Annotated in this window: 42 protein-coding genes (1 of these 42 cut by a window edge); 20 read left to right on the top strand and 22 right to left on the bottom strand. The window is 71.9% G+C overall.

Translation table 11 applies throughout. The features are described from left to right. The 3 genes from ACZ6JT_RS15420 to mce form a co-directional block, all read right to left on the bottom strand. A protein-coding gene (locus ACZ6JT_RS15420; RefSeq protein ID WP_030708181.1) for a coiled-coil domain-containing protein crosses the window boundary here: on the bottom strand, positions 1-373 show its start. The gene continues 566 nt to the left of window position 1, outside the view; only the first 373 of its 939 coding nucleotides appear in the window; its start codon is at positions 371-373; the stop codon falls past the left edge of the window. Between the two features lie 197 nt (positions 374-570). Continuing rightward, a complete protein-coding gene (scy, locus tag ACZ6JT_RS15415; protein WP_469210090.1) occupies positions 571-5,127 on the bottom strand; it encodes a polarized growth protein Scy in 4,557 nt (1,518 codons plus the stop codon). A 193-nt stretch (positions 5,128-5,320) separates the two neighbouring features. Then, a complete protein-coding gene (mce, locus tag ACZ6JT_RS15410) occupies positions 5,321-5,749 on the bottom strand; it encodes a methylmalonyl-CoA epimerase (protein WP_215020519.1) in 429 nt (142 codons plus the stop codon). 135 nt (positions 5,750-5,884) lie between these two features. Here mce and ACZ6JT_RS15405 point away from each other — a divergent pair, with 135 nt between their 5' ends. Both ACZ6JT_RS15405 and meaB read left to right on the top strand, forming a co-directional pair. Then, positions 5,885-7,084, top strand: coding sequence for an acetyl-CoA C-acetyltransferase (locus ACZ6JT_RS15405; protein ID WP_469210088.1), 1,200 nt, complete (start codon positions 5,885-5,887; stop codon positions 7,082-7,084). A gap of 95 nt (positions 7,085-7,179) precedes the next feature. Then, entirely contained in the window at positions 7,180-8,142 is a 963-nt protein-coding gene (meaB, locus tag ACZ6JT_RS15400; protein ID WP_030708186.1) for a methylmalonyl Co-A mutase-associated GTPase MeaB, read from the top strand. A 128-nt stretch (positions 8,143-8,270) separates the two neighbouring features. Here meaB and ACZ6JT_RS15395 read toward each other — a convergent pair whose 3' ends face one another. From ACZ6JT_RS15395 to ACZ6JT_RS15375, 5 genes are all read right to left on the bottom strand, one after another. Beyond that, the gene (locus tag ACZ6JT_RS15395) at positions 8,271-8,861 is read right to left on the bottom strand and encodes a PepSY domain-containing protein (RefSeq protein WP_469210085.1); all 591 of its coding nucleotides are present in this window, start codon (positions 8,859-8,861) and stop codon (positions 8,271-8,273) included. 118 nt (positions 8,862-8,979) lie between these two features. Beyond that, on the bottom strand, positions 8,980-9,456 hold the full coding sequence (locus ACZ6JT_RS15390) for a MarR family winged helix-turn-helix transcriptional regulator (protein WP_383563874.1): 477 nt from the start codon (positions 9,454-9,456) through the stop codon (positions 8,980-8,982). A gap of 63 nt (positions 9,457-9,519) precedes the next feature. Continuing rightward, entirely contained in the window at positions 9,520-10,323 is an 804-nt protein-coding gene (locus tag ACZ6JT_RS15385) for an AIM24 family protein (protein ID WP_365481062.1), read from the bottom strand. Between the two features lie 11 nt (positions 10,324-10,334). Next, on the bottom strand, positions 10,335-10,985 hold the full coding sequence (locus tag ACZ6JT_RS15380; protein ID WP_030708193.1) for an AIM24 family protein: 651 nt from the start codon (positions 10,983-10,985) through the stop codon (positions 10,335-10,337). Beyond that, positions 10,985-11,623 carry an AIM24 family protein gene (locus ACZ6JT_RS15375; protein ID WP_030009698.1) on the bottom strand — a complete coding sequence of 213 codons (639 nt, stop codon included), beginning with the start codon at positions 11,621-11,623 and terminating at the stop codon, positions 10,985-10,987. The genes ACZ6JT_RS15380 and ACZ6JT_RS15375 overlap by 1 nt, the downstream gene beginning before the upstream one ends. Before the next feature lie 187 nt (positions 11,624-11,810). Between ACZ6JT_RS15375 and ACZ6JT_RS15370 the strand changes: the two genes are divergently transcribed. Both ACZ6JT_RS15370 and ACZ6JT_RS15365 read left to right on the top strand, forming a co-directional pair. Next, the gene (locus ACZ6JT_RS15370; protein WP_469210083.1) at positions 11,811-12,155 is read left to right on the top strand and encodes a DUF3817 domain-containing protein; all 345 of its coding nucleotides are present in this window, start codon (positions 11,811-11,813) and stop codon (positions 12,153-12,155) included. Continuing rightward, positions 12,152-12,448 carry an MTH1187 family thiamine-binding protein gene (locus ACZ6JT_RS15365; RefSeq protein WP_469210081.1) on the top strand — a complete coding sequence of 99 codons (297 nt, stop codon included), beginning with the start codon at positions 12,152-12,154 and terminating at the stop codon, positions 12,446-12,448. The genes ACZ6JT_RS15370 and ACZ6JT_RS15365 overlap by 4 nt, the downstream gene beginning before the upstream one ends. 162 nt (positions 12,449-12,610) lie before the next feature. On the opposite strand, the gene ACZ6JT_RS15360 is transcribed toward ACZ6JT_RS15365, so the two are convergent. Then, entirely contained in the window at positions 12,611-13,630 is a 1,020-nt protein-coding gene (locus tag ACZ6JT_RS15360; protein WP_469210079.1) for a glycoside hydrolase family 6 protein, read from the bottom strand. A 71-nt stretch (positions 13,631-13,701) separates the two neighbouring features. After that, entirely contained in the window at positions 13,702-14,700 is a 999-nt protein-coding gene (locus ACZ6JT_RS15355) for an ArsR/SmtB family transcription factor (protein WP_469210077.1), read from the bottom strand. 92 nt (positions 14,701-14,792) lie between these two features. On the opposite strand from ACZ6JT_RS15355, the gene ACZ6JT_RS15350 reads away from it, so the two are divergent. The 4 genes from ACZ6JT_RS15350 to ACZ6JT_RS15335 all read left to right on the top strand — a co-directional run bounded on the left by ACZ6JT_RS15350 (position 14,793) and on the right by ACZ6JT_RS15335 (position 18,785). Then, positions 14,793-16,049, top strand: a complete 1,257-nt coding sequence (locus ACZ6JT_RS15350; RefSeq protein ID WP_469210075.1) for an MFS transporter — start codon at positions 14,793-14,795, stop codon at positions 16,047-16,049. A 21-nt stretch (positions 16,050-16,070) separates the two neighbouring features. Beyond that, positions 16,071-16,580, top strand: a complete 510-nt coding sequence (locus ACZ6JT_RS15345; protein ID WP_388824463.1) for a MarR family winged helix-turn-helix transcriptional regulator — start codon at positions 16,071-16,073, stop codon at positions 16,578-16,580. A gap of 87 nt (positions 16,581-16,667) precedes the next feature. Beyond that, positions 16,668-16,997, top strand: a complete 330-nt coding sequence (locus ACZ6JT_RS15340; RefSeq protein ID WP_376612770.1) for a DUF3817 domain-containing protein — start codon at positions 16,668-16,670, stop codon at positions 16,995-16,997. A gap of 87 nt (positions 16,998-17,084) precedes the next feature. Then, positions 17,085-18,785 (top strand): acyl-CoA mutase large subunit family protein, encoded by a 1,701-nt coding sequence (locus ACZ6JT_RS15335; RefSeq protein ID WP_469210073.1) that lies wholly within the window; start codon positions 17,085-17,087, stop codon positions 18,783-18,785. 78 nt (positions 18,786-18,863) lie between these two features. Here ACZ6JT_RS15335 and ACZ6JT_RS15330 read toward each other — a convergent pair whose 3' ends face one another. Beyond that, entirely contained in the window at positions 18,864-19,484 is a 621-nt protein-coding gene (locus tag ACZ6JT_RS15330; RefSeq protein ID WP_469210070.1) for a TetR/AcrR family transcriptional regulator, read from the bottom strand. Between the two features lie 272 nt (positions 19,485-19,756). Between ACZ6JT_RS15330 and ACZ6JT_RS15325 the strand changes: the two genes are divergently transcribed. The 4 genes from ACZ6JT_RS15325 (at position 19,757) to ACZ6JT_RS15310 (ending at position 23,941) form a co-directional block, all read left to right on the top strand. Next, on the top strand, positions 19,757-20,761 hold the full coding sequence (locus ACZ6JT_RS15325) for a tetratricopeptide repeat protein (protein ID WP_469210068.1): 1,005 nt from the start codon (positions 19,757-19,759) through the stop codon (positions 20,759-20,761). 593 nt (positions 20,762-21,354) lie between these two features. Then, the gene (locus tag ACZ6JT_RS15320) at positions 21,355-21,993 is read left to right on the top strand and encodes a DUF6230 family protein (protein ID WP_361754984.1); all 639 of its coding nucleotides are present in this window, start codon (positions 21,355-21,357) and stop codon (positions 21,991-21,993) included. A gap of 105 nt (positions 21,994-22,098) precedes the next feature. Beyond that, a complete protein-coding gene (locus tag ACZ6JT_RS15315; RefSeq protein WP_469210066.1) occupies positions 22,099-22,674 on the top strand; it encodes a DUF6114 domain-containing protein in 576 nt (191 codons plus the stop codon). Then, complete coding sequence (locus ACZ6JT_RS15310) at positions 22,664-23,941, top strand: hypothetical protein (RefSeq protein WP_469210065.1); 1,278 nt, start codon at positions 22,664-22,666, stop codon at positions 23,939-23,941. The genes ACZ6JT_RS15315 and ACZ6JT_RS15310 overlap by 11 nt, the downstream gene beginning before the upstream one ends. A 169-nt stretch (positions 23,942-24,110) precedes the next feature. Here the strand turns inward: ACZ6JT_RS15310 and pyk are convergent, their stop codons facing one another. The 3 genes from pyk to pta all read right to left on the bottom strand — a co-directional run bounded on the left by pyk (position 24,111) and on the right by pta (position 28,957). Beyond that, positions 24,111-25,544, bottom strand: coding sequence for a pyruvate kinase (gene pyk / locus ACZ6JT_RS15305; protein ID WP_469210063.1), 1,434 nt, complete (start codon positions 25,542-25,544; stop codon positions 24,111-24,113). Between the two features lie 61 nt (positions 25,545-25,605). Beyond that, entirely contained in the window at positions 25,606-26,820 is a 1,215-nt protein-coding gene (locus ACZ6JT_RS15300) for an acetate kinase (RefSeq protein ID WP_469210061.1), read from the bottom strand. A 46-nt stretch (positions 26,821-26,866) separates the two neighbouring features. After that, positions 26,867-28,957 carry a phosphate acetyltransferase gene (gene pta / locus ACZ6JT_RS15295; RefSeq protein WP_469210059.1) on the bottom strand — a complete coding sequence of 697 codons (2,091 nt, stop codon included), beginning with the start codon at positions 28,955-28,957 and terminating at the stop codon, positions 26,867-26,869. Positions 28,958-29,181: 224 nt separating this feature from the next. Here pta and ACZ6JT_RS15290 point away from each other — a divergent pair, with 224 nt between their 5' ends. Further along, complete coding sequence (locus ACZ6JT_RS15290) at positions 29,182-30,207, top strand: ATP-dependent 6-phosphofructokinase (RefSeq protein WP_469210057.1); 1,026 nt, start codon at positions 29,182-29,184, stop codon at positions 30,205-30,207. A 238-nt stretch (positions 30,208-30,445) separates the two neighbouring features. After that, positions 30,446-32,464, top strand: coding sequence for a hypothetical protein (locus tag ACZ6JT_RS15285; protein WP_469210055.1), 2,019 nt, complete (start codon positions 30,446-30,448; stop codon positions 32,462-32,464). Positions 32,465-32,480: 16 nt separating this feature from the next. On the opposite strand, the gene ACZ6JT_RS15280 is transcribed toward ACZ6JT_RS15285, so the two are convergent. The 5 genes from ACZ6JT_RS15280 to ACZ6JT_RS15260 form a co-directional block, all read right to left on the bottom strand. Continuing rightward, complete coding sequence (locus ACZ6JT_RS15280; protein WP_469210712.1) at positions 32,481-33,104, bottom strand: helix-turn-helix domain-containing protein; 624 nt, start codon at positions 33,102-33,104, stop codon at positions 32,481-32,483. A gap of 364 nt (positions 33,105-33,468) precedes the next feature. Further along, positions 33,469-35,757 carry a 1,4-alpha-glucan branching enzyme gene (gene glgB, locus ACZ6JT_RS15275; protein WP_469210053.1) on the bottom strand — a complete coding sequence of 763 codons (2,289 nt, stop codon included), beginning with the start codon at positions 35,755-35,757 and terminating at the stop codon, positions 33,469-33,471. Next, complete coding sequence (locus ACZ6JT_RS15270) at positions 35,754-37,205, bottom strand: maltokinase N-terminal cap-like domain-containing protein (RefSeq protein WP_469210051.1); 1,452 nt, start codon at positions 37,203-37,205, stop codon at positions 35,754-35,756. The genes glgB and ACZ6JT_RS15270 overlap by 4 nt, the downstream gene beginning before the upstream one ends. Before the next feature lie 154 nt (positions 37,206-37,359). After that, entirely contained in the window at positions 37,360-39,090 is a 1,731-nt protein-coding gene (gene treS / locus ACZ6JT_RS15265; protein ID WP_365470081.1) for a maltose alpha-D-glucosyltransferase, read from the bottom strand. Then, complete coding sequence (locus ACZ6JT_RS15260) at positions 39,087-41,081, bottom strand: alpha-1,4-glucan--maltose-1-phosphate maltosyltransferase (RefSeq protein WP_469210049.1); 1,995 nt, start codon at positions 41,079-41,081, stop codon at positions 39,087-39,089. The genes treS and ACZ6JT_RS15260 overlap by 4 nt, the downstream gene beginning before the upstream one ends. A 638-nt stretch (positions 41,082-41,719) precedes the next feature. On the opposite strand from ACZ6JT_RS15260, the gene glgP reads away from it, so the two are divergent. Beyond that, on the top strand, positions 41,720-44,356 hold the full coding sequence (gene glgP / locus ACZ6JT_RS15255; RefSeq protein WP_469210047.1) for an alpha-glucan family phosphorylase: 2,637 nt from the start codon (positions 41,720-41,722) through the stop codon (positions 44,354-44,356). A gap of 19 nt (positions 44,357-44,375) precedes the next feature. On the opposite strand, the gene ACZ6JT_RS15250 is transcribed toward glgP, so the two are convergent. Further along, positions 44,376-45,377, bottom strand: coding sequence for an Lrp/AsnC family transcriptional regulator (locus ACZ6JT_RS15250; protein ID WP_469210046.1), 1,002 nt, complete (start codon positions 45,375-45,377; stop codon positions 44,376-44,378). Between the two features lie 145 nt (positions 45,378-45,522). Between ACZ6JT_RS15250 and ACZ6JT_RS15245 the strand changes: the two genes are divergently transcribed. Both ACZ6JT_RS15245 and ACZ6JT_RS15240 read left to right on the top strand, forming a co-directional pair. Further along, entirely contained in the window at positions 45,523-47,073 is a 1,551-nt protein-coding gene (locus ACZ6JT_RS15245) for an MFS transporter (protein WP_469210044.1), read from the top strand. A 171-nt stretch (positions 47,074-47,244) separates the two neighbouring features. Beyond that, on the top strand, positions 47,245-47,979 hold the full coding sequence (locus ACZ6JT_RS15240; protein WP_469210043.1) for a hypothetical protein: 735 nt from the start codon (positions 47,245-47,247) through the stop codon (positions 47,977-47,979). 164 nt (positions 47,980-48,143) lie between these two features. Here the strand turns inward: ACZ6JT_RS15240 and ACZ6JT_RS15235 are convergent, their stop codons facing one another. Beyond that, positions 48,144-50,417 (bottom strand): M4 family metallopeptidase, encoded by a 2,274-nt coding sequence (locus tag ACZ6JT_RS15235; protein ID WP_469210041.1) that lies wholly within the window; start codon positions 50,415-50,417, stop codon positions 48,144-48,146. 382 nt (positions 50,418-50,799) lie between these two features. Between ACZ6JT_RS15235 and ACZ6JT_RS15230 the strand changes: the two genes are divergently transcribed. Beyond that, positions 50,800-52,275, top strand: a complete 1,476-nt coding sequence (locus tag ACZ6JT_RS15230; RefSeq protein ID WP_469210039.1) for a sugar transferase — start codon at positions 50,800-50,802, stop codon at positions 52,273-52,275. 30 nt (positions 52,276-52,305) lie between these two features. Here the strand turns inward: ACZ6JT_RS15230 and ACZ6JT_RS15225 are convergent, their stop codons facing one another. Continuing rightward, positions 52,306-53,250 carry a GDP-L-fucose synthase family protein gene (locus ACZ6JT_RS15225; protein WP_469210037.1) on the bottom strand — a complete coding sequence of 315 codons (945 nt, stop codon included), beginning with the start codon at positions 53,248-53,250 and terminating at the stop codon, positions 52,306-52,308. A 251-nt stretch (positions 53,251-53,501) separates the two neighbouring features. Between ACZ6JT_RS15225 and gmd the strand changes: the two genes are divergently transcribed. After that, positions 53,502-54,515 (top strand): GDP-mannose 4,6-dehydratase, encoded by a 1,014-nt coding sequence (gmd, locus tag ACZ6JT_RS15220; protein ID WP_362801017.1) that lies wholly within the window; start codon positions 53,502-53,504, stop codon positions 54,513-54,515. 244 nt (positions 54,516-54,759) lie between these two features. Continuing rightward, positions 54,760-57,537, top strand: a complete 2,778-nt coding sequence (locus ACZ6JT_RS15215) for a CBM96 family carbohydrate-binding protein (protein ID WP_469210035.1) — start codon at positions 54,760-54,762, stop codon at positions 57,535-57,537. Positions 57,538-57,671: the final 134 nt, after the last annotated feature.

Raw genomic sequence — 57,671 nt, 5'->3', positions numbered from 1 at the left:
TCGACTTGCGGTCGGCGGCGAACGACTCGGCGTCGTTGCGCACCTGCTGGGCGGCCGACTCGGCGAGCTCACGGTGCTGCTCCGCCGCGCGACGGGCCTCCTCGCGCAGGTCCTTCGCCTCCTCCTCGGCCAGCCGAAGGATCTTCTCGACCCGGGCGCCGAGACCGGCGTACGACGGCTCGGCGTCGTTCACCTGGGCCTGGGCGTTCTGCGTCTCGAGGTGCAACTCCTCGATCCGCTTTTCCAGAGAGTTGATACGTCCAAGGGCGCTGTCGCGGTCGGAGACCAGCTTGGTAATGCGGTCGTCCACCTGACCACGGTCGTAACCACGCCGCACGAGCTCGAAGCCGAAGGGGGAGGAAGTGTCGCTCATGGGGTTCCTGTCGAATGAGACCGATGAGGTGCTACGTGAGGTGTTAAGGGGAATCCTAGGCGCCCGAGCGGCGTGTCATCGAGTCAATCCGCGTTTGATCTGGACAATGACACCCCTTTTGAGTGGCAAGGCGACAGAATGCTTGTCACTCGTTCGCCTGAACCTCCATCAGGTGGACACATTCCCGTTGGGTTTGGCTAGCCCTCTGACGTCTTGCCACCCGAACGAGTGGACCCTGCGGTCACTCCGGCCTTCACGCCCCCCGCGCCCTGGCCGCCGACCGTCGGCTTCCCGCCGCCCGAAGGCGCCTCGAATGATTCCAACGCCTCAAGAACGTCCTGGACACGGGAGATCTCCGCCTGAATGTCCTCGCGCCGGCGCACCAGGACCTCCAGCTCACGGCGACCCTCGTCGACGAGGCGTTCGGCCTCCGCCCTGGCCTCCGCGAGGGCCTTCTCCGCCTCCCGGGCCAGCTCCGCCTTCTTCTGCTCGGCCTCCTTGAGCAACGCCTCCGCCTTGCGCACCGCCGCGATGCGCACCTTGCTCGCCTCGCTGCTCGCGTCCGACACCAGGGCCTTGGCCTTCGCCTCGGCCTCGACGCTCTGCTCGGTCGCCGCCCGCACCAGCTTGTCCACGCGCTCGCCGGCCGACTTCATCTGCTCGGCCGACTCCCGGCGGGCCCGCTCGTGCAGCTCCTCGACCTCGCTCTCGACGCGGCCGCGCAGCTCCTCCGCCCGCTCCCTTATGGCGGCCGCGTCCGTGCGCGCGCCGACCAGCAGCTCGTCCGCGTCCGTCCGGGCCTTCTCCACCAGGGAGTTGCCCTCGACGGTCGCCTCCGAGGTGATCCGCGCCGCCTCCTTGCGGGCCGCGTCGACCATCGCGTCGGCCTGCTCCTCGGCCGCCGTGGTGGCGGCGAGGGCCTGCTTCTGCGCGTCGCCCGTGAGCTTGTCGGCCTCCGCGGAAGCCTCCGTGATGAGCCGGTCGACCTGCTCCGCCGCCTCGCTGCGCCGCTTGTTGGCCTCCTCGCGGGCCTCGTCCAGCAGCCGCTCCGACTCCGCACGGGCCTCCGCACGGATGCGCTCCGCCGCGCTCGCCGCCTCCGCCTTGACCCGCTCGGCCTCCGAGCGGGTACGCGTCGCGTGCTCCTGCGCCGCGGACAGCGCCTCCGAGGCGTCCGCACGCAGCCGCTCGGCCTCGCCGGCCGCCTCGCCGACCGTGCGCTCGTTGTCCTTGCGGGTCCGCTCGGTGAGCTTCTCCGCCTCGGACGCCGCCTCGGCGATGAGCCGGTCCGCCTGCTCGGCCGCCTCGGTGCGCAACCGGTTCGCCTCGGCGCGCGCCTCGTCCAGCATCCGCTCGGACTCCCGCTCGGCGCCCGCGAGCGTCTCGTTGGCCGCGACCGTGACGCGGTCCGCCTCCGCGGTGGCCTCGCCGATGATCCGGCCGCCGTCCGCGCGGGCGTCGTCCAGGACGCGGGCCGCCTCCGTGCGCAGCCGCTCGGCCTCCGCCGCCGCCTCGCCGACCGTGGCCTCGTTGGCCGCCCGGGTCTCCTCGATGAGCCGGTCGCCCTCGGCACGCGAGTCGAGGATGATCCTCGCGGCGTCGCGTTCGGCGCTCGCCAGGGTCTCCGCCGCCTGCGCCTTGAACCGTGCCGCGTCGGCGCCCAGCCGCTCGGCCTTCGCCGCCGCCTCGCCCACGGTGGCCTCGTTGGCCGCCCGGGTCTCCTCGACGAGCCGGTCCGCTTCCGCCGACGCCTCGGTGATGAGCCGGTCGACCTGCTCCGCGGCCTCGGTCCGCAGCCGGTTGCCCTCGGCGCGGGCCTCGTCCAGGGTCGCCGCGGCCAGGGCGCGGGCGGCCTCCGCCGCCTGCGCCGCCTCGGTCGTGATCCGCGAGGCCTCCGCCTCGGCCTCGGCGACCGTGGCCGCGTTCGCCGCGAGGGTCTCCTCGGTGAGCCGCTCGGCCTCCGCCGTCGCCTCGGCCGTGATCCGGGCGCCCTCGGCGCGCGCGGCCTCCAGGGACTCCGCCGCCTCACCGCGGATGCGGTTCGCGTCGTCACGGGCATCGGCCCGGGTGCGCGCCGCGTCCCGCTCGGACGCGGCCAGCGCGTCCGTGGCCTCCGTACGCACCCGCTGCGCGTACTCGGCGGTGTCGCCGCGCAGCTGCTCCGCCTCGGCGATCGCCTCGCCGACCGTGCGCTCGGCCAGCGCCTTCGCCGCGTCCGTCTCGGCCCGCGCCTCGCTGCGGATCCGGTTGGCGTCCTCGGTGGCCCGCTCCCGCTCCTCGTAGGCGTCGGAACGGACCCGGCCGGCCTCTTCCTCGGCCTCCGTCCTCGTACGCTCCGCCGCGTGCTCGGCGGCGCTGCGCAGCCCGGCGATTTCCTCCTCGGCCTGCTCGTGCAGCCCGGCCACGGCGTCCCGCACCTGCTGGGCGGTGGCCTCCGCCGCCGACACCAGCTCCGACGCGCGGCGCTCGGCCTCCTCGGTCAGGCGGGCCGCCTCGGCCTGCGCCTCCTCCGAGCGGCGGCGGGCCGCGGCCAGCAGCTCCTCGCTCTGCTCGCGGGCCTGCGCCCGCTCCTGCTCCGCGTCCGTACGCGCCGACGCCAGGGTCTCCTCGGACTCCCGGCGGCGCCGGGCGGCCTCCTCCTGCGCGGCGGAGAGGGCTTCCGCGGCCTCCTCGGCGACCCGCTCGGCCGCCGCCTTCGCCTCGGCGCGCAGCCGGTCCGCGGTCTCCTGCGCCTCCGAGCGCACCCGCTCCGCCTCGGCCTCGGCCTCGCCGCGCAGGCGTACGGCGACCTGCTCGGCCTCCGCGCGCACCCGCCCGGCGTCCTGCGCCGCCTCGGTGCGCAGCTGGTCGGCCTCCGCCTCCGCCTGCGACTGCAGGGTGCGGATGCGCTCGGCCGACTCGGCGCGCAGCCGGTCGGTCTCCTCCGCGGTCTCCCGGCGGATGTTCTCCGCCGCCCCGCGGGCGTCGCGCAGCGTCTGCTCGGCCGTCGCCAGCCGGCCCTCGGCGTCGGTGTGCAGCCGTACGAGCTCCTCGTCGGCCTCCGCCCGCCGGGCGGCCACCGCCTGCTCGGTCTCCTCGCGCCGCGCCAAGGCGGCGGCGTCCGCCTCGGCGCGCACGGCCTCGGCGCGCTCCTCGGCCTCGGCGCGCAGCCGCTCGGCCTCGGCGCGGGTCCGCTCCAGGGTCTCCTCGGCCTGCTTGCGCAGGGTGCCGGCCCGCTCGACGGCCTCGGCGCGGACCCGCTCGCTCTCGGCGGTCGCCCCGCCGCGCAGCTCGTCCGCGTCCGCCTTGGCCTTGCCGAGCAGCTCCTCGGCGGTCCGGGCCGCCTCCTCGATCTGCTGGACCGCCTCGCGGCGGGCCTCGCCGCGGATCCGCTCGCCCTCGGCGACGGCCTCCGCGCGCAGCTGCTCGGCCTCGCCGCGCAGCCGCCGGGCCTCTTCCTGGAGTTCGACCGTGCGGGCCCGGTACTCCTCGGTGTCGTCCTTCGCGGCGCCCTTGAGCTCGTCCGCCGTGGCCGCTGCCTGCAGGCGCAGCCGGTCCGCCTCGGCCTGGGCCTCGCGGCGGATCCGCTCGGCCTCCTCGGACGCGGCCCGGGTGGTGGCCCGGGCGTCCTCCGAGGCCTTGTTCAGTACGTCCTCGGCGGTGCGGGCGGCCTTCGCCAGCTGCGCCGCCATGTCCTCGGCCGCGGCCGTACGGGCCTGCTCGCCGGCCTCGGTGCGCTGGCGCTCGGCGTCCGCGCGGGCGTCGGCCAGGGCCTGCTCGGCCTCCGACTTGAGGGCCTCGGCCTCCTTGGTGGCCTCGCCGACCAGCCGGGCGACCTGCTCCTTGGCGGTGCGGGTGCGCTGCTCGTTGACGGACTCCGCCGACGCGAGCTGGCGGGCCGCGCTCTCCTTGGCCTCGGCGAGGACGCGTTCGGCCTCGGCACGGGCCTCGCGCAGCGCCGCCTCGGCCTCCTGCGCGCGGGACTCGGCCACCCGGCCGAGGTCCATGGTCTGCTGCCGGGTCTGCTCGGCCTCGGCGGAAGTGGTGGAACGCAGCCGCTCCGCGTGCTCGGTGGCCTCCTGGGCCTGCGCGGAGGCGGCGGTCAGCAGCCGCTCGGCCTCCTTGCGGGCGCGCAGCAGCGTGGCCTCGGCCTCCGCGCGGGCGGCCTCCGCGTCGGCGGCCATCCGGCGCCGGGTCTCCTCGGCGACCCGGGCGGCCTCGGCGCGGGCGGCGTTCAGGGCCTGCTCGGCCTCGGCGCGGGACTCCTCCATGAGCCGGCGCGCCTGGGACTCCGTACGGGCGCGCAGCTGCTCGGCCCACGCCACGTTCTCGTTGACGTGCGCCTCGACGGTCTGGCGGCGCTCGTTGAGCTCCTGGTCCAGCCGCTGGCGGCGGTTGACGGCCTCGGCGTGCAGCTCCGCCTGGAGCCGCGACTGGTGCTCGGCGTGCTCCTGGAGGATGCGCTGGGTCTGCGCCCGGGCGTCGCGCAGCTCGCGCTCGGCGTCGGAGCGCATCTGGTCGGCCTGGATCTGGGCATTGCGGAGCAGCTGCTCCGCCTGGTACCCCATGTCCGCGCCGTCGTAGGCGGGGCGGGACGCCAGAGATCGGCGTACCTCGTGGAGCTTGGCGCGCAGCACCTCGACCTGGTATCCCAGGTCCTCAGCGTGCTGGACGGCCTTCCCGCGCTCCTTCTTCAGCCGCTCCATCTCGGCTTCGAAGCGCGAGAGATGGTCGGCCCCGGCCTGATGGCTCTCCTGGCTTTCGTAGCCCCGCACAGCGCGGTCCCATCCGTCCCCTGGTCGCAAGCTCACTCCCAAATGAGCATCGCTCGCCCGCTGAACGACGCCCCCGGGGGAATGGTGTCAGATACCGGGGCAGGGGTCACAGGCCCCGACCCCGTCTCCGCACCGAACCCCGGCCGAGCCATGGCCACTCTACCGGCCGGGGAATCGGGCCATCAGTGGTCCATCAGTGCTCGGGGTTGGAGGTGACCAGTTCGGTGAGGACGCCGTGGCAGTCCTTGGGGTGCAGGAAGGTGATCGAGGAGCCCATGGAGCCGGTGCGGGGCTGGTCGTAGAGGACGCGGACGCCCTTGCCGCGGATGGCCTCCGAGTCGCCCTGGACGTCCTCGGTGCCGAAGGCGATGTGGTGGACGCCCTCGCCGTTCTTGGCCAGCCACTTGCCCACCGCGGAGTCCTCGCGGGTGGGCTCCAGCAGCTGGAGGTAGGAGGCGCCGCCGTCGGAGGTTTCGTTGATCTTCAACATGGCCTCGCGGACGCCCTGCTCCTCGTTGACCTCGGTGTGGAACACCTCGAAGCCGTACGTGGCACGGTAGAACTCGACAGTCTTGTCCAGGTCGAAGCAGGCGATCCCGATGTGGTCGATTCTTGTCAGCATGGGGACAGTGCACCGCCGAAGGGGGCGGTCACGCAACGTGCGCGCGATCACACCGGCAGCCCGGTGACCGCTGCGGTACCGCCCAGTACATTCACGTAAACCCTCGTTCACTCCTCATCCAAGGGGCTGTGCCTCATGTCCGGATCGAACAACACCACTTCTGTGATCGTCGCCGGGGCCCGCACGCCCATGGGGCGGCTGCTCGGCTCGCTCAAGTCCTTCTCGGGTGCCGACCTCGGCGGCTTCGCCATCAAGTCCGCGCTGGACCGGGCCGGGATCTCCGGCGACCAGGTCCAGTACGTGATCATGGGCCAGGTGCTGCAGGCCGGCGCGGGCCAGATCCCCGCCCGCCAGGCGGCGGTCAAGGCCGGCATCCCGATGAACGTCCCCGCGCTCACCATCAACAAGGTGTGTCTCTCGGGCCTCGACGCGATCGCCCTCGCCGACCAGCTGATCCGCGCCGGTGAGTTCGACATCGTGGTCGCGGGCGGTCAGGAGTCCATGACCAACGCCCCGCACCTGCTGCCCAAGTCCCGCGAGGGCTTCAAGTACGGCGCCATCGAGATGCTGGACGCGATGGCCTACGACGGCCTGACCGACGCCTTCGAGAACATCGCGATGGGCGAGTCGACCGAGAAGCACAACACCCGCCTCGGCATCGAGCGCGCCCCGCAGGACGAGTTCGCAGCCGCCTCGCACCAGCGGGCCGCGGCCGCGCAGAAGAACGGTGTCTTCGAGGCCGAGATCGTCCCCGTGGAGATCCCGCAGCGCAAGGGCGACCCGGTCATCTTCTCGGCGGACGAGGGCATCCGCCCCGAGACCACCGTCGAGTCCCTCGGCAAGCTGCGCCCCGCCTTCGCCAAGGACGGCACGATCACCGCCGGCACCTCCTCCCAGATCAGCGACGGCGCGGCCGCCGTGGTCGTGATGAGCAAGGCGAAGGCCGAGGAGCTCGGCCTGGAGTGGATCGCCGAGATCGGCGCCCACGGCAACGTCGCGGGCCCGGACAACTCCCTCCAGTCGCAGCCGTCCAACGCGATCCTGCACGCCCTGAAGAAGGAGGGCCTGGAGGTCTCGGACCTGGACCTCATCGAGATCAACGAGGCCTTCGCCGCGGTCGCCGTGCAGTCAATGAAGGACCTCGGCGTGACCCCGGAAAAGGTGAACGTCAACGGTGGCGCCATCGCCCTGGGCCACCCGATCGGCATGTCCGGCGCGCGTGTGGTGCTGCACCTGGCGCTGGAGCTGAAGCGCCGCGGCGGCGGGATCGGCGCGGCCGCGCTGTGCGGCGGCGGCGGCCAGGGCGACGCCCTGATCGTCCGCGTCGCCAAGTAGGCACCGCCGGGCCGCCGGGCCCCGAACACGGGGCCCCGGCGGCCCGACCGTACCCGCACCCGTACCCCGTACGAGAACCGAGGAGCGCAGCACGTATGACGGCGGTGGACGTCCCCCAGCTGGTGGCCCAGGCGCGTGAGGGCCGGCCGAGAGCGGTGGCCCGGCTGATCTCGCTGGTCGAGGGGGCGTCCCCGCAGCTGCGGGAGGTGATGGCCGCGCTGGCCCCGCTCACGGGCGGGGCGTACGTGGTCGGGCTGACGGGATCGCCGGGCGTCGGCAAGTCGACCTCGACCTCGGCGCTGGTGTCCGCCTACCGCAAGGCCGGGAAGCGGGTCGGCGTCCTCGCCGTCGACCCGTCCTCGCCCTTCTCCGGCGGTGCGCTGCTCGGCGACCGCGTGCGGATGTCGGACCACGCCTCGGACCCGGGCGTCTACATCCGCTCCATGGCCACCCGGGGTCACCTGGGCGGGCTGGCGTGGGCCGCCCCGCAGGCGATCCGGGTGCTGGACGCGGCCGGCTGCGAGGTGATCCTGGTCGAGACGGTCGGCGTCGGGCAGTCGGAGGTGGAGATCGCCTCGCAGGCCGACACCTCGGTGGTGCTGCTGGCCCCGGGGATGGGCGACGGGATCCAGGCCGCGAAGGCGGGGATCCTGGAGATCGGCGACGTGTACGTGGTGAACAAGGCGGACCGGGACGGCGCGGACGCGACGGCCCGGGAGCTGAACCACATGCTGGGGCTGGGCGAGGCGCGGGGCCGGGAGGACTGGCGGCCGCCCATCGTCAAGACGGTGGCGGCGCGCGGGCAGGGCATCGACGAGCTGGTCGAGGCGCTGGAGAAGCACCGCGCGTGGATGGACGAGCGGGGGGTGCTGGCCGAGCGGCGCGCGGCGCGGGCCGCCCGGGAGGTGGAGACCATCGCCGTGACGGCCCTGCGGGCGCGGATGGCGGACCTGCGGGGGGACGCGCACCTGGACGCGCTGGCCGCGCGGGTCGCCGTGGGCGAGCTGGATCCGTACGCGGCCGCGGACGCGCTGCTGGCCACGCTGACCGAGGCGTGAGCCCGGCCGGGGACCGAGCCTGAGGCGGGGGGCCGGGTGCGGCGCCTCCCCCGGACTCCGTCCGGAGGGACCCCCCCCGGGGCTACGCCCCGGACCCCGCGCCTCGAACGCCGGCGGGGCTGGATCGGTCAGTTGTTGCCGTCGTCGTCGTCGTTGTCGTTCGAGTCGGAGTCCGAGTCGGAGTCCGAGTCGGACTGGGTGACCTTGCCCGTGGCGTGGTCGACGTGGGCGTTCCAGGTCTTGCCGTCGGAGGACTTGACCTCGACCTCCCAGTAGTGGGCGCCGCCGTCCTCGTCGTCCTCCCAGCTGACGGACCAGACCTGTCCGGGGTGGGCGGCCACGGCCGCCTTCATCGCCTGTTCGGCGGTGACCTTGGCGGCGATCAGGTCCTTGTGCTCGGCGGCGTCCTCGTCGGTGTCGCGGTTCTCCTCGGTGACCGTGCCGTCGGCCGCCACCTCCAGTTCGGCGTGGCCCTTGCCGTCCTTGCTGATCACGTCGACGTGCCAGACGGTCCCGTCCTTGTCGAGGGACTCGACCACGCCCGGGTACTTCTTCAGGGCGGCCGCGGCCGCCGCTTCCGCCGTCACGTCGGCGGGGACGGCGGCGGCCGGGGTCACGGTTCTCGCGGTGTCGGCGGACGCCGCTGTCGCGGCCGCCACCGGGCCTCCCACGATCAGGACCACGGACGCGGCCGCGGAGACGTACGTGTTGCGCTTCATGGCTGGACCTCCTCAGGCCGGCCAGGGCGCTTGCGGTTGCGCGGCGGCGGCCGGCAGCGGGCGGATAGTGCCCATTGTCCGGCCGACCGCCGTGCGGGGCGCGTCGAGCGCCCGGGGGTCAGGCCTTGCCGCGGGTGCCGCGCAGGTGCTCCGCGACCGGGGTCAGCGAGGCGCGCAGCGCCGCCAGGGCCTCCGGCGGCAGCAGGTCGATGAAGTGCTGGCGGACGGACGCCACGTGGTGCGGGGCGACCTTGCGCATCGTCTCCATGCCCTCGTCCGTGAGCACCGCGTACAGGCCGCGGCGGTCGGACTCACAGTTCACCCGGCGCACCAGGCCCGCCGTCTCCATGCGCGTGATCTGGTGCGACAGTCGGCTCTTGGACTGCAGGGTGGCGGTGGCGAGGTCGCTCATCCGCATCCTGTGGTCCTGCGACTCCGAGAGGTTCACGAGGATCTCGTAGTCGTTGTTGGTGAGTCCGAAGGGCTGGAGATCCTTTTCCAGCTGGTGCATCAGCAGTCTGCTGACGTCCAGGTGGGTGCGCCATGCGCACTGCTCGGCGTCGGTCAGCCAGCGGGTGGCCGTCTCGGTCTCCATGGTCTCCATGAATGAACTCTACCTAAAAAGTTGAATTACGTACAAAGGTCGGTGTCCGAGGTATCACAGTCCGAGGCGGCGCTGGAGATCACCCAGCTGTCCCGGCATCCGCGGCACGCCCAGCTGCCCCATCGGGCCCTGACCGGCCCCCGGAACGCCCTGCGCGTTGCCCGTCGCCGCGCCCGCGCCGACCGCGCCGACCGCCTGCTCCGCCATCAGCATCTCCGACGACTGCAGCAGCACCGTCCCGGCCCCGACGAACTCGAACTGGTGCTCCTCGCCCGAGCTACCGCCGATGCCGGTCAGCGAGCGCAGGCCGCCCAGCACGCCCGACATGTAGCCGTGGTCGTAGTGGTGGCACGGCGAGGGGCAGTCCGCCCAGCCCACCAGCGCCTGCGGGTCCACGCGCAGCGGCGGCTCCATGAACACCACCGGGCCGTTGGACGCCGCCACGAACTTCCCGGTTCCGATCAGCGTCAGGAAGCCCGGGACGATCGACTGCTTCAGCGCCAGCGAGGGCTGGTAGGCGAGCAGGTTGCCCGACCGGATCGTCAGGTTGCCGTTGTCCAGGTCGTACGAGTTCACGTCGAAGGCCCGGTCGGCCAGCAGCATCTTGCCCGAGCCCTCGGCGACCACCCAGTCGCTCGCGTGCAGCGGGGAGTGGAAGCTGGTCCGCAGCAGTCGGTCGAAGCGCCCGTTGCCGATGCCGTTGAACTCGATGCGCCCGTAGTACGAGATCATCTTGCCCTTCTGCAGGAACCACTGGCTCCCCTTGAGCTCCACGCAGAAGGTGTAGGCGTTCACGTTGTCGTCGGAGGGCAGCGTGTACGGGTCGAAGACCGTCGGGCCGCCGGGTCCGCCGGTCACAGGGCCAAAGTTCACAGCTTCTCCTCGGAGGCCTGTACGTACACCGCGCCCTGGCCGGAGAGTTCCAGCTGGAACGCCTCGCCCGAGCCGCGGCCCACCATGTCCCGCCAGCCCAGCGCGGTGGAGAGCTTGTTGCGTACGTCGCCGTGGTGGGCGACGTACGCCTGCGGGTCCACGTGGATCGGGCGCTGAGGGGTGATGGGGAGTTCGATGACCCCGCCGTGGGCCATCACGGCGACCGAGCCGTGGCCCTTGAGGGTGGTGGTGAACAGACCCTGGCCGGTCACCTGACCGCGGACCATGCCCATGACGCCGCCCTGGGAGCCCATGAACATCGTGCCCTGCTGCAGGGTGCCGTCGAAGGCCAGCAGCCGGTCCGCCTCGACGTACAGGGTCTCGCCGGTCAGGTTGATCACCTGGATGTGGTGGCCGCCGTGGCCGAACATCACGGTGCCGCTGCCCTCGACCGTCATCAGCGGGGTCTGCTCGTTCGCCACCCGGCGCCCGATCATGCCCATGACCCCGCCCTGACCGCCCGTCAGGCTCGGGGTGAAGGAGACCTCGCCGCGGTACGCGAGCATGGCGCCGCGCTGGCTGAACATCTTCTGGCCCGGCACGACCTGCGCCTCGACCATCTTCGAGTTGATCTCGCGGAACGGCATCAGATGTCGCCCCCGACGGTGTTGCGCTCGCTCGGCTGCACGTACACCAGGCCCTCGCCCTCGAAGCGGATCTGGAACGCCTCGCCGGAACCCTCGCCGATCAGCGTGCGGAAGTTCACACCGGACTGGAAGGACTGCTGGAGGTTGCCGGTGTGCGCGATGTACGCCCCCGGGTCGACGGAGAGCGGGTACTGGGCGCTCACGCGCAGCACCACCGCCGGACCGTCGGACATGATGGCCGCCTGGCCGGAGCCCTCGACGGTCGTGGTGAAGAGACCGTTGCCCGTCGTCGCACCGCGCAGCCCGGTGAAGGTGGTGCCGGTCCGCAGACCGGCGTCGGTGCACAGCAGGTTGCTGGACTCGACGTAGAGCTTCTCGCCGCGCAGATTGACCAGATTGATCTCGCTGGCGCGGTCGGCGAAGAAGCAGGTGCCGTGCCCCTGTACCTCCATCACCGTCATCTGTTCGCCGGTCAGCCGGCGGGTCACCATGCCGCGGAGGCCTTCGCCACCGCCGGTCATCTTCTTGAAGGCCATCTGCCCGTCGTACGCGACCATGGAGCCGTTCTTCGCTTTCACGGCATCCCCGGTCAGGTCGACGGCCAGCACCTTGCTGCCTTGGAGTCGGAACTGAGCCACGGGAAGACGTTATCGGCAGCGGGCGAACCCGAACAGGGCCCCGTGGCCGATATATGCCACACCTGGTCGATAACGGGGCGATGCCGGGGCGATCCGGGTCCGCCGCGGAGGGGAGGGGCCGGGTCAAGATCCCGCAAAGCGGCTGAGACACTGGAGCCGACCCAGGCCTCCACCCCGAAGGTTGAACGTGGACATCAAGACCGCCTCCGCCCTGCACCGTCTGCGACTCATCTCCGTTCCGGAGGCGCTGTCGTTCCCGGCCCTGCTGATCTTCGGCTCCGTGCTGAGCCGGATCTCGGACATCGACTACCTGATGATGCCGCTCGGCGCCATCCACGGGATCCTGTTCCTCGCCTACCTGGTCCTCCTGATCGACGTCTGGACCAAGGCGAAGTGGCCGGTGAAGAGGGTCCTGCTGTTCTTCGGCCTCTCGCTGGTGCCCTTCGGCGGGCTGTACGGCGACAAGCTGCTCAAGCGGGAAGAGGCCGACAGTGTGATGGCGGCCCGCGCGCGACAGGTGGCCGGCGCGTGATCGTCGCGTTCTCGGTGACGCCGCTGGGGGTCGGGGAAGAGGTCGGCGAGTACGTCGCCGACGCGGTTCGGGTGGTCCGCGAGTCCGGTCTGCCGAACCGTACGGACGCGATGTTCACGACGATCGAGGGCGAGTGGTCGGAAGTCATGGATGTGGTCCGGCGTGCCGTGGCCGCGGTCGAGGAGCGGGCGCCGCGGGTGTCCTTCATCCTCAAGGCCGACATCCGGCCCGGGGTGAGCGACGGGATCACCTCGAAGGTGGAGACGGTGGAGCGGCACCTGGCCGGGGGCTGAGGCGCCCGGCTGCCGTATGTCATTGGCCTCCCGGCCGGGGGCGCCTTTGCGTGTGCGAGCGGTAGTGGGGCCCGGGCTGCGCCCGGCTTCCTGGGGCTCCGCCCCGGACCCCGCGCCTCAGACGCCGGCGGGGCTGGATTTGGCGCGGCGGGGCTGGAATTGCTACTCCTTGGCTCGGCGGGCCAGGCCCAGGGCGTACGTCGGCCACCAGGCGCCGGCTTTGGGGCCGCCGTGGCAGGGGCCGTCGGACTCGCCCGGGGGTTTGATCCACAGGTACGCGTCGACGAGCGGGTCGGCCGTGCGGTCGGTCGGCGGGGTTCCGAGGGCGCGCCCCGGCGGGTTGCACGAGGCCTGGGCGGGGTCGCCCGGCAGCGGGCCGTCGCCGTTGCGGCCGGTGTCGATGACGAAGTGTCTGTTCCCGGTCCGCTCGGAGATCCTGGCGCCGTACGCCCGCGCGGCCGCGTCGGGCTGGAAGCCGGCGACGTTGACGGCGAAGCCGTCCGCGTGCTTCAGGCCCGCCTTGGTGAGGGGCGTCACGAGGTCCGTCGGGTTCTTGACCGAGGCCGGACCGCCCGCGTCCAGGTAGACCTTGGTGTTCCGGTTCCGCTTGAGCCGGTCCACGGCCTCGGAGAGCAACCGGTAGCGCTCCTCGCGGTCTTCGGCCCGGGTGCAGCCGTCGAGGGTGTGCGCGAGGGCACCCGGCTCCAGGATGACGACGGCCTTGGCGGTCCCGATGCCGTCGGCGAAGGCGCCGATCCACTTGCGGTACGCCTGGGCGTTCGCGGCGCCGCCGGCCCGCGGCTGCCCGCAGTCGCGGTACGGGACGTTGTGCGCGGCGAGCAGCAGGGTCCGCCCGGCCGCCCGCGCCCCCGCCCCGGCCCGGCGGATCTCGGGCCCGGGGTCACCGCCCGGCGCCCACAGGGCCCTCGGCCGGTCCGCGATCCTGCGCAGCACCTCGGCGTCGCTGGTGCGGCCGGCCGCCTCCCAGGCGGCGACCTGCCGGGCCGCCTCGCTCTGCGGGTCCACCCAGTACGGGGACTCGGCGGCGGGCGCGCCCGGCGCGGCGGCCGCGGGCGGCCCCGGAGCGGGCGCCGGCCCGCCCGAGCAGGCCGGGGCGGCGGCGAGCAGCGCGAGGAGGCCGAGGACGGAGTGGAGGCGGCGGCTGGGGGCGGCGGAGGGCATCCGGCTTCCTCGGGACGAAGGGTCGGGCAGCGGACCGGGATATCGTGACATAACGGTCAGTTGCCGTCCCCTTACGACACCGTGGGGTCGCCGCTCGCGAGGGCGATGGCCAGCGGGGTGCGCTCGTAGCGCACCTGGTGGCCGTGGCGGGCGGAGATGAGCAGGCCCGCCGCGTGCAGGGTGCCGAGATGCGCCGAGACCGTGGAGGGGGCCAGGCCGAGCCGGTGGGCCAGTGCCGTGGTGGAGGACGGTTCGTCCAGCGCGCACAGCACGTCGGCGCGGGCCCGCCCCAGCAGGCGGGCGAGCGCGGCCGGGGTGTCCTCCCGTACCGGGGTCCACAGGGCGCCGATCCCGCGGGCCGGGTAGACCACGGTCGGCTGCCAGGGCGGGTCGAAGCCGCCCGCGATCTGCGGCCAGACGAAGGCGCTCGGCATGAGAACGAGGCCCTGGCCGCCGAGGACGCGTTCGTGGTGCGACGGCCGCTCGATGGTCAGGGTGAGGGAGGCGGCGTCCCACGAGAGGTCGGGGTGCAGGCCGTCGAAGAGCGACTCCAGGCCGCCGGCCGCGAGGCGGCGCGTGTGGAAGAGGACGTCGGCCTCCAGCAGGGCCCGCAGGCGCGGCCAGTGCGGCTCGACCAGGACGCTCCAGGCCCGTTCGATCAGATCGGCCAGCTCCTGCACCGACCGCGCCGGATCGGCGAGCAGGGCCCGCCCCGCTTCGCTGTCGAGCGCGCCCGGCGTGCAGGCCAGGGCCTTGCGCATGTCCTCGCGCGCCGCGGCTGGATCGGCCGCGCGGATCAGCGCGAGCTCCTCCTCGAAGGTGACGCCGGGGCCGCTCGGCGGCGGGCTGATGAAGTCCGTGCTGTGCCCCCGGCGGGGCATCAGCAGCCACAGCGGCCGCAGGTCCAGCCCGTCGGCGGCGGCCCGGATCCGCCGCAGCCAGGGCAGGTGGTAGCCCTGCCGGTCCGGGCGGTTCAGGGTGCGCACGGCCTCCTGGGTCTCCCACGCGGGCGACAGCGCGAACCGGCACCGCAGCAGGTCACGGTGCCCGAAACGATGGTGCAGACCCATCCCGTCCCCCTTTCCCCTGTGTACGTCGCCTCAATATTCGGCTACGGACGAATCTCTGGGGCGCGGCGGCCCCGGTGCGGACGCTGGATCCCATGCCAGCCGACACCCAGGCGCCCGCGCGGTCCACGCCGTCACCGGGCTACCGCTCCGTCTTCCGGACTCGGGAGTTCCGCCCGGTCTTCGCCGCCCACCTGATGTCCGTACTCGGCGTCGTCGTCGCCGAGATCTCCCTCACCGTGCTCGTCTACCGCGCCACCGGCTCACCCCTGATGAGCGCGCTCACCTTCGCCCTCGGCTTCCTCCCGTACGCCCTCGGCGGCACGCTGCTCGCCGGGATCGCCGACCGCCACCCCGCCCGGCGGGTGCTCGTCGCGTGCGACCTGCTCTGCGCGGCCTGCGCGGCGGCCATGATCCTGCCGGGCACCCCGGTCGCCGTGCTCCTCGCCCTGCGCTGCGCGATGGCCTTCGTGGCGCCGCTCTTCCAGGGCACGCGCAACGCCTCCCTCGCCGACGTCCTCGGCCCCGGCGACACCTTCGTCCTGGGCCGCTCGCTGATGCGCATGGTGGCCCAGAGCGCCCAGCTCGTCGGCTTCGGCCTCGGCGGACTGCTGCTCACCGTGCTCGCGCCGCGCGGGGCCATCGCCCTCACCGCCGCCGGATTCCTCGGTTCGGCGCTGCTGCTGCGGCTGGGCACCCGCAGCCGGCCCGCCCGTACGAGCACCCGTACCTCCCCCCTCGCCGGACTGCGCGCCGTCCTCGGCCTGCGCCGGCTGCGCGCGCTCACCCTGCTCTTCTGGCTGCCGCCCGTCTTCCTCGTGGTGCCGGAGGCGCTGCTCGCCCCCTACGTCGACGGCATCGGCGAAGGCACCGCGGTCCTCGGGCTGCTGATGTGCGCGATGCCCGTCGGCACCATCGCCGGCGAACTCTGGGCGGGCTCCGCCCTCACCGCCCGAACGCGATCGCGGATCGTGGCCCCGCTCGCCGCCGCCGGTCTGCTGCCGCTCCTGCTGTTCGCGGGCCGGCCGGGCGTGCCCCTCCTGCTGGCCGCGCTGCTGCTCGCCGGCCTGGCCCACGCCTACACCCTCGGACTGGACCAGTGGTACGTCGACGCGGTGCCCGAGGATATGCGCGGGCGGGCGATGACCCTGCTCAGCACCGGCCTGATGACCCTCCAGGGCGTGGGCATGGCCCTGGCAGGTCTGGCCGCCGAGTTCCTGCCCGTCCACGCGGTCGTCACCGGTTCCGCAATCCTCGGCACGGCCGTCGTCCTGCTGCTCCTCGCCGAACTCCGGGCCGCCGCCCGGCAGGAGGGGGGACTGAAGGATGAGACGGCCCCCGCCGCGAAGTGACCTCCCGGTAGGGTCGGTGACGTGCCCAAGCCGCTCAGCCTTCCCTTCGACCCCATCGCCCGCGCCGACGAGCTCTGGCAGCAGCGCTGGGGGCCCGTGCCCTCGATGGCCGCGATCACCTCGATCATGCGCGCGCACCAGATCCTGCTCGGCGAGGTCGACGCCGTGGTCAAGCCGTACGGCCTGACCTTCGCGCGGTACGAGGCCCTGGTGCTGCTCACCTTCTCCAAGGCCGGGGAGCTGCCGATGTCGAAGATCGGCGAGCGTCTGATGGTCCACCCGACCTCGGTGACGAACACCGTGGACCGGCTGGTGCGGTCCGGGCTGGTGGACAAGCGGCCCAACCCGAACGACGGCCGCGGCACCCTCGCCTCCATCACGGAGAAGGGCCGCGAAGTGGTCGAGGCGGCCACGAAGGACCTGATGGCGATCGACTTCGGCCTCGGCGCCTACGACGCCGAGGAGTGCGCGGAGATCTTCGCGCTGCTGCGTCCGCTGCGGGTGGCCGCCGCGGACTTCGAGGAGTCCTGAGGCGGACCCCGGGCGGCCCCCGGGCCCGCCCCGCGATCACCGGGGCCGCGTCAAGATCGAGCAAAACGGACGGTTAGGCTCGTCCGCATGAAACGAAGCGTGCTGACCCGCTACCGCGTCATGGCCTACGTGACCGCGGTCATGCTCCTGATCCTCTGTGCCTGCATGGTGGCGAAGTACGGCTTCGACACCGGCGCCGGCCTGACCTTCGCGGTCTCGCAGGCCCACGGCGTCCTCTTCATGATCTATCTGGTCTTCGCCTTCGACCTGGGCTCCAAGGCCAAGTGGTCCTTCGGCAAGCTCCTCTGGGTGCTCGTGTCGGGCACGATTCCGCTGGCCGCGTTCTTCGTCGAGCGCAAGGTCCGCGCCGAGGTGGAACCGCTGGTCAGCGACTCGCTGGCGACCGCCGAGGCCTGAGACGAGGCGAGCGTCACCCACCCCCGGGGCGGGTCCCCGGGGGTTTCCCATCGACATTTACTAGGACGTCCTAGTAAATTCATGGGTATGGACGCAGACGCCATCGAGGAGGGCCGCCGCCGCTGGCAGGCCCGGTACGACAAGGCCCGCAAGCGCGAGGCCGATTTCACGACGCTCTCCGGAGATGACGTCGACCCCGTCTACGGGCCCCGGCCCGGGGACGCGTACGAGGGGTTCGAGCGCATCGGCTGGCCCGGGGAGTACCCGTACACCCGGGGGCTGCACGCCACCGGCTACCGGGGGCGGACCTGGACCATCCGGCAGTTCGCCGGGTTCGGCAACGCCGAGCAGACCAACGAGCGCTACAAGATGATCCTGGCCGCCGGCGGCGGCGGGCTCTCCGTGGCCTTCGACATGCCGACCCTCATGGGGCGCGACTCCGACGACCCCCGCTCGCTGGGCGAGGTCGGGCACTGCGGGGTCGCCATCGACTCCGCCTCCGACATGGAGATCCTGTTCAAGGACATCCCGCTGGGTGACGTCACGACCTCGATGACGATCTCGGGCCCCGCCGTGCCCGCCTTCTGCATGTACCTGGTCGCCGCCGAGCGGCAGGGCGTGGACCCCGCCGTGCTCAACGGCACGCTCCAGACCGACATCTTCAAGGAGTACATCGCCCAGAAGGAGTGGCTCTTCGAACCCGAGCCGCACCTGCGCCTCATCGGCGACCTCATGGAGTACTGCACGAAGGGCATCCCGGCCTACAAGCCGCTGTCCGTCTCGGGCTACCACATCCGCGAGGCCGGGGCCACGGCCGCGCAGGAGCTCGCCTACACCCTCGCCGACGGGTTCGGGTACGTGGAGCTCGGCCTCTCCCGCGGCATGGACGTGGACGCCTTCGCGCCCGGCCTGTCCTTCTTCTTCGACGCGCACCTCGACTTCTTCGAGGAGATCGCCAAGTTCCGCGCCGCCCGCCGCATCTGGGCGCGCTGGATGAAGGAGGTCTACGGCGCGAAGAGCGAGAAGTCGATGTGGCTGCGCTTCCACACCCAGACCGCCGGTGTCTCCCTGACCGCGCAGCAGCCGTACAACAACGTCGTGCGCACCGCCGTGGAAGCCCTCGCGGCCGTCCTCGGCGGCACCAACTCCCTGCACACCAACGCCCTCGACGAGACCCTCGCCCTGCCGAGCGAGCAGGCCGCCGAGATCGCCCTGCGCACCCAGCAGGTGCTGATGGAGGAGACCGGCGTCGCCAACGTGGCGGACCCGCTGGGCGGTTCCTGGTTCGTGGAGCAGCTCACCGACCGCATCGAGGCCGACGCGGAGAAGATCTTCGAGCAGATCAAGGAGCGCGGCCTGCGCGCCCACCCGGACGGGAAGCACCCGATCGGGCCGATCACCTCGGGCATCCTGCGCGGCATTGAGGACGGCTGGTTCACCGGGGAGATCGCCGAGTCGGCCTTCCAGTACCAGCGGTCGCTGGAGAAGGGCGACAAGCGGGTCGTCGGCGTCAACGTCCACCACGGGTCGGTCACCGGGGACCTGGAGATCCTCCGGGTCAGCCACGAGGTGGAGACCGTCCAGGTGCGGGAGCTGACGGCGCGCAAGGCCCGGCGCGACGACGCCAGGGTCACCGCCTCCCTGAAGGCCATGCTCGACGCCGCCCGGGACGGGTCGAACATGATCCCGGCCATGCTGGACGCGGTGCGGGCCGAGGCCACGCTGGGCGAGATCTGCAACGTCCTGCGCGACGAGTGGGGCACCTACACGGAGCCGCCGGGCTTCTGATCCCCGCCCCTGCCGCACGGTGTGAAAACGGCCGGCCGCGGTGCCCCTTACGGGCGCCGCGGCCGGCCGTTTCGCCGCTCAGGCCGCGGCGGGGCCGCGCAGGCCGTGCATCAGGAGGGCCGTGAAGGTGGCCACCCAGAGTTCGTCCACCGGTTCGGAGCTCACCAGGGCGCGGTGCACCACCGTGCCCGCGATCACGTCGAAGATGAGGTCCGTGGTGCGGTCCGCGAGGGACTCGTCCTCCTCGTACGGGAGTTCGCCGCGGGCCTGCGCCCGTTCGCGGCCCAGTACGACGAGACGTTTCTGCCGGTCCACGATCGCCGACCGGATCCGGTCGCGCAGGGCCTCGTCGCGGGTGGACTCGGCGACGACCGCCATCAGGGCCGTACGGGCCTCCGGGCGCCGCAGCAGCGCCGCGAACTGCAGGACGACGTTCTCGATGTCGGCTTCGAGGGAGCCCCGGTCCGGGAGTTCGAGCGCGTCGAAGAGCTCCGCCACCGCGTCCACGACCAGCTCGTTCTTGCCCGCCCAGCGGCGGTAGAGGGTGGTCTTGGCGACCCCCGCGCGGGCCGACACGTCGCCCATCGTCAGCTTCGACCAGCCCAGCTCGACCAGCGCGTCCCGCGTCGCGGCGAGGATGGCGGTGTCCGCGGCGACGCTGCGGGGACGACCGGTGCGGCCGGGGCTGGGGTTGCGCATGGCCGAGACCATACCCGCCGGTAGCCGACGCGGCCGCTGTGGTTCAGATCACGGGACGCGAAACACCCCGGACGGCCGCCGGGGGAGTTACGCTACGGCTCGTAGCGTAAGAGCGACAACCACGCGAAGGGCTACAGGCGCCAGGTGGGGACCCGGCGCCGATCAGCACCACGACCAGTATCGAACCAGCACCACGATCGCGACGAACCGCCGGCACGGCCAATTCACGCGATCTTTTTCGTCGGCGCGCGCACACGGGGGAGGATGTACGCATGCAGCCCAGAAACATGTCCATGAGCGGCGTCGTCGACCTCGCCGCGGTGAAGGCGGCCGGCGAGGCCAAGGCCAAGGCCGAGCAGGCCCGCGCCGAAGCGGCACGCCAGGCCGGCCAGGGTGGCGGGGCGGGCCCCTCCGCCGGCGCGGTGCCGCCGTCCGCGCTCGTCATCGACGTAGACGAGGCCGGTTTTGAACGCGATGTGCTCCAGCTCTCCGCCGAGGTCCCGGTCGTCCTGGACTTCTGGGCCGAGTGGTGCGAGCCGTGCAAGCAGCTCAGCCCGCTGCTGGAGCGTCTGACCGTCGAGGCGAACGGCCGCCTCGTGCTGGCCAAGGTCGACGTCGACGCCAACCAGATGCTGATGCAGCAGTTCCAGATCCAGGGCATCCCGGCTGTCTTCGCCGTCGTCGCCGGTCAGGTGCTGCCGCTCTTCCAGGGCGTGGCCCCCGAGCAGCAGATCCGCGAGACCCTGGCCCAGCTGGTGGAGGTCGCCGAGCAGCGCTTCGGGATCATCGGCATCGAGGTGGACCCGAACGCGGAAGGCGCCGCTCCGGCCGCCGCCGACGAGGCCGAGGCCCCGGCCGGCCCGTACGACGCCCTGCTGGAGGCGGCCGTCGTCGCGCTGGACGCCGGTGACCTGGCCGGCGCGGTGCAGGCGTACAAGAACGTGCTCGTGGACGACCCGGCCAACACCGAGGCCAAGCTGGGTCTGGCCCAGGCCGAGCTCCTCGCCCGCGTCCAGCACATGAACCCGCAGGCGGTGCGTACCGCGGCGGCCGAGAACCCGAAGGACCCGGCGGCCCAGATCGCGGCGGCCGACCTCGACCTGGTCGGCGGTCACGTGGAGGACGCGTTCGGGCGCCTGGTGGACACCGTGCGCGTCACGTTCGGTGACGACCGGGACGCGGTGCGGCTGCGGCTGCTGGAGCTGTTCGAGGTCATCGGCGCCGACGACCCGCGGGTGTCCACGGCGCGCACGGCGCTCGCGCGGGTGCTCTTCTAGGCCCGATCCGAGCCGATCCGGCCCGCTCCGGGCGGCCGACGATTTGTTGACACATAGCTAAACAGCGGCCGCGCTTTGCCAAAACTTGGTAATCGCGGCCGCTGTTACTCGCAGTAAATCGAACCCCGTGAACTGTCCGGTGTGTTCACCATTCCGCCGTTCTGTCGTGGCCCTGGGTAACACCCTGCGTTGCTGCCCGACCCCGGCAGGTCGTACTCAGGTTATCTGGCCGTTACCCGCCAGTAACGAACCCCCTTGTGCCCCGGCCGGGAATGGACCACGATCGGCGACGCTCGGTCCTTCCCGCAGAGCCGCTCACTCGGAGCCGCGGTGAAGGGTCCCCACCGAGCCGGCCTGTGGCAGTGGCACCGGCCGTGGGACAGGGGGGTCTCTGCCACACCGGCGGGGCCTGTCCTCCAGGTTGCGCGAACGCGTGGCCCAGTGGTTGTCGCTCGGGGGTGATCGCCGGTGTTTCGGACGTGGCACAGCCGCGGCCCGGCCGCCTGCGCTCCTTCCCGAGGACGTAGCACTTCTCCCATCCCAGGACGGGCACGGCCCGGACCGGAGATGTACGTCCGAGAAGGAGGAACGAAATGAGTTCTCAGGTTCGTGGCGGGACCAGATGGAAGCGCTTCGCGCTCGTCATGGTGCCGAGCATCGCGGCTACGGCCGCGGTCGGTGTGGGTCTGGCGCAGGGTGCCCTCGCGGCGTCGTTCAGCGTCTCCGGCCAGGACTTCAAGGTCTCGGCCGACAAGCTTGACGGTGACAACCTCATTCAGTACGGCGGTATCGCCGAGGGGCATGACCTCAAGGGCAATGCGCAGCACCACCCGGTCACCATCTCCGGGTTCAGCCACGCCGAGATCACCAACATGTGCCAGTCGCTGGTGACCCCGACGCCGCTGGGCAACATCACGCTGCAGCTGCGCACCGGCCACAAGGGCAAGCCGGCCGTCGCCGACAACATCTACCTGGATGTCGCCGAGCTCGACACCGACGCCGAGTTCAAGAACCTGGACATCGGCGTCGCAGTCGGCGACCCGAGCCACAAGACCAAGCCGCAGGCCGGCACGGTCGCCAGCCCGTACGCGTTCTCGCAGCGCGCCGACAAGGCGATCCTGACGAACGTGCGCCAGAAGGCGTGGGCGACGACGGCGGGAACCTTCAAGCTTCCCGACCTGAAGCTGCGCCTGCTCGGCGGCGACCAGCCGTGCTACCAGGACGCGAACTGATCCGTCCAGGCGAGTGACCGGAGGGGCGGTCGGCGGTGCACGTCGCCGCCCGCCCGTCCGGGCTCCACAGATCTCCGTACCACCGTTTCCAGGGAGCTGTTGTCCATGAACCCCCAGGCCCCGGTTTATGTTCGTGCTGAAGACGACGCCTGGCTCACCGTGGCGTGGTACCACTTCCACGCCTGGCGCGGGCGCCGTCCCTTCTGGGCCGGTCTGTTCACGTTCGTCAGCGGCTTCCCCATCGCGTACTTCCCGTACGCGGACCTCCGGCTCGGCAACCTCAGCCTCGCGATGGCCACCACCGGCGGCGCCGGGGCACTGATCATCGGTGTACTGCTGATCACGCTGGGCCTGGCCCTCTGGTTCCAGCAGGCCATCCGGGTCTTCGCCGGCGTCGCCTCGATCCTGCTGGCCCTGGTCTCGCTGCCGGTGTCCAACCTCGGCGGCTTCGGACTGGGCTTCGTGCCCGCCCTGATCGGCGGCGCGCTCGCGCTGTCCTGGTCCCCCGGGCAGCCGGCGGACGAGGAGCCGGCCGAACAGCGCCAGGACGCACTGGACATGGGCAAGGCGGAGGCGATGGCGGGACCCCAGGGCCTCCCGGGACAGCGCGAAACGGAAATGCCGGCACACGCGAGCGAGACGACTGCCCACGCCGATGGCGGGAGGAACAGTGCGGGGTGACGAGACGCAGCGGGGCGTGGCCCCAGGCGCAGAGTCCCGTGAGACCAAGGGGCCGCGCCACGCGGCGCCCAGGAAGTCGCTGCTGAACAAGATCCAGATACCCGTCGGCAAGACGATGGCGCTCGCGGCGATGCCGACGGCCGTGTTCGTCGGGATGGGCATGGCGCCGAAGCTCGCCGTGGCCGACGACAAGGAGATCCCCTTCGCGCCCGGCCCGTGCGTCACGCGGTCCGACGAACCCGCGGAGTCCGCGTCGAAGTCGCCGTCCCCCACGCCGTCGACGACGCCCTCGGCGAGCACCTCGCCCGGCGCGACGCCCTCGCCGTCCGCGTCGGCGGCGGCGAAGCCGAAGCCGAAGGCGAGTGCCTCGCCGTCGGCGACCCAGCCCCCGGCGAAGCAGGAGACGGCCCCGGCCGCCACCCCGACGCCGACCAAGAGCACGAACCCGCTGGATCCGCTGGGCGTCGGCGACGCGCTCAAGGGCCTCGTCGACGAGCTCGGCCGGCCCCTCAAGGACGGCCTGCCGAAGACGACCCCGACGCCCACCCCCACGCCCTCCACGACCGCCAAGCCGACCCCGGACCCGGCCGCGGACGCGATCCGGGACGCGGCGAAGCAGGCGGGCGTCGACGTCACGGAGCTGTCCGACGAGGTCAAGGACACCGCGAAGACCCCGAAGGACGAGACGGGCAAGGCGGGCGAGCGCGAGAACAAGGACAAGGACAAGGACAAGGACGAGGCCGAGCCCGAGGAGTCGAAGGACCCGGACGGGAAGCAACCCTTCCCCTGCCCGACCTACGACGCCAAGGCGCTGGCCGACGCCGAGCTGGAGCAGGGCATCCCGCTCCTGCCGGACGAGCCCTGGTACCTCGACAGCTCGCTGCTGACCCTCTACGGCCTGGACTACCACGGCATCGTCGAGGTGAAGACGGGCAGCGGCAAGATCAAGAAGGTGCTGAAGTTCACCGCGGACTCGCTGGACATCAAGGACCTGTACCAGACGGTTGGCAAGGACGGGAAGATCGCCCACCTGAAGTCCCGTCCGGGCTCCACGTCCAAGATCCGCGGCGGCACGGTGACGATGTACACCGAGAGCCTCAAGGGGAACCTGTTCGGACTGATCCCGATCGAGTTCACTCCGAACAGCCCGCCGCCCCTGAACGTCCCCTTCGCGTTCTTCACGAACGTCAAGGTCGTCCAGGCCGGCCAGTTCGGCGGCACCCTGACCGTCCCGGGCCTGAAGAACTACATCGGCCCGCCGGAGTAGTCCCGTACGACGGCCCCCACCCGGAACACGGTCACCTGGAAACACGGTCACCTGGAAACACGGTCACCCGGAGACACACCGAGGGCGGCACCCCGGATCCCGATCGGATCCGCGGTGCCGCCCTCGGTCTCTGTGCGGCAGAGTCCAGGCTTCAGGCGGTGCGGCGGCGTCAGTCGCGGCGGGCGTCGCCGCCCAGGTGGTGGACCCGGACCATGTTGGTCGTGCCCGGGACGCCGGGGGGCGAGCCGGCGGTGATGACCACGGTGTCGCCGTCGTTGTAGCGGCCGAGCTTGAGCAGCTCGCCGTCCACCAGGTCGACCATCGCGTCGGTGTTGTCCACGTGCGGGACGACGTACGACTCGACGCCCCAGCTCAGCGAGAGCTGGTTGCGGGTGTTCACGTCCGTGGTGAAGGCCAGGATCGGCTGCGTGGAGCGGTAGCGCGACAGGCGGCGGGCGGTGTCCCCGGACTGGGTGAAGGCGATGAGCGCCCGCCCGTCGAGGAACTCCGCGATCTCGCAGGCCGCGCGGGCGACGGAGCCGCCCTGGGTACGGGGCTTCTTGCCCGGGACCAGGGGCTGGAGGCCCTTGGAGAGGAGCTCCTCCTCGGCCGCCGTGACGATCTTCGACATCGTCTTGACGGTCTCGATCGGGTAGGCACCCACCGAGGACTCGGCGGACAGCATGACCGCGTCCGCGCCGTCCAGGATCGCGTTGGCGACGTCGGAGGCCTCGGCGCGGGTCGGTCGGGAGTTGGTGATCATCGACTCCATCATCTGGGTCGCGACGATCACCGGCTTTGCGTTGCGGCGGCACATCTCGATGAGCCGCTTCTGGACCATCGGGACCTTCTCGAGCGGGTACTCGACGGCCAGGTCGCCGCGGGCCACCATGACCGCGTCGAAGGCGTCGACCACGGCCGCCATGTTCTCGACGGCCTGCGGCTTCTCCACCTTGGCGATGACGGGGACCCGGCGGCCCTCCTCGTCCATGACCTTGTGGACGTCCTTGACGTCGTTGGCGTCGCGGACGAAGGACAGGGCGACCATGTCGCAGCCCATCCGCAGGGCGAAGCGGAGGTCGTCGACGTCCTTCTCCGACAGGGCGGGGACGTTCACGGCGGCACCCGGCAGGTTGATGCCCTTGTGGTCCGAGATGACACCGCCCTCGATGACGATGGTGCGGACCCGGGGGCCCTCGACCTCGGTCACCCGGAGCTCGACGTTGCCGTCGTTGATCAGGATCTGGTCACCCTTGGCGACGTCGCCCGGGAGACCCTTGTAGGTGGTGCCGCAGATGGACTTGTCGCCCGGGACGTCCTCGGTGGTGATGGTGAACTCGTCACCGCGCACCAGCTCGACGGGACCCTCGGCGAAGGTCTCCAGACGGATCTTCGGGCCCTGGAGATCGGCGAGGACGCCGACGGCGCGCCCGGTGTCCTCGGAGACCTGCCGGACGCGGTCGTACCGCTCCTGGTGTTCTGCCTGGGATCCGTGGCTGAAGTTGAATCGGGCCACGTTCATACCTGCCTCGATGAGCGCTTTCAGCTGCTCATACGAGTCGACGGCGGGGCCCAGCGTGCAGACGATTTTGGAACGGCGCATGACTGGATCCTATCGGTTTGTTTCGCAGCGGAATATTCCGTCTGGTGGAAAGTCCAAGTGACTACTGAGTAACGAGTGCGTACGCCTGGGTGGCGATCTCCAGTTCCTCATCCGTCGGGACCACCGCCACGGCCACCCGTGCATACTCCGCCGAAACCAGCCGCGGCTCCCGGGAACGCGCCGCGTTGGCCTGCAGGTCCAGCGCCAGGCCCAGCTCGGCCAGGCCGTCCAGCGCGGCCTCGCGCACCTGGTGGGCGTTCTCGCCGACCCCGGCGGTGAACGCCACCGCGTCCACCCGCCCCAGGACCGCCGCGTAGGCGCCGATGTACTTCTTCAGCCGGTGGACGTACGCGGCGAAGGCGAGGCTCGCCGCCTCGTCGCCCTCGCCCGCCCGCCGGAGCACCTCGCGCATGTCGTTGTCGCCGCACATGCCCAGCAGACCGCTCTTCTTGTTCAGGAGCGAATCGATCTCATCCACCGAGAGGCCCCCCACCCGCGCCAGGTGGAAGACGACCGCCGGATCGACGTCGCCCGAACGGGTCCCCATGACCAGACCCTCCAGCGGGGTCAGGCCCATCGACGTCTCCACGCACACACCGCCCCGGACCGCCGAGGCGGAGGCGCCGTTGCCCAGGTGCAGCACGATCACGTTCACGTCCTCCACGGGCCTGCCGAGCAGCGCGGCCGTCGCCCGGGAGACGTAGGCGTGGGAGGTGCCGTGGAAGCCGTACCGCCGGATGGAGTACGCGTCCGCCGTCGCGGCGTCGATCGCGTACCGCGCCGCGTACTCCGGCATCGTCGAGTGGAAGGCGGTGTCGAAGACCGCCACCTGCGGGATGTCCGCGCGCAGCGCGCGCGCCACCTCGATGCCCGTCACGTTCGCCGGGTTGTGCAGCGGTGCCAGCGGGATCAGGTTCCGGATCTCCGCCAGTACCTCGTCGTCGATCACGGTCGGCTGGGTGAACCGCGTCCCGCCGTGCACCACCCGGTGCCCCACCGCGGCCAGTTCGGGGGAGTCCAGGCCCGTCCCGTCGGCGGCGAGCTCCGCGGCCACGGCCTTCAGCGCGGCCTCGTGGTCCGCGATCGGGCCGAGCTGCTCGCGCCTGCCGCCGGCGGCGCCCGGCCCGGTCAGCGGCTCGTGCACCAGCCGTGAGGTCTCCTCGCCGATCCGCTCCACCAGGCCGACCGCGAGCCGGGACCGGTCCGCCATGTCGAGGAGCTGGTACTTGACCGACGAGGAGCCGGAGTTGAGGACGAGTACGCGCGATGCGGTCACGATGAGGGTCTTTCCTTGTCTCGGGCGGTGGGGCGGGGGAGGGGGGTCAGGCGGAGGCCGCGGACGACGGCCCGCCCTGCGCCTGGATCGCGGTGATGGCCACGGTGGTCACGATGTCCGCCACGAGCGCGCCGCGCGAGAGGTCGTTGACCGGCTTGCGCAGCCCCTGGAGCACCGGGCCGACCGCCACCGCGCCCGCCGAACGCTGCACGGCCTTGTACGTGTTGTTGCCCGTGTTGAGGTCGGGGAAGATCAGCACCGTCGCGCGGCCGGCCACCTGCGATCCGGGCAGCTTGGTCGCGGCGACCGAGGGCTCCACCGCCGCGTCGTACTGGATCGGGCCCTCGACCTGGAGGTCGAGGCGCTGCTCGCGGACGAGCTCGGTGGCCTTGCGGACCTTGTCCACGTCCGCGCCCGAGCCGGAGGTACCCGTCGAGTACGAGAGCATCGCGATCCGCGGGTCGACGCCGAAGGCGGCGGCCGTGGCGGCCGACTGGACGGCGATGTCGGCGAGCTGCTCGGCGTTCGGGTCCGGATTGACGGCGCAGTCACCGTAGACGAGGACCCGGTCGGCCAGGCACATGAAGAAGACCGAGGAGACGATGGACGCCTCCGGCTTGGTCTTGATGATCTCGAAGGCCGGGCGGATGGTCGCCGCCGTGGAGTGCACCGCGCCGGAGACCATGCCGTCGGCCAGGCCCCGCTGGACCATCAGCGTGCCGAAGTAGTTGACGTCGGTGACCACGTCGTTGGCGAGCTCGACGGTCATGCCCTTGTGGGCGCGGACCGTGGCGTAGTACTCGGCGAAAGCTTCCCGCAGGGGAGAGGTCGCCGGGTCGATCAGCTGCGCGCCCGAGATGTCCACGCCGAGGTCGCCGGCCTTCTTCAGGATCGCCTGCTCGTCGCCCAGCAGCGTCAGGTCGCAGACGCCCCGGCGCAGCACCACGTCCGCGGCGCGCAGCACGCGCTCCTCGGTGCCCTCGGGCAGCACGACGCGGCGGCGCTCCGAGCGGGCCCGCTCCAGCAGCTCGTGCTCGAACATCATCGGGGTGACCCGCTCCGAGCGGGCCACCGAGAGCAGGTCGCGCAGCTCGACGGTGTCCACGTGCCGCTCGAAGAGGCCGAGCGCGGTCTCCAGCTTGCGCGGGGTCGCGGAGTTCAGCCGGCTCTGGAGCGAGAAGAGTTCGGCGGCGGTCGGGAAGCTGTTGCCGGCCACCGACACCACGGGCGTGCCCGGCGCCAGCTTCGAGGCGAGCGCCAGGACCTCCTTGCTGGGCCGCTCGTTCAGGGTGAGCAGCACGCCGGCGATCGGCGGGGTGCCCGAGGTGTGCGCGGCCAGCGCGCCGACGACCAGGTCGGAGCGGTCTCCGGGGGTCACCACCAGGCAGCCGGGGGTCAGGGCGTTCAGGAAGTTCGGCAGCATGGCGCCGCCGAAGACGAAGTCCACGGCGTCGCGGGCCAGCCCGGCCTCGTCGCCGAGGAGCACCTCGCCGCCGAGCGCCCGGGTGATCTGGGCGACGGTCGGGGCGGAGAGCGACTTGTCGTCCGGCAGCACGTAACAGGGCACGGGGAGCCGGGCGGCCAGCCGCTCGGCTATGAGGTCGCGGTCCTCCGGGGCCACCCGGTTGACGACCATCGCGACGACGTGGCAGCCCAGGGTCTCGTAGGCGCGGTAGGCGTTGCGGGCCTCGGCGCGCACCGCCTCGGCGTGGTGCCTGGTGCCGCCGACGACGGGGACCACGAGCGCGCCCAGCTCGTTGGCGAGGCGGGCGTTGAGCGCCAGCTCGTCCGGGAGGTTGGTTTCCGCGTAGTCGGTGCCGAGCACGAGCATGACCTCGTAGTCGCGGGCCACCCGGTGGTAGCGGTCGACCAGCCGGGAGACGAGCTCGTCGGTGCCCTTCTCGGCCAGGATCGCCGAGGCCTCCTGGTACTCCATCCCGTACGCGGTCGCGGAGTCCTGCTCGATCCGGTAGCGGGCCTTCAGGAGCTCGAAGAGGCGGTCCGGTCCGTCGTGGAGCAACGGACGGTAGACGCCGACCCGGCCCGTCCGCCGGGTCAGGAGCTCCATGATCCCCAGCTCGACGACCTGGCGGCCGTCGCCCCGCTCGATACCGGTCACGTACACGCTGCGCGTCACGCCCGCACTCCGTCCCCTGCTGTGGATGTCTGTTTGGTCTGCCCTGACCCCTTGACAATACCTCTGCCAATAGATAGGGCGCCCCCCGGGAAAGGGCCTGGCCAGGAGGGTCGAAAGGCCCGGGAACGCGAGCCGCACAGAACGCGCGGCACCCCGGGCCCGTGGAACAATCGGACAGGCTTCACCATTACGCCCTTCATATGTACGGCAGGAGACACAGCACGATGCGTATCGGAGTTCTCACCGCAGGCGGCGACTGTCCGGGGCTCAACGCTGTCATCCGGTCGGTCGTACACCGGGCCCTGGTCGGGCACGGGGACGAGGTCATCGGTTTCGAGGACGGGTTCAAGGGCCTCCTCGACGGCCACTTCCGCCCCCTCGACATCAATGCCGTCAGCGGCATTCTCGCCCGCGGCGGCACGATCCTCGGCTCGGCGCGCATGGAGCGCGCCCGCCTGCACGAGGCCGCCGAGAACGCCGCCGAACTGGCGACGCGCTACGGCATCGACGCCCTCATCCCGATCGGCGGCGAAGGCACCCTGACCGCCGCCCGGATGCTGTCGGACGCCGGGATGCCGGTCGTCGGCGTGCCCAAGACCATCGACAACGACATCTCCTCCACCGACCGCACCTTCGGCTTCGACACCGCCGTCATGGTCGCCACCGAGGCCATCGACCGCCTCAAGACCACCGCCGAGTCCCACCAGCGCGTGATGGTCGTCGAGGTGATGGGCCGCCACGCGGGCTGGATCGCCCTGGAGTCCGGCATGGCCGGCGGCGCCCACGGCATCTGCCTGCCGGAGCGCCCCTTCGAGGTGGACGCCCTGGTGAAGATGGTGGAAGAACGATTCTCCCGCGGCAAGAAGTTCGCCGTCATCTGCGTCGCCGAGGGCGCGCACCCGGCCGACGGTTCCATGCCGTACGAGAAGGGCGCCATCGACCAGTACGGTCACGAGCGCTTCGCCGGCATCGGCAACCGCCTCGCGATCGAGCTGGAGCACCGCCTCGGCAAGGAGGCCCGCCCGGTCATCCTCGGCCACGTCCAGCGCGGCGGCGTGCCCACCGCGTACGACCGCGTGCTCGCGACCCGCTTCGGCTGGCACGCCGTCGAGGCCGTCCACCGAGGCGACTACGGCAACATGACCGCGCTGCGCGGCACCGACATCGTGATGGCCCCGCTCGCCTCCGCGACCACCGAGCTGAAGACGGTCCCCGACGACCGCATGTACGAGGCGGAGTCCGTCTTCTGACCCGCCCGGCCGGGACCCGCGCCCCTGCCGGGCCGGGAGCTCCGGCCCCGTTGTCCCGCCGGACGGCCCCGGAGCCGGTGCTCCGGGGCCGCTCTGCGCCTCCGTGCCCGCCCGCCCGGTCCCGCTGGTTAGGATTCCGGCCGGGGGACCGGCCGGCCGAGTCGTGTGACGGACCGGGCCCGCACGCCGGGCCCCCTCCACCACCCGCACGCACTCGATGGAAAGGTGCCCCCCTCCCGTGGCGACCAGCTCCGCCGTCCGGACCGCCGAGCCGGTCGAGAACCCACCGGGACCCCGGGTCACCGGCCCCGCCGCACGGCGCAGCCCCACGGTCCTCGCCGCGGCCCTCACCGCGTCCTGGGCGGTGCCGCTGCTGCTCCACGCCGTGGCCCTCGACGTGCTGCTCCTCCCCGTCCTGGTCCTGACCATCGCCGCCCTGATCCGCGTCGGCGGCGGACTGCTCGACCGTCTCGTGATCGCGGCCTTCCTGCTCTGCGGCGCCGTGATGGGCTTCGGCCTGCTCTTCTCCGTTTGGCCGTGGGGCCTGGCCCCCGTGCCCGGGGCCGGTCTGCTGCTGACGGTCGCCTCCGTCTCCGGCTGGCTGGCCCGCCGCCGGCCCCGCATCCCGCTGCGGCTGCGCGGCTCGGACGCGCTGGTCGCCGGCACCGTGGCCGTGGTCTGGCACTACGTCCACCACCCGGTGGCCGGCAGGTCGGCCGCCGACCGGCTGGCCTACTTCGTCACGTCCGAGGACCGGATGGGGCACTTCTCGTACTTCACCGGCATCCGGCAGGTCGGCGGCTACGCCTTCCTCCACCAGGACGCCGCCCGGACGTACATGATGACGCCGTCCGAGGCGGTCTACCCGCAGGGCTCCCACTTCCTGCTGGCCTGGGTCGACGCCCTGGTGACCTCCTCGGCCGGGGCGGGCTCCGCCCTCGCCATGACGAACCGGTACTTCCTCTACGTCCTGGCCGCCTACGCACTGTTCTGCGGGGCGCTGGTCTGGGCCGCCCGCTGGATCGGCGGCCCCCGCCTGCGCGGCTGGCGCGCGGCCGCGGTCTGCGCCACCGCCGCCGCGGTCATGATGTCCGGATCGATGGCGGAGCTGATCGAGCGGGGCTTCGACTCCGAGACCATCGGCCTGCTGTTCCTGGCCGTCGCCCTGGCCCTGCTCGTGCGGCCCGCGGCGGGCCGCACCGAGTTCGTCCTCCTCGCGGCGGCCGGCCTGATCGCCGTCACCTACGTCTACAACCTCTACGGCGCCCTCGTCGGCATCGCCCTGGTCGCGGTGCTGCTCGTCCACCGCCGCCGGTTCGCCGGCCGGTGGATCCCGGTCCTCGGGGCCCTGGCGGCCGCCACCCTCGTGGCGGGACTGCCCAGCGCCTTCTCCGTCCTCACCAAGCTGGACGTCGCCAAGACCTCGAACCTGGCCGGCCCGATGGTCATCCCCGACCGCCCGGTGTTCATCGGGCTCGGACTGCTCGCCGTGGTCGCTGCCACCCTCCCGGTGAACCGCCGGACGGGCACCGGGCGGACGCTGCTGGCCCTGGTCCTCGGCGGGGCCGCGCTGATCGGCGTCTTCGGCGCCTGGCAGAAGCACACCATCGGCTACTACTCGTACTACTTCGAGAAGCTGACCGCCGCCGGGCTGGTGATCGCCCTGCTCTCGCTCGGCCTGACCGGACTGATGCTGCCGCCCGCCGGCGGGACGACGGGCCCCGCGCTGCGCCGCCGCGCGGACCTCCTGCTGCGTTCCTGCCTCGCGGCGGCCGCGGCGCTGGCGCTGTTCGGCGGCGTCCAGTGGGGCGTGCCCTCCGGCTGGGGCCACCCCTCGGCCTGGTACGGAAGCCCCCTGCTCAAGTGGAGCCGGGGCGAGGCCAAGAGCGGCGACATCGGCCCGCCGGCCGCCGCCCTCACCGGGCGCGACCTGCCCGGCGTCACCTCCCCGGTGATCGCCCTGTACGGCAACGACGCCTATCTCAACCTCCGGTCGACCTTCCTCGCCCAGATCCTCACCCACCAGGCCGGCAACATGGTCGGGCTGTACGAGGTCTTCTACGTCAAGGTCGGCGGACCCGCGACGGCCGGGGAGGAGGAGTACCAGGCGTCGCTGGGCCACCTGAAGACCGCGATCGCCTCGTGCCCGGCCCCGCCGACCGTCCTGGTGGGCGACCAGAGGACCGCCGACCGGCTCAGGAGCGACCTGGCGGCCGCCGGCAGCGCGGCCACCGTGGTCCACGCGCCGCTGCCCTAGGTCTCCTGGGCGCGGGTCAGGTCGTGCCACCCGCGAGCTGCCAGAAGCGGTCCACGATCCCGACGAGGAACTCGCGGCCGGCGTCGCCGCTGCCGGCCTCGCCCCCGCCGCCGCCCCAGCTGAGCGTCGCCACCATCCGCGACTGGTAGTCGCCGTGCAGCTGCTCCAGCATCCATTCCAGGTTGGCCTTGGGGATCGGCAGCAGCTTGCCGAGCGGTTTCACGTACGCCTGCCAGCGCGTGGTCACCGCACTGCGCAGCAGGTCGGCCAGCTCCTCCTGTTTGCCGGTGGCCGTCACGAACTGGGCCAGCGTCAGACCGAGCACCGAGGCGAGGGCGGCGGACTGGCGTTCGTTGCCCTTCCAGCGCCCGGTGTCCTCCATCTTCTGGTACGAGCTCGTCTCCAGTCCGATCCGCCGGGCCAGTTCGTCCGCGGCGAGCCCCCGGGCCATCCGGTGCTCCCGCAGGGTGACCGGCTCGGCGAGCAGCTCCCCGGGAGCGCACCACAGCACACCGGCGAGCGCCGTGAGCTCGGCCGCAGAGGGCGATATCTCGCCACGCTCCCAGGCCATCACCGTCTCGGGCGCGACGACGAGTCCGTACTGGGCACGCAGGCCGTAGGCGACGTGTCCGGGAGCCATGCCCAGGGCCGCGCGCAGACGACGCGCGGCGGGGGCATTGAAAGGTGGGCTGGAGTGCACACCGCACACCGTAGGAGTGGCCGGGCGACGGCGCCTACAGACCAAACAAACAAGCCCATACCTCGTAGGAACGTCCTATGGAGAGAGGGGCTTTCGTCGGGTTTCCGGGCGACTGTCCGGTAATCGGTGAGCTCGAAGATCCTTTGTTATGCGTACGGTTCCAGCCAACGCCCGCCGGCGCAAGAGTCGTCACACCCTCCACACAAGATGAACCGGACACCTATTCCGTACGTGCTCTTATGCGGGGCCCTCGCCCACGGGGGTGCCGAGGGCCCCTTCCGCTTCCTCCTCTGGCGCTGACCTGCTAGGGCCTGAGCCAGACCGTCGCCAGCGGCGGGAGGGTCATGCGCAGACTGGCCGGGCGGCCCTGCGCCGGCACCGGCTCCGCCCGCAGCGGCTGCGTGTGGTGGACGCCGCTGCCGCCGTAGACCTGGAGGTCGGTGTTGAGGACCTCCCGCCACAGCGGCACCTCCTCCGGCACGCCGATCCGGTAGCCGTGCCGGACCACGGGCGAGAAGTTCGACACCGCCAGAAGCTGCGAACCGTCCTGCGCGTAGCGCAGGAAGGCGAACACGTTGTCCTCCGCGGCGTCCGCCTCCACCCAGGCGAAGCCCTCCGGCACGGTGTCCCGCTCCCACAGCGCCGGCGCCGCCGTGTACGTGCGGTTCAGGTCGCGCACCAGGGTCCGTACGCCCCGGTGGTCACCGGCCGCCGCGTAGGAGTCGTCCAGCAGCCACCAGTCCGGCCCGTACGCCTCCGACCACTCCGAGCCCTGGGCGAACTCCTGCCCCATGAACAGCAGCTGCTTGCCCGGGTGGGCCCACATGAAGCCGAGGTACGCCCGGTGCGCGGCCCGCTTCTGCCACCAGTCCTCCCCGGGCATCTTGGACACCAGCGAGCCCTTGCCGTGCACCACCTCGTCGTGCGAGATCGGCAGCACGTAGTTCTCGCTGAAGGCGTAGATCATCCCGAAGGTCATGTCGTGGTGGTGGTACTTGCGGTGCACCGACTCCTTCGACATGTAGCGCAGGGTGTCGTGCATCCAGCCCATGTTCCACTTCAGGCCGAAGCCGAGCCCGCCCGAGTCCGTCGGCCGCGTCACGCCGTTCCAGGCCGTGGACTCCTCGGCGATCGTCACCACCCCCGGGCAGCGCCGGTACACGGTCGCGTTCATCTCCTGGAGCAGCGCCACCGCGTCCAGGTTCTCCCGCCCGCCGTGCTCGTTCGGCGACCATTCGCCCTCGCCGCGCGAGTAGTCGAGGTAGAGCATCGAGGCCACCGCGTCCACGCGCAGCCCGTCCACGTGGAACTCCTCGCACCAGTACACGGCGTTGGCGACGAGGAAGTTGCGGACCTCCTTGCGGCCGTAGTCGAACTCCAGCGTCCCCCAGTCCGGGTGCGCGGCCCGGCGCGGGTCCTGGTGCTCGTACAGCGGCCGCCCGTCGAACTCCGCGAGCGCCCAGTCGTCGCGCGGGAAGTGCGCCGGCACCCAGTCGACGATCACCCCGATCCCGGCCCGGTGCAGCGCGTCCACGAGGAAGCGGAAGTCGTCGGGGGTGCCCATCCGCGAGGTCGGCGCGTAGAAGCCGGTGACCTGGTAGCCCCAGGAGCCCCCGAAGGGGTGCTCGGCGACCGGCATCATCTCCACGTGCGTGAAGCCCAGCTCCTTGACGTACGCGGGAAGCTGCTCGGCGAGCTGCCGGTACGAGAGCCCGGGCCGCCAGGACGCCAGGTGCAGCTCGTACACGGAGAAGGGGGCCTGGTGCGGGGGCCTCTCCCCGCGCCGTGCCATCCACTCCGCGTCCTGCCACACGTGGGAGGAGGCGGTGACCACCGACGCGTTCGCCGGGGGGACCTCCGCGGACCGGGCCATCGGGTCGGCGCGCAGGGTGTGACTGCCGTCCGGGCGCGTGATGTCGTACTTGTAGAGCGCACCGGCGCCCACACCGGGCAGGAACAGCTCCCACACGCCGCTCGCGCCGAGCGAGCGCATCGGGTAGGCGACGGAGTCCCAGTACGAGAAGTCCCCGCTGACGCGGACCCCCTGGGCGTTCGGCGCCCACACCGTGAACCGGGTCCCGGCCACGCCCTGGTGCTCCATCGGCTGGGCGCCGAGCGCCGTCCACAGCTGCTCGTGGCGGCCCTCGCCGATCAGGTGCAGGTCCAGCTCGCCGAGGGCGGGCAGGAACCGGTACGGGTCGTGGACCTCGATCTCGTCGCTGTCGTAGGTCACCAGCAGCCGGTACTCGGGCACGCCGGTCAGCGGCAGCAGCCCGGAGAACAGCCCGTCGCCCTCGTCCAAGAGTTCGGTCCGCAGCCCCTTGGCGACGATGGTGACCGCCTTGGCGTAGGGGCGCAGCACGCGGAATGCCACCCCGCCCCGCGTGGTGCGGGCGCCCAGCACCCCGTGCGGATCGTGGTGGCGGCCCTCCAGCAGCCGGGCCCGTTCCTCACCGCCGAGCGCGGGCGCCGGCCGGACCCCGCGCGCGGGAGCGGCGCGGCGGGCGCGGGGCGCGCGGGGCTTCTTCGCCGCCGCCGGGGCGGGTACGGCTTCGTCGGGGACGGTCGGTGACGGCTGTCGTGCGGCGCTCACGCGAGCGGCCTCCTCGGGGGCTTCGGGCGGGGATGGGGATGCGGGGAGATGGAACCGGGGGCGGGCGGGGTCGGCGGCACGCGGTGCGCGGGTCGCGCGGGTTCCGAGAGCCGCCGGATCGCGGCCATCGGGACGTGCAGCCAGTCGGGACGGTGCCGGGACTCGTAACGGGCCTCGTACACCGCCTTGTCGGTCTCGTATGCCCGCAGCAGTACGGGATCCTCGCGGGGGTCCCGGCCGGTGGTGCGGGCGTAGCCCTCGCAGAAGGCGGCCCGGCAGTCGTCCGCCCAGGCGGGGGCGAACGGCCGGTGCGAGCGGGCGGCGTAGTCGAAGGAGCGCAGTATCCCGGCGATGTCGCGGACCGCCGGTTCGGGACGGCGCCGGTCGGCCAGCGGCCGGGCCGGCTCGCCCTCGAAATCGATCAACGACCAGCTGCCGTCGAGGGTGCGCAGGGTCTGACCCAGATGGAGGTCCCCGTGGATCCGCTGGGCGGGCACCCCCGCCCCCCGGGAGGCGGCCAGGGCGTCGAAGGCCCCCCGCAGCCCCGCCTCGTAGGGCCGCAGGGCCGGCACCTCCCGCGCGGTCGCGGCCAGCCGGGCGGTCATCCCGGCGGCCAGCCGGGCGGTCTGCTCCGGGCCGAGCGCGACGGTGGGCAGCGCGGCGGCGAGCGCGCTGTGCACCTCCGCGGTGGCCCGGCCGAGGGCGTGCGCCTCGGCGGTGAAGTCGGCCCCGGCGCCGAGCCGGCGCAGCGCGAGCTGCCAGCCGTCGTCGGAGCCGCGCAGGTACGGCTGGAGCACGCCCAGGGTCAGCGACTCGCTCCCGGGCGGCTCGGCCTCGTACCAGGCGACGGGGGCCGGGACGCGGGTGCAGCCGGCGGCCGCCAGGGCCCGGGGCAGCTCCAGGTCCGGGTTGACCCCGGGGCCGACCCGGCGGAACACCTTCAGGATGAACGAATCTCCATAGATCAAGGAGGAGTTGGTCTGCTCTCCGGAGAGGGGCCGGGGGGAGAGCCCCGCCGGGATCGGCGTGGCCGGGTCCCGGTCGAAGCGCAGCGGGCCCAGCACCCCGGGGGAGCGCAGCCGCTCCAGCAGCATCGTCGCGAGCCGCGGGTCGCCCAGGGCCTCGTAGACCGCCCGGCCGGCGTACGGGCCGTCCTCGGCATGGCCGATGAGGGTGGCCGCGAGCGCGGGCGGCAGGGAGGGGCGGATGCCCAGGAGCAGTTGGTAGCAGTCCCCGTCGACGTCGAGGAGCAGGTGCAGCATCCCGGGGGTCGATCCCGGTGGCAGCAGCTCGGCCGCCGAGACGGCCCTGAGGCTGCCGATGGTGCGGCCCTTGCCCGCGAACCAGCGCTGAGCGGGCAGCCAGGCCCTCAGCATCGGTTCCAGCGGGGCGATCCCGGCGGCCCGGTCGGCCGTCAGCCGGCTCCGGGCGGATGCAGCCTCCGACATGGCGTCGCGTCCTTTCCCCGGGCCGTCACAGAATGCGCAGAGTGTCCCGGATGCGCGGCAGTTGCTTATCCGGCATGTGCGAGTGTCGGGTCAGGATGGTCCGTACAGGGGCGGGCGATTGACCCATTCGAGCTGCCCGCCCCTCCTCCGGCCGCTAACCGTCGCGTTGCTCGCCGCGTAGCTCGCCGCGCTTCTCGGTCCGCAGCCGGAACCAGTAGAAGCCGTGTCCCGCCAGCGTCAGCAGGTACGGCCACTCACCGATCGGCGGGAAGCGCACGTCGCCCGTGAGCTCCACCGGGACCCGTCCGTTGAACGACCGAAGATCCAGCTCGGTGGGCTGCGCGAAGCGCGAGAAGTTGTGCACGCACAGCACCAGGTCGTCCCCGTACTCGCGGAGGAACGCGAGCACAGCCGGGTTGGACGAGGGCAGTTCGGTGTACGAGCCGAGTCCGAAGGCCGGGTTGGCCTTGCGGATCTCGATCAGTCTGCGGGTCCAGTGCAGCAGTGAGGAGGGCGACGCCATGGCCGCCTCGACATTGGTGACCTGGTACCCGTGGACCGGGTCCATGATGACCGGCAGGTTCAGCCTGCCCGGATCGCAGGAGGAGAAACCGGCGTTGCGGTCCGGAGTCCACTGCATCGGGGTGCGCACCCCGTCGCGGTCGCCCAGCCAGATGTTGTCGCCCATGCCGATCTCGTCACCGTAGTAGAGCACCGGCGAGCCCGGGAGGGACAGCAGCAGGGCGGTGAACAGCTCCATCTGGTTGCGGTCGTTGTCGAGGAGCGGGGCGAGCCGGCGCCGGATGCCGATGTTGGCCCGCATCCGCGGGTCCTTGGCGTACTCGGCGTACATGTAGTCGCGCTCTTCGTCCGTGACCATCTCGAGGGTGAGCTCGTCGTGGTTGCGCAGGAAGATGCCCCACTGGCAGCGGTCCGGGATCGCCGGTGTCTTGGCCAGGATTTCCGAGACGGGGTAGCGGGACTCTCTTCGCACGGCCATGAAGATGCGCGGCATGACGGGGAAGTGGAAGGCCATGTGGCACTCGTCCCCGCCCTTGGCGAAGTCCCCGAAGTAGTCGACCACGTCCTCGGGCCACTGGTTGGCCTCGGCGAGCAGCACGGTGTCGGGGTAGTGCGCGTCGATCTCGGCCCGCACCCGCTTCAGGAGCCGGTGGGTGCGGGGAAGGTTCTCGCAGTTGGTGCCCTCCTCGGCGTACAGGTAGGGCACCGCGTCGAGTCTGAAGCCGTCGATCCCGAGGTCCAGCCAGAACCGCAGCGCGGAGATGATCTCCTCGACCACGGCCGGGTTCTCGTAGTTGAGGTCCGGCTGGTGCGAGAAGAAGCGGTGCCAGTAGTACTGCTTGCGCACCGGGTCGTACGTCCAGTTGGAGGTCTCGGTGTCGACGAAGATGATGCGGGCGTCCTGGTACTGCTTGTCGTTGTCGGCCCACATGTAGTAGTCGCCGTACGGGCCGTCCGGGTCCTTGCGCGACTGCTGGAACCACTCGTGCTGATCGCTGGTGTGGTTCATGACGAAGTCGATGATCACCCGCATGCCGCGGGTGTGCGCCGCGTCCACGAACTCCACGAAGTCGGCGAGGTCCCCGAACTCCGGGAGGACGGAGGTGTAGTCGGAGACGTCGTAGCCCCCGTCGCGCAGGGGCGAGGCGAAGAACGGCGGCAGCCACAGGCAGTCGACGCCGAGCCACTGGAGGTAGTCCAGTTTGGCGGTGAGCCCCTTGAGGTCCCCGACGCCGTCGCCGTTGCTGTCGTGGAAGGAGCGGACGAGGACCTCGTAGAAGACGGCCCGCTTGAACCAGTCGGGATCGCGGTCCTTGGCGGGGGTGTCCTCGAAGGTGTCGTGGACGGGATCGTTGATCATCATGTGGTGGGTGACCCTCCGGTGGGCGGGGACGGTCGCAGAGCGGCCAGTACGTGCGCGGGCGTTCGGCCCGGCTCTAGGCGCACGTAGTTCGCCCTGCCCCAGTGATAGGTCTCGCCGGTGAGCTCGTCGCGCACCGCGAGGGACCCGTGCCAGTCGAGGCCGAGTACCGGCATGTCCAACGAGACCGTCGCCTCCTGGGTGTGGTGCGGATCGAGGTTGACGACCACCAGTACGGAATTGGCTCCGGCGTGCTTCGAATAGGCGATCACCTGTTCGTTGTCGGTCGAGTGGAAGTGGATGTCGCGCAGCTGCTGGAGCGCGGGGTTGCGGCGGCGCAGCCGGTTCAGGGCGGTGATCAGCGGGGCGATGGTGCGGCCCTCGCGGTCGGCGGCCTCCCAGTCGCGGGGCCGGAACTCGTACTTCTCCGAGTCCAGGTACTCCTCGCTGCCGCGGCGCACCGGGGTGTTCTCGCAGAGCTCGTAGCCGGCGTAGACCCCCCAGGTGGGGGAGAGGGTGGCGGCGAGGACCGCCCGGACCTCGAAGGCGGGGCGGCCGCCGTCCTGCAGGTACTCGTGGAGGATGTCCGGGGTGTTCACGAAGAAGTTCGGCCGCATGACGGAGGCCGAGGCGGTGCCGGACAGCTCGGTCACGTACTCGGTCAGCTCGGCCTTGGTGTTGCGCCAGGTGAAGTACGTGTACGACTGCTGGAAGCCGACCGCGGCCAGCGCGCGCATCATGGCGGGACGGGTGAAGGCCTCCGCCAGGAAGATCACGTCGGGATCGGACTTGTTGATGTCCGCGATCACCTTCTGCCAGAAGACCACCGGCTTGGTGTGCGGATTGTCGACGCGGAAGATGCGGACCCCGTGGTCCATCCAGTGCCGCAGGATCCGGCAGGTCTCCTCGACGATGCCGGCCATGTCGGTGTCGAAGTGGATCGGGTAGATGTCCTGGTACTTCTTCGGCGGGTTCTCGGCGTACGCGATCGTCCCGTCGGCCCGGTGGCGGAACCACTCCGGGTGCTTCTCCACCCACGGGTGGTCGGGGGAGCACTGGAGGGCGAAGTCCAGCGCGATCTCCAGGTGCAGCTCGCGGGCGCGCGCGACGAACGCGTCGAAGTCCTCGATGGTGCCGAGCTCCGGGTGGACGGCGTCGTGCCCGCCCTCGGTCGACCCGATCGCCCAGGGCACGCCCGGATCCCAACTCCCTGCGGACAGGGTGTTGTTCGGACCCTTGCGGAAGGTGCTGCCGATCGGGTGGATCGGTGGCAGGTAGACCACGTCGAAGCCCATCGCGGCGATGGCGGGCAGCCGCTCCGCGGCGGTCCGGAAAGTGCCGCTGACCGGCGCCTCGCCGGGCTCCAGCACCGCCCCCTCCGAGCGCGGGAACATCTCGTACCAGGAGCCGAAGAGGGCCCGCTTGCGCTCGACGAGCAGCGGCAGCGGCTTGGAGGCGGTGACCAGCTCCCGGTAGGGGCGCCTGGCGAGCGCCGCGTCCACGGCGGGGTCGAGGGCGGCGGCGTGACGTTCGGCGGCCGGCCGGTCCTCGTCGCGCATGATCTCGGCGGCGGCCAGCACGGCCTCGCGGCCGTCGCGCTTGGTGATCCGGGTCCCGGCCCGCTCGTAGAGCTCGGCGCCCTCCAGCAGCATCAGCCCGGTGTCGATGCCGGCCGGGATCTTGATCGCGGCATGGGCCCGCCAGGTGGCCACCGGGTCGCTCCACGCCTCGACGGTGTACGTCCACCTCCCCTCGCTGTCGGCACAGACGCGGGCCCCCCAGCGGTCGGTGCCGGGGGCGAGCTCGCTCAGCGGTACGGGGGGCCGCAGCCGCCCGCTCGGATCGCGCAGGACGACGTGCGCCGCGACGGCGTCGTGGCCCTCGCGGAACACGGTGGCCGAGATCTCGAAGACCTCGTCCACGACCGCCTTGGCGGGTCTGGCGCCGCAGTCGACGGCGGGGCGGACGTCCAGCACGGGAATGCGACCGATCATGATGGGATCACCTGGGGGCAGTTCGCAGGGCTCGGTGACAACAGGCCAGTCGGAGTCACGACTGGTAGTGCACGCTCTGTTCGCTCTGTTTCTAGCCGCTCGGAAGACGGCTGGGCTGCGGGCATGGCCGCTCCTGTCCGCGTTCACTCGGGTGGCGGGGAGAGGGTTTGTGGGCGGGTGCCTCGTGCTGTACCACGTGTACCCGGGGAGCCCTTCCCACTCTCGTCCCGCCCAATCCGCGCGCTCGGTTAACTACTCGTACGTAGTGGAACGGGCAATACCAAGCCCCGGATCGACATCCGGGCGGGGCTCCGTCAAGTCGGCCGGTACTAGGTGACGTAGGGCCGACACCACCTGTCCCACAGATCTCCCGGGCCCCGCACGGACCGCCCGAACGAGTGGCCGGGAGACAGGGCCTCGGGACGCGGATACCCCGGCGAACGGCGTGTGCACGACGGGGGGAGGGGATTCGGCCAGGGCCCGCGGACCCCGGCACGGGGCGGGCGGCGGCGGGCCGGCCGCCGCCGGAGGCGTTATGGCCGGAACACGCGGGCCTCGCTAGCCTTCCCGGGGTGATGCGCGGGTGCACAGCGTGGTGCGGCCGCTCCGATCCGCAATCCCCTGCGAAGGTGGAACGTGTGAAGGCTATCCGTCGATTCACCGTGCGCCCCGTCCTCCCGGAATCCCTGCTGCCGCTCACCGACCTCGCGCGCAATCTGCGCTGGTCGTGGCATGCCGAGACCCGTGAACTCTTCCAATCCGTCGACCCCGAGGGCTGGCAGGCCGCCGGCGGCGATCCCGTCCGGCTGCTCGGCACCGTCTCCGCCGCCCGCCTCGCCGAACTCTCCGCAGACCGCCGCTTCCTGCGGCGCCTCGCCGTCGTCGCCGCCGACCTCGACGACTACGTCAACGGCGGGAGGTGGTACCAGAGCCACGAGAACGGCGCGGAATTGCCCGCCGCCATCGCCTATTTCTCCCCCGAGTTCGGGATCACCGCCGCCCTGCCGCAGTACTCCGGCGGCCTCGGCATCCTGGCCGGGGACCACCTGAAGGCCGCCAGTGACCTCGGCGTCCCGCTCATCGGGGTGGGACTGCTCTACCGGCACGGCTACTTCCGGCAGTCGCTGTCCCGCGACGGCTGGCAGCAGGAGCACTACCCCGTACTCGATCCCAACGAGCTCCCCCTCGGCCTGCTCCGCCAGGAGGACGGGACCCCCGCCCGGGTCTCGCTGACCCTGCCCGGCGGCCGCGCCCTGCACGCGCACATCTGGCAGGCCCGCGTCGGCCGGGTGCCGCTGCTGCTCCTGGACTCCGACGTCGAGGACAACGACGCCGTCGCCCGCGAGGTGACCGACCGGCTCTACGGCGGCGGCAGCGACCACCGGCTGCTCCAGGAGATGCTGCTCGGCATCGGCGGTGTCCGCGCCGTCCGGCTCTACTGCGGGCTCAGCGGCCACCCCGCCCCCGAGGTCTTCCACACCAACGAGGGCCACGCCGGCTTCCTCGGGCTCGAACGCATAAGGGAACTGGAACGGGAGCAGGGGCTCGGCTTCGACGCCGCCGTCGAGGCGGTGCGCGCCGGGACCGTGTTCACCACGCACACCCCCGTCCCGGCCGGCATCGACCGCTTCGAGCGGGCCCTGGTCGCCCGGCACTTCGGGGACGGCGGGGAACTGCCCGGCGTCCCGGTCGAGCGGATCCTGGAGCTCGGCGCCGAGACCTATCCCGGCGGCGACCCCGGCGTCTTCAACATGGCCGTGATGGGACTGCGGCTGGCCCAGCGCGCCAACGGGGTGTCCACCCTGCACGGCGCGGTCAGCCGGGAGATGTTCGCCGGCCTGTGGCCCGGCTTCGACCCGGCCGAACTGCCCATCACCTCCGTGACCAACGGGGTGCACGCCCCGACCTGGGTGGCCCCCGAGGTGGTCCGGCTCGGCATCCGCCAGATCGGCGCGGGCCGCACCGAGGACGCCCTGTCGGTCGGCGGCTCCCACCGCTGGGACGCCGTCGCCGAGATCCCCGACCAGGACGTGTGGGACCTGCGGCGGGTGCTCCGGGAGCAGCTGGTGCAGGAGGTACGGGACCGGCTGCGGGCCTCGTGGCTCCAGCGCGGGGCCGCCGCCGCGGAGCTGGGCTGGGTGGACTCCGTCCTCGATCCCGACGTGCTGACCATCGGCTTCGCCCGGCGCGTGCCCTCGTACAAGCGGCTGACGCTGATGCTGCGCGACCCCGACCGGCTGCGCAGGCTGCTGCTGGACCCGGACCGGCCGGTGCAGATCGTGGTCGCGGGCAAGGCCCATCCGGCCGACGACGGCGGGAAGCGGCTGGTGCAGGAACTGGTGCGGTTCGCGGACGACCCGCGGGTGCGGCACCGGATCGTCTTCCTGCCCGACTACGGCATGGCCATGGCGCAGAAGCTCTACCCGGGCTGCGACGTCTGGCTGAACAACCCGCTGCGGCCGCTGGAGGCGTGCGGGACGAGCGGGATGAAGGCCGCGCTGAACGGCTGCCTCAACCTGTCCGTGCTGGACGGCTGGTGGGACGAGTGGTTCGAGCCGGACTTCGGCTGGGCCATCCCGACCGCCGACGGGCTCGGCGCGGACGAGGACCGGCGCGACCACCTGGAGGCGAGCGCCCTCTACGAGCTGATCGAGGGCCGGGTCGCCCCCCGCTTCTACGACCGGGCCGGGCGCGCCGGGCTCCCGGTGCGGTGGATCGAGATGGTCCGGCGCACGCTCGTCTCGCTGGGGCCGAAGGTGCTCGCGGGCCGGATGGTGCGCGAGTACGTGGAGCGGCTGTACGCGCCCGCCGCGCTCGCCCACCGGGCCCTGGACGCCGGGGCCGCGCGCGACCTCGCGTGGTGGAAGGGGCGGGTCCGGGCGGCCTGGCCGCGGGTCACCGTCGCGCACGTGGAGGCGCTGGCCGCGGCTCCCGTGAACGGCACCGCCGAACTCGGGGCCACCCTCACCCTTCGGGTGCAGGTGTCGCTGGACGCCCTCGCGCCCGAGGACGTGGAGGTCCAGGCCGTCGCGGGCCGGGTGGACGCGCAGGACGTGATCCGGGACGGGCGGACCTTCCCGCTCAAGCCGGCCGCGGGGCCCGACCTGGAGGGGCGCTGGCTGTACGAGGGCCCGCTCGCCCTCGACCGCACGGGGCCCTTCGGCTACACGGTACGGATCCTGCCCGCGCACCCGCTGCTGGCGACCCCGGCCGAACTGGGCCTGGTCGCGGCCCCGGTGGACACGGACGCGGGAGGCGGCGTACTGCTGCGGTAGGCGCAGCCGAGGTACCCGTTCAGGGGGCGGGCGGCGGATCCACCAGCCGCTCGCCCTCCACGAGCATCCCGGCCCGTTTGACGCTGCGCAGGGCCGGGATCACCTCCACCTGCCCCACGCCGTCCACCGCGCCGATCCGCTCGGTCAGGTACGTGTAGAGCGCGTCGGTGTCCCGGCAGACGACCACCGCCATCAGGGAGGCCGCCCCGGTCACGGCCGCCGCGAACGGCACCTCGCGGTGGCTCGCCAGTGCGGCCCCCACCTCCGCCAGCCGGGCCGGCGGGACGGTCAGCACCATCGTCGCCTCGGCCTCGTAGCCGAAGAGCGAGGGGACGAACTCCACGTCGAAGTAGAGGGCCCCGAGATCGCGCAGCCGTTCGACCTTCCGGCGGGCGCTCGACTCCGACAGCCCGGTGGCGCGGGCCAGTTCCGGATACCCGGCTCGGCCGTCCCGGCCCAGCACCGCGAGCAGCGCGAACTCCGTCTCGTCCAGGGCGTACCGGTCCGGCCCGGGCGGGGCCGCGGGCCGTTGCAGGGCCGCGATCTGGTCCGGGCGCAGCGCGTCCACGCCCGCCCACGAGTCGGGCCCGCCGAAGAACTTCCGCAGGATGGTGTGGGCGCTGATGCCGGTCACCCGCCGGGTGCGCGGCAGCTTCTCCAGCAGCAGGGCGTCCCGGTCCCGGCGGGTGCGGGCCCGCGTCATGCAGTGGACCTCCGTGCCGCCTGAGTTCAGGGTCACCCACGCGATGTCCGGGCGGCGGGCGAGCGCCTCGGCCACCGGAAGCGCCGCGTCGGGGGCGCACTGCACCCGCAGCCAGGACTCGAACAGGCCGACGCGGCTGCCCTGCGGCAGCCCGACCACCCGGACCAGATCGGTGGTCCGCAGCCGCCGGTAGCGGCGCACGACGGTCTGGTCGGAGACCTCCAGCACCTCGGCGAGCCGGCTGAAGGAGGCCCGGCCGTCGATCACCAGGGCGTGCACCAGGGACTGGTCGAGTGCGTCCAGCTGCGTGTCTTTCATGGTTTCCATCATGACAGGGGCCCTCATGACTGAAATCCGGCAGAACCAGGTCGCTGGATGGGGGACGGGCGGTGGGCGGTGGGACCTTGGGGTCACCGCGGATCCGCCCGCGACCCCGCCCCTCCGCAACCCGAGGAGAACTCCCATGCGCAAATGGCTGCCCCTGACGGCCGTCTGCCTCGGGGCTTTCATGCTCCTGGTCGACGTCACGATCGTGACCGTCGCCCTGCCCGACATGTCCGCCGACATGCAGACCGGCTTCGCCGGCCTCCAGTGGGTGATGGACGTCTACGCCCTCGCGCTGGCCGCCCTGCTCCTCGGAGCGGGCTCGCTCGCCGACCGGATCGGCCGCCGCCGCGTCTACCTCATCGGACTCGGGCTCTTCGCCGCCGCCTCGCTCGCCTGCGGGCTGGCCACCGGCCCGGCCGAGCTGATCGCCTTCCGCGCCGTCCAGGGCATCGGCGGAGCCGCCATGTTCGCCACCACCATGGCCCTGCTCAGCGCGTCCTACCAGGGCCGTGACCGCGGGGTGGCCTTCGGCGTCTGGGGCGCGGTCAACGGCGCCGCCGCCGCGGCCGGGCCGATCATCGGCGGGCTGCTCACCGAGAACTTCGGCTGGCGCTGGATCTTCTTCATCAACCTGCCCGTCAGCGCGCTGGCCGTGTACGTCACGCTCAAGGCGGTGGCCGAGTCGCGCAACCCGCACGCCGAGCGCCTGGACCTGCCGGGCATGGCCACCTTCACCGCGGGCGCCGGGGCCGTCACGTACGCCGTGATCCGCGTGGGCGAGAACGGCTGGAACTCGCCCACCACCCTCGGCCTGCTCGGCCTGGGCGTGGCCGCCTTCGCCGCCTTCGTCCTCGTCGAACTGCGCAGCACCCGCCCGATGCTGGACCTCTCGCTCTTCCGCAGCCGCACCTTCGTCGCCGTCATGGCCGCAGGACTGCTGCTGTCCGGGGCCGCCTTCTCGTACCTCATGTACGTCTCCCTGTGGCTGCAGTCCGCCGAGGGGATGAGCCCGGTCGGCGCGGGCCTGGTGCTGCTGCCGCTCAGCGCGGCCGGCTTCGTCGTCGCCGCGGTGGCCGGACGGCTGCTGCACGGGGTCCCGCCCCGGCTGACCATCGGCGGCGGGCTGCTGCTGATCGGTCTCGGAGCGCTGCTCCAGGCCTGGATGCTCGACGCCGGGGACGGCTGGAGCGCCCTGGTGCCCGGGCTGCTCGTGACCGGCGTGGGGGTCGGCGCCGCGACCCCGGCGCTGGCCGCCACGGCGATGGGGGCCGTGGCGCCGGCCCGGGCGGGCATGGCCGGCGGCGCTCTGAACACCTCGCGGCAGCTGGGCACCGCCCTCGGCATCGCCGTCCTCGGCGCGGTCTTCCACGCGGGGCTGCGCTCCGGGCTCGGTGACGGCGGCCGGGGGCTGGCGGAGCCGCTGGCCGCCGGCGGCGCCGGGCAGGTGCTCGCCGAGGCTCCGGCGGGCGCGGCCCGCGAGGCGCTGACCACACTGGTGGAGGCCGCCTTCGCGAGCGGTCTGCGCGAGACGTTCCTGGTCTCGGCCGCGATGGGACTGGCCGGCGCGCTGGCGGTCTTCCTCCTGCTCCGCGGCGGGGCGCCGGCCGCCGCCGCCCCGCTCCCGCGGCCCCGCACGAAGTCCACCGGGGCCCACGGCCCGGCGGGGGCGCAGGCCGTGCGGAACTGAGGCCGTACGGAGCCGGGCGGGTGCGGAAGGAAGCCGTACGGCTGGGACCTCACGGGTGAACCTTCGAACGTATTGGGCATGCTGAATCGTTTCAGCGGCCTCCTCCGCTCCTACGCTGCCCGCGGATGCCACCGGACCCGGCATCCGCGGACCCGAGGAACGGACTTCCCCATGCGTCTTCGCACCACCGCCGCCGTGCTCGTCGGCGCTCTCGCGCTCGTCCTGCCCACCGCCGGGCCGTCGCTGGCCGACGACCACGGCGACCGCGCTCTCGGCACGCTGACCTACCGGTTCATCAACGACGACGACGTCGAGGAGAGCGGCCAGATCAGGCCCGCGGACAACCGCACCTGCTACGTGCTCACGCGCACCTCCCGGGACAGGCCGGCGGTCGCGGTGCGGAACAACACGCGCTCGCGGGCGCATCTGTTCGCCAACCGCAGCTGCTCCGGCGAGGAGGTGGCGACGCTGAGGCCGGACCAGCAGGTGAACCGGGTGAGGGTCGTCTCGGTCTATTTCACGCCGGTGAACGAGGACGGCGAGGGCCGCGGTGACGACGACGGCCGCGGCGACTGGAACAACGGCGGCGACCAGGGCCGGGAGGACCAGGGCCGCGGCGACTGGAACGACGGCGGCGACCAGGGCCGTGACGACCAGGGCCGGGAGGACGAGGCCCGTGAGGACCAGGGCCGTGGTGACTGGAGCAACGGCGGCGACCAGGCCCGCGACGACCAGGCCAGGGACGACCAGGCCCGCGACGACGAGGCCCGTGAGGACCAGGGCCGGGGTGACTGGAGCAACGGCGGCGACCAGGCCAGGGACGACCAGGGTCGCGGTGACCAGGCCCGCGGCGACGAGGAAGAGGAGGAGGACCTCCTCGAGAGGGTCTTGCGCGCCATCGGCTGACCTCCGCGCCCGCTGACCCGGGAGCGGCCCGGCGCCGAAGGTCCCGGCCTTCGGGGCAACAGGTCCCGGCGCGGGACCCATGGGACAGGGCCGCCCGGGGAGGTCTTCTCCCGGGCGGCCCCGTGTCTATCTGCTCAGCTGCCGCTCACCCTGCCCCGAAGGGGTCAGAAGGTGAGCTTCCAGCTGTTGATGTAGCCGGTGTCCAGGCTGGCGGCGTCCTTGACGCGGAGCTTCCAGGTGCCGTTGGCGACCTCGGAGGAGGCGTTCACGGTGAAGGACTGGACGATGTTGTCCGCGCTGCCGCCGGTGCGGTTGCGCAGGTTGTACACGCTGCCGTCGGGGGCGACCAGGTCGACCACCAGGTCACCGACGTAGGTGTGGACGATGTTCACGTCCACCTTCAGCGTGCTCGGGGCGTTGCCCGAGCGGGTCACCACGAGCGGGGACTCGACCGTGGCGTTGTCCGCGATCTGGTAGTCGTTCGTGTTCTCGAAGACGTTCTGCTGGCCGGTGCCGACCGTCCAGGTGAAGGACGTCGTCCCGGTCTTGCTCGCCGAGTCGGTCACCGTGACGGTCACGTTGGACGTGCCCGCGGTGGTGGCCGTGCCCGAGATCAGACCGGTGGAGGAGTTGATCGACAGGCCGGCCGGCAGGCCGGTCGCCGCGTAGCTCAGCGCACCCGGGTTGGTGCTGGTGGCCTGGACCTGCAGGCTGACAGCGGTGTTGATCTGGGTGGTCTGGTTCGGGATCGCCGTGACCGAGACGCCGCTGGGCGCGGGGCGCGATCCGACGGCGATGGCCGCCCAGGCGTGGGCCACGTTGTTGTACGTCGCCGAGCCGGCGCCGTACAGGTCGGCCGCCGCCTGCAGGGTGGCCGTACGGGCCGCCGCGTAGTTGGTGTTCGACTTGAACAGACCGGTGGTCAGCGCGCGGAACCAGATCTTCGAGGCGGCGTCCCGGCCGATCGCGGTGACCGGCAGGCCGTCGGCGGTCGGCGAGTCGTAGCTCACGCCGTTGACGACCTTGGCGCCGGAGCCCTCGGAGGCCAGGTAGTACCAGTGGTTGGCCGGGCCCGAGGAGTAGTGGACGTCGATGCCGCCGAGGCCCGAGTACCAGGAGTCCTTGGACGCGCCGTCCTTGCTCGGCTTGTCCATGTAGCGCAGCGGGGTGCCGTCGCCGTTGATGTCGATCTTCTCGCCGACGAGGTAGTCGCCGACGTCCTGCGGGTTGTTGGCGTAGAACTCGACCGCCGCCGCGAAGATGTCGGAGGTGGCCTCGTTCAGGCCGCCGGGCTCACCGCTGTAGGTCATGTTGCCGGTGACCGAGGTCAGACCGTGGGTCATCTCGTGCGCCGCCACGTCGGTGGAGGTGAGGGGCTTGTTGTTGCCCTCGCCGTCGCCGTACGTCATGCAGAAGCAGGAATCGGACCAGAACGCGTTCACGTAGGCGTTGCCGTAGTGGACCCGGCTGTACGGGGCCACGCCGTCGTTGCGCAGGCCGTTGCGGCCGTGCACGTTCTTGTAGTAGTCCCACGTGACCGCGGCGCCGTAGTGGGCGTCACCGCCGGCCGTCTCCAGGTTGGAGGGGGTGCCGTTGCCCCAGATGTCGTCCGGGCCGGAGAAGAGCGTGCCGGTGCCGGAGCCGGTGCCGCGGTTGAGGTTGTACGTCTTGTGGCTGCCGCGCGCGGCGTCGGTCAGGTTCCAGGTGCTGCCCGACTGGGTGGTCCCGAGGGTCACCTGGCCGCTGTACATGGTGTTGCCGGTGCCGGTCTCGATGGCCTGCCACTCGGTGATCTTGGCGCCGGTCCTGGCGTCCGTCACCACGTGCAGCTCGTTCGGGGTGCCGTCGTGCTGGAGGCCGCCGACGACGGTCTCGAACGCGAGCACCGGAGCGCCCTCGGCCGCCCAGATCACCTTGCGGGCGTTCTTGGAGGCCTTGGCCTCCTTCGAGCCCTCGGCGTTGGCGGCGGAGACCGCCTGGCTCTCGGCGGCCGCCGGGGTGACCGAGGCCTCGGTAGTCGCGACCTTGATCTCGTGGTTGGTCGCCTTGGTCACGCTCTTGGTGACACCGCCCTTGGCGTGAACGGTGAGGTCACCGCCGAGCACGGGGAGGCCGTCGTAGGTGCGCTCGTAGGTCGTGTGCGTGGTGCCGTCCGCATCCTGGACGACATCGCGGACGACGAGCTTCTCACCACTGCCGAGGCCGAGGGCCTTGGCAGCCTGCGCGGTGGTCGAGTTGGCCTCGGCGAGGAGCGTCGCACGCTCCGAAGCGCTGAGTACGCGGTTGGCCGCGCCCGGATTGGACTGGGCGGCCTTGGGTGCCTGGGACGCGGTGGCGTCGGCGGTCGCGGTGCCGGTCTGTATGCCTACGGCGAGCAGGGCTGCCGCGGCAACGAGCGCGCCGGCCGCGGTGGCACGCCTCTGGGGGGTGGACCTCAACGCAGACTCCTTCTGCAAGGGGGGTTCCGGATGGCTGGGTGGGCCTCCGGGCAGAACAGGGCTGGTGCGATGAACGGTCGAAGATTGCCACCTGGCGGTCTAGATGTCAGGGGCGCGTCAAAAGGTTGGCCGGAAACGGTCCGTTGTCCGAAGATACGTATCCGGTATCCGGACCATTCACCTTCGTGTGCGTCGCTGGGTGTTCGGCATCCGGAACGGCTGATACCGGTTGCTAACACTTGCGCAACAAGAGGCTGCGTTGACCCAAACGGCATTTACCGTACGGGTGTTTGTCGTACTGTTTCCCGGTGCGGCAGATGTCCGTCGCCTGGGGAAGCCATGGACACCCGCCACTGTCATAGACCACGTGCCAGGGGGGCCCATGAGGCATGTCCATTTTCCTGCGCAAAGAGTGGCCGGGGCGGCCCATGAGTCCGTCGGGTCCACCCGGCGCCACGGGGACAAGGCCCGCTGGTACCGCCCGGCCGCCGTCGCCGCCGACTTCCTCGGCGCCGCCGTTCCCGTAGGACTCGTCTTCGACGCCGCACAGCAGGTCCGGCCCCTCTACTGCGCCCTGGCCGCCGCCGTGGCGTGGACCGGGGTGCAGGCGCTGCGCCGGCGGTACACGGCCCGCGCGCTCGGGGAGTCGCGCGGAGTGCTGCCCGTCGTCCATGACTGGCTGATTCTCATCGGTGTGCTGGCCGTGGCCCGCGTGGTGACCGAAGAGGCCACCCCCCGCCTCTCCGCCCTCGGCGCCCTGCTGCCGGCCCTCCTCATCACCGTCGCCTGCCACAAACTGACCTACCGGCACCTATCGGCGGCCCGCCGCGAGGCCCAGGCCGTCAGCCGGGTCCTCGTCGTCGGCGAGCCCGACGCCGCCGAGGGCGTCATCGCGCACCTCTCCGCCCGCACCGACCACCCGTACGTGGTCGTCGGCGTGGTCCCGGTCGGCTCCGGTGCGCTCTCCAGCGGGGTGCCCGTGGCGGCCCGGATCGACGAGGCCATGCCCGAGGCCCCGGCCGGCGACTCCGCGGCCGTGCTCGGCGCCGTCGCCAGCCACCACGCCGACCTGGTGCTGGTGGCCCCCGGTGTGCGGATCACGGGGGAGCGGCTGCGCCGCGTCGCCTGGGCCCTGCACGACGCCGGAGTGGAACTGGCGGTCTTCCCCGGGCTGGTTGAGGTCTCCGTCAAGCGGCTGGAGACCCTGTCCGCGGGCGGGCTCGCCGTGCTGCGGGTCGCGCCGCCGGTCAGCCGCGGGATGCAGACCCTGCTCAAGTCGGTCCTGGACCGGGTGGGAGCCGCGGCCGGGCTGCTGCTGCTCGCGCCGGTCTTCCTCGGGATCGTGCTGGCCATCCGGCTCGGCTCGCGCGGTCCGGCCTTCTACCGGCAGCAGCGCATCGGCCGCCACGGAGTCCCCTTCGTCATGTGGAAGTTCCGCACGATGGTGCAGGACGCCGACGCCCGCAAGGCCGAGCTGTCCGGGGCCAACGAGAACGACGGCCTGATGTTCAAGATGCGCCGCGACCCCCGGGTGACCCGGGTGGGCCGGCTGCTGCGCCGCACCTCGCTGGACGAACTGCCGCAGCTGCTGAACGTACTGACGGGCCACATGTCGCTGGTCGGCCCGCGCCCGCCGCTGCCGGAGGAGGTGGCCCAGTACGACGAGGTCGAACTGCGCCGGCTCACCGTGCGGCCCGGGATGACGGGGTTGTGGCAGATCAGCGGGCGGTCCGACCTGTCCTGGGACGAGACGATCCAGCTTGACCTGCAGTACGTCGACAACTGGTCCTTCACCAGCGATGTCGACGTGATGGGCCGTACGCTCCGCGCCGTCGTCGACGGTCGCGGAGCGTACTGAGGCACCGGAGCACCGGGGCCGCCTGTGCGATCAGCTCTGCTCGCGCCACCACTCGTACGTGGCGGCGATCCCGTCCCGGAGCGGGACGGCGGGCTTCCAGCCGAGCGAGGTCAGGCGGCCGACGTCCAGCAGCTTGCGCGGCGTCCCGTCCGGCTTGGAGGTGTCCCAGGCGAGCCGCCCCCGGAAGCCGGTCACCTCGGCGACCGTCTCCGCCAGTTCCCGGATGGTCAGGTCGTCGCCGCAGCCGATGTTGACCGGCTCGTCGCCGTCGTAGCCGGCCAGCAGCACGGCGCAGGCGGCGGCCAGGTCGTCCACGTGCAGGAACTCCCGCCGCGGGGTGCCCGAGCCCCACAGGGTGACCTCCTCGCGGCCCTCGGCGGCGGCCTCGTGGAACCGCCGGATGAGGGCGGGCAGGACGTGCGAGGTCTCCAGGTCGAAGTTGTCGCCCGGACCGTAGAGGTTCGTGGGCATGGCCGAGATGTACGAGGCCCCGTACTGCTTGCGGTACGACTGGACCTGCACGATGCCGGCGATCTTCGCGAGGGCGTAGGCCTCGTTGGTCGGCTCCAGCGGCCCGGTCAGCAGGGCGTCCTCGCGGATGGGCTGCGGGGCCAGCTTCGGGTAGATGCAGGACGAGCCGAGGAACAGCAGCCGGCCCACCCCGGCGGCGTGCGCGCCGGCGATGACGCTGAGCTGGATCTGGAGGTTCTCCTCCAGGAACTGCACCGGGTAGGTGCTGTTGGCCATGATCCCGCCGACCTTGGCGGCCGCCAGCACGACGGCGTCCGGGCGGACGTCCTTCAGGTACGCGCCCGTGGCGGCGGCGTCGCGCAGGTCGAGGTCGGCGCGGCCCCGGGTCAGCACCTCGTGGCCGTCGGCGGTCAGCCGCCGGGCGACCGCGGACCCCACGAGGCCGCGGTGGCCCGCGACGAAGACGCGGGCGTTCGGGGGCAGGAGCGGCAGCGAACTTGTCATACCGCCGATGATGCCAGTCCGTTCCCGCCGCGGGCGCAGTGGTTCCGGTCCGCGGGCTCGGGCCCGCCGCCCCGCTCCCGTACGGGCCCGGTGGCGGAGGTGTGCGGGCCGTGTGCGAAGGGCGTGGAGGAATCCGCCGCAAAGGCGGCTGGACCGGGCGTGTACGGTACGCATCCAGTCCCCCGGGACCTCGAACGGGTGGGGGCGCGCCGCTCATCACAACTGACCGAAACCATCCCCAGGGGGACCGCATGGGCAAGACCGCACTGATCACCGGCGTCACCGGACAGGACGGCTCGTACCTCGCCGAGCTCTTGCTCTCCAAGGGCTACACGGTGCACGGGCTCGTGCGGCGGTCCTCCAGCTTCAACACGGAGCGGGTCGACCACATCTACCAGGACCCGCAGACCGCCAACCGGTCCTTCGTCCTGCACCACGCCGACCTCTCCGACGGTGTCGCGCTGGTGAACCTGCTCCGCGACATACGCCCCGACGAGGTCTACAACCTCGGTGCGCAGTCCCACGTCCGCGTCTCCTTCGACGCCCCGCTCTACACGGGCGACGTGACCGGCCTCGGCGCGCTGCGGCTGCTGGAGGCCATCCGGGCCAGCGGCGTCGACACCCGCATCTACCAGGCCTCGTCCTCGGAGATGTTCGGGGCCACCCCGCCCCCGCAGAACGAGGGCACCCCGTTCCACCCGCGCAGCCCGTACGGCGCCGCGAAGGTCTTCGCGTACTGGACCACGGTGAACTACCGCGAGGCGTACGACATGTTCGCCGTCAACGGGATCCTCTTCAACCACGAGTCCCCGCGCCGCGGCGAGACCTTCGTGACCCGCAAGATCACCCGCGCGGTCGCCCGCATCAAGGCCGGGCTCCAGGACCACCTCTATCTCGGGAACCTCGACGCGGTGCGCGACTGGGGCTACGCCCCCGAGTACGTGGACGCCATGTGGCGGATGCTCCAGCAGGACGAGCCCACGGACTACGTCGTCGCCACCGGGGTGGCCGCCACCGTCCGTGAGTTCGTCGAGTCCTCCTTCTCGCACGCCGGTCTCGACTGGACCGAGCACGTGCGCTACGACCCCAAGTACGAGCGCCCCAGCGAGGTCGACGCCCTCATCGGCGACGCCTCGAAGGCCCATGACCTGCTTGGCTGGAAGCCGTCGGTCCTGGTGGCGGAGCTGGCGCAGATCATGGTGGACGCCGACATTCGGCAGGTCGAGGACCAACTCGCGGGTGTGACGGTCCGCATCGACCGCTGAGGCCTTATATTTCCCCTACGATTTGCCGTGTCCCGGTCATTCGCGCACTTCCCTGCGGGTATGGCCGGTTCAAACCCGTCATATGTCCGTTGTGCACCCTCGATGCCGAGCCGTTGATTCCAAGTTGGTATGCAATGGGTCAAGAGGGGTGACCAGGCCCTCGCGTGAGCCCTAGTCTGCGCCCGTACATATGGCTGTTCGGATAGTTCCAGCCATCAAACCGGGCAATTGCCCTGGGGGGCTCATGCGTAGATCCAGAGGGCTGACTGCTGCCCTCGTCCTGTCACTGGCCGGTGCCGGCACCGGCATAGGTCTGGTGTTGATGCCCCAGGCGTCCGCCATCACGCCGCCGGTGGCGTTCACCGCCGACGAGCTGCCCACCTGGCAGCCGGACGGCATCGTCTTTGCGATGGCCCAGGCGAACGGCACCGTCTTCGCCGGCGGCACCTTCTCGGCGGTCCGTCCGCCCGAGGGCGCCGCGGGCGCCGAGCAGGAGGCCGTGAACTTCGTCGCGCTCGACGCCGCGACGGGCAAGCCCACCTCCTGCAAGCTCGCCTTCACCATCGGCGACGGCACCGCGACCGTGCGCACCCTGGTCGTCTCCAAGGACAAGAAGACCCTGTACGCGGGCGGTTACTTCGGCGCCGTCAACGGCACCCCGGTCTCCAGCCTCGCGGCGATCGACATCGAGAACTGCACCCCCAAGGCATCGTTCCACCCCGGCTTCCCCGCCACCGTGCGCGGGCTCGCCGTCACCGACGACACCCTGTACGCCGCCGGCGACTTCAGCGCCGTCGACGGGCAGACCCGCGAGCGGTTCGCCGCCGTGGACGCCGGCACCGGTGCGCTCAAGCCCTTCGTCGCCAACGCCGACGAGCCGGGCCGCGCCATCGAGGTCACCCCCGACGGCAAGAACGTGCTGCTGGGCGGCGACTTCTTCACGGTCAACGGCTCCAACACCCACGCCCTGGCCGTGGTCAACGCCACCACCGGCGCGGTCGCCAAGACCTACACCAACATCCCGTCGAACTCGGTCGTCAAGGACATCTCCACCGACGACACCGGCTTCTACACCGGCCACGAGGGCTCCGGCGGCGGCGTCTTCGACGGCCGCATCGGCCTGCGCCTGAGCGACTTCACCGAGAAGTGGCGCGACCGCTGCCTCGGCGCCACCCAGTTCGTCCTGCCGTACCAGGGAGTGCTCTACAGCTCCTCGCACGCGCACGACTGCTCCACCGAGCTGGAGTTCCCCGACGGCAAGCGGAACTTCCTGCTGGCCCAGCCGACCAACCACGAAGGCGCCGCCCCCGCGCCCGTGGACGGTTTCGTGCGCGGTCCCGGCAAGCTCGGCTGGCACCCCACCGCCAACGACGGCCTCGGCGAGGGCATCGGCCCGCGCGTCATGGCCGTGGCGGACAAGAACGACGTCAAGTACCTGTGGGTCGGCGGTGAGTTCACCCTCATCAACGGCAAGGCGCAGCAAGGCCTGACCCGCTTCGCCTCCACCGGCGACATCGGCGCCCCGACCACCCCGGTGGCCAGCGCCGCGAGCGTCAAGCCCGGCGAGGCCCAGGTCCGCTGGCGCACCAGCTACGACGCGGACGACAGCAAGCTGACCTACCGCATCTACCGCAACGGTTCGGCCACCCCGGCCGCGACGGTCACCGCCAGCTCGCTGGAGTGGGAGCGCCCGCAGGCCTCCTGGAACGACACCACGGTCAAGGCCGGCCAGACGTACACCTACCGCGTGACCGCGACCGACGACGCGGGCAACACCAGCGCCCTGTCGGCCGTCGCCTCGGTGACGATCCCGACCTCGGTCCAGACGTACCCGAACCAGGTCCGCGCGGACGGCGCCAACCTGTACTGGCGCTACGACGACTCCGTCAGCCCGTACGTGGCCGACTCCTCGGGCGGTGGCAACACCAGCGGCGTCCAGTTCAACGCCCCGGCGCTGCGCCAGACGCCCGGCGCGGTCTCCGGCGCCAGCACGGCGATGGGCTTCAACGGCACCAGCCAGCAGGTGTACAGCGACCGCCGTCAGTCGGTCGGCAACACCTTCACCGTCGAGACCTGGTTCAAGACGAACACCACGCGCGGCGGCAAGCTGATCGGCTTCGGCAACAACACCACGCGCAGCAGCGGCTCGAACGACCGCCACATCTACATGACCAACACCGGTCGCCTCGTCTTCGGCGTCTACAACGGCTCGGCCCGGACCGTCTCCACGGGGCTGTTCGAGACGTACAACGACAACAAGTGGCACCACGTGGTCGGCACCCAGGGCCCCGGCGGCATCACGCTGTACGTCGACGGCCAGAACAAGGGCTCGCTGAACGCCACCAGCACCAGCACCTACGCGGGCTACTGGCACGCCGGCGGCGACAACCTCTCCGGTTGGCCGACCCGCCCGACGAGCAACTTCTTCGCCGGTCAGCTCGACGAGACGGCCGTCTACCCGACGACGCTCACCCAGGCCCAGGTCAAGAACCACTTCGACCTGGCCAAGGCGCCCACCGACTCGGTCTCCGCGATCAAGGCGACCGAGGACACCTACATCAACCAGGGCGCCCCGAGCACGGCCTACGGCACGTCCACCTCGCTCGCGGTGCGCGGCACCTCGGCGTACGAGACGTACCTGCGCTTCAACCTGCCGGCCGCCCCGGCCGGCCAGGTCCTGAAGTCCGCCTCGCTGCAGATCAAGACCTCCACGCAGGCGGGCGCCGGCACCGCCGACACCGTCTCCGTGGTCCCGGTCACCGGCACCTGGAGCGGCGCGGGCACCACCTTCAACACCAAGCCCACCCTCGGCACCACCCCGCTCGGCACCATCGCGGGCGTGCCGGACGCCTCGGCGGTCCACAGCGTCGAGCTGGACACCGCCGCGGTCTCCGCGGTGCTGGGCGGCAGCTACAGCCTGGGCCTGACGAGCACGGGCACCGACCCGCTGTGGATCTGGTCCTCGGAGTCCACGGCGGCGGAGGGCACTCCGCAGCTGGTGCTGACCTTCGGCGCGAAGTAGCGACCACCCAGGCAACCGCCTGACGGCGTGGGGGGGGAGGGTGCCCGCTACCAGGGCCCCCCCCCCCGTCCCCCCCCCCCCCAGCGTCGGGGAACCATCCCTGGTTGCTGCAGCCCCCGGATGGAGCCGTTCTT

The organism is Streptomyces sp. NPDC046308 (assembly GCF_055588065.1).
The sequence above is the reverse complement of the archived record's forward strand: the minus strand, read 5'-3'. Positions and strand labels throughout refer to the sequence as shown.

What these genes read in the sequence shown, in the direction of transcription:
- ACZ6JT_RS15390 (WP_383563874.1), bottom strand. Translation starts at nt 9,456, where the DNA reads ATGGAGACCGAGACGGCCACCCGCTGGCTGACCGACGCCGAGCAGTGC.
- ACZ6JT_RS15330 (WP_469210070.1), bottom strand. Translation starts at nt 19,484, where the DNA reads ATGCGCAACCCCAGCCCCGGCCGCACCGGTCGTCCCCGCAGCGTCGCC.
- ACZ6JT_RS15240 (WP_469210043.1), top strand. Translation starts at nt 47,245, where the DNA reads ATGCGTCTTCGCACCACCGCCGCCGTGCTCGTCGGCGCTCTCGCGCTC.
- gmd (WP_362801017.1), top strand. Translation starts at nt 53,502, where the DNA reads ATGGGCAAGACCGCACTGATCACCGGCGTCACCGGACAGGACGGCTCG.
- pyk (WP_469210063.1), bottom strand. Translation starts at nt 25,544, where the DNA reads ATGCGCCGTTCCAAAATCGTCTGCACGCTGGGCCCCGCCGTCGACTCG.
- ACZ6JT_RS15225 (WP_469210037.1), bottom strand. Translation starts at nt 53,250, where the DNA reads ATGACAAGTTCGCTGCCGCTCCTGCCCCCGAACGCCCGCGTCTTCGTC.
- ACZ6JT_RS15380 (WP_030708193.1), bottom strand. Translation starts at nt 10,985, where the DNA reads ATGCCGTTCCGCGAGATCAACTCGAAGATGGTCGAGGCGCAGGTCGTG.
- treS (WP_365470081.1), bottom strand. Translation starts at nt 39,090, where the DNA reads ATGATGATCAACGATCCCGTCCACGACACCTTCGAGGACACCCCCGCC.
- ACZ6JT_RS15325 (WP_469210068.1), top strand. Translation starts at nt 19,757, where the DNA reads ATGCAGCCCAGAAACATGTCCATGAGCGGCGTCGTCGACCTCGCCGCG.
- meaB (WP_030708186.1), top strand. Translation starts at nt 7,180, where the DNA reads ATGACGGCGGTGGACGTCCCCCAGCTGGTGGCCCAGGCGCGTGAGGGC.
- ACZ6JT_RS15230 (WP_469210039.1), top strand. Translation starts at nt 50,800, where the DNA reads ATGAGGCATGTCCATTTTCCTGCGCAAAGAGTGGCCGGGGCGGCCCAT.
- ACZ6JT_RS15290 (WP_469210057.1), top strand. Translation starts at nt 29,182, where the DNA reads ATGCGTATCGGAGTTCTCACCGCAGGCGGCGACTGTCCGGGGCTCAAC.
- ACZ6JT_RS15335 (WP_469210073.1), top strand. Translation starts at nt 17,085, where the DNA reads ATGGACGCAGACGCCATCGAGGAGGGCCGCCGCCGCTGGCAGGCCCGG.
- ACZ6JT_RS15245 (WP_469210044.1), top strand. Translation starts at nt 45,523, where the DNA reads ATGCGCAAATGGCTGCCCCTGACGGCCGTCTGCCTCGGGGCTTTCATG.
- ACZ6JT_RS15395 (WP_469210085.1), bottom strand. Translation starts at nt 8,861, where the DNA reads ATGAAGCGCAACACGTACGTCTCCGCGGCCGCGTCCGTGGTCCTGATC.
- mce (WP_215020519.1), bottom strand. Translation starts at nt 5,749, where the DNA reads ATGCTGACAAGAATCGACCACATCGGGATCGCCTGCTTCGACCTGGAC.
- ACZ6JT_RS15260 (WP_469210049.1), bottom strand. Translation starts at nt 41,081, where the DNA reads ATGATCGGTCGCATTCCCGTGCTGGACGTCCGCCCCGCCGTCGACTGC.
- ACZ6JT_RS15270 (WP_469210051.1), bottom strand. Translation starts at nt 37,205, where the DNA reads ATGTCGGAGGCTGCATCCGCCCGGAGCCGGCTGACGGCCGACCGGGCC.
- ACZ6JT_RS15250 (WP_469210046.1), bottom strand. Translation starts at nt 45,377, where the DNA reads ATGAAAGACACGCAGCTGGACGCACTCGACCAGTCCCTGGTGCACGCC.
- ACZ6JT_RS15350 (WP_469210075.1), top strand. Translation starts at nt 14,793, where the DNA reads ATGCCAGCCGACACCCAGGCGCCCGCGCGGTCCACGCCGTCACCGGGC.
- ACZ6JT_RS15280 (WP_469210712.1), bottom strand. Translation starts at nt 33,104, where the DNA reads ATGGCTCCCGGACACGTCGCCTACGGCCTGCGTGCCCAGTACGGACTC.
- ACZ6JT_RS15360 (WP_469210079.1), bottom strand. Translation starts at nt 13,630, where the DNA reads ATGCCCTCCGCCGCCCCCAGCCGCCGCCTCCACTCCGTCCTCGGCCTC.
- ACZ6JT_RS15215 (WP_469210035.1), top strand. Translation starts at nt 54,760, where the DNA reads ATGCGTAGATCCAGAGGGCTGACTGCTGCCCTCGTCCTGTCACTGGCC.
- ACZ6JT_RS15320 (WP_361754984.1), top strand. Translation starts at nt 21,355, where the DNA reads ATGAGTTCTCAGGTTCGTGGCGGGACCAGATGGAAGCGCTTCGCGCTC.
- ACZ6JT_RS15405 (WP_469210088.1), top strand. Translation starts at nt 5,885, where the DNA reads ATGTCCGGATCGAACAACACCACTTCTGTGATCGTCGCCGGGGCCCGC.
- ACZ6JT_RS15315 (WP_469210066.1), top strand. Translation starts at nt 22,099, where the DNA reads ATGAACCCCCAGGCCCCGGTTTATGTTCGTGCTGAAGACGACGCCTGG.
- ACZ6JT_RS15355 (WP_469210077.1), bottom strand. Translation starts at nt 14,700, where the DNA reads ATGGGTCTGCACCATCGTTTCGGGCACCGTGACCTGCTGCGGTGCCGG.
- ACZ6JT_RS15340 (WP_376612770.1), top strand. Translation starts at nt 16,668, where the DNA reads ATGAAACGAAGCGTGCTGACCCGCTACCGCGTCATGGCCTACGTGACC.